Source organism: Streptomyces sp. NPDC004111 (assembly GCF_042874215.1).
Lineage (GTDB): Bacteria > Actinomycetota > Actinomycetes > Streptomycetales > Streptomycetaceae > Streptomyces.
The window spans coordinates 229,408-285,955 of the sequence record NZ_JBIAMU010000001.1; the positions used below are offsets into that span (position 1 = coordinate 229,408).

The 56,548-nt window shown below is 69.4% G+C and carries 49 protein-coding genes and 2 pseudogenes (2 of these 51 running past the window's edge); 22 read left to right on the forward strand and 29 right to left on the reverse strand.

Annotated features, from left to right (window positions below):
• A protein-coding gene (locus ACFYVL_RS01025; protein ID WP_389240404.1) for a LysR family transcriptional regulator crosses the window boundary here: on the reverse strand, positions 1-395 show its start. The gene continues 526 nt to the left of window position 1, outside the view; 395 of the gene's 921 nt are visible here — the first part of the coding sequence; the start codon lies at positions 393-395; its stop codon lies off the left edge, out of view.
• 586 nt (positions 396-981) lie between these two features.
• Between ACFYVL_RS01025 and ACFYVL_RS01030 the strand changes: the two genes are divergently transcribed.
• The gene (locus ACFYVL_RS01030) at positions 982-1,182 is read left to right on the forward strand and encodes a DUF6417 family protein (protein ID WP_389240406.1); all 201 of its coding nucleotides are present in this window, start codon (positions 982-984) and stop codon (positions 1,180-1,182) included.
• A gap of 89 nt (positions 1,183-1,271) precedes the next feature.
• On the opposite strand, the gene ACFYVL_RS01035 is transcribed toward ACFYVL_RS01030, so the two are convergent.
• From ACFYVL_RS01035 to ACFYVL_RS01045, 3 genes and pseudogenes are all read right to left on the reverse strand, one after another.
• Complete coding sequence (locus ACFYVL_RS01035) at positions 1,272-1,856, reverse strand: hypothetical protein (protein ID WP_389240407.1); 585 nt, start codon at positions 1,854-1,856, stop codon at positions 1,272-1,274.
• Between the two features lie 378 nt (positions 1,857-2,234).
• Positions 2,235-2,600, reverse strand: a complete 366-nt coding sequence (locus tag ACFYVL_RS01040; protein WP_389240409.1) for a VOC family protein — start codon at positions 2,598-2,600, stop codon at positions 2,235-2,237.
• A gap of 300 nt (positions 2,601-2,900) precedes the next feature.
• A pseudogene (locus ACFYVL_RS01045) lies at positions 2,901-3,044 on the reverse strand (DUF2637 domain-containing protein); the annotation flags it as partial.
• Positions 3,045-3,470: 426 nt separating this feature from the next.
• Here ACFYVL_RS01045 and ACFYVL_RS01050 point away from each other — a divergent pair.
• The 4 genes from ACFYVL_RS01050 (at position 3,471) to ACFYVL_RS01065 (ending at position 8,069) form a co-directional block, all read left to right on the forward strand.
• On the forward strand, positions 3,471-3,869 hold the full coding sequence (locus ACFYVL_RS01050) for a hypothetical protein (protein ID WP_389240411.1): 399 nt from the start codon (positions 3,471-3,473) through the stop codon (positions 3,867-3,869).
• A gap of 852 nt (positions 3,870-4,721) precedes the next feature.
• Positions 4,722-6,344, forward strand: a complete 1,623-nt coding sequence (locus ACFYVL_RS01055; protein ID WP_389240413.1) for an alpha/beta fold hydrolase — start codon at positions 4,722-4,724, stop codon at positions 6,342-6,344.
• Positions 6,345-6,777: 433 nt separating this feature from the next.
• The gene (locus ACFYVL_RS01060; RefSeq protein WP_389240415.1) at positions 6,778-7,158 is read left to right on the forward strand and encodes a hypothetical protein; all 381 of its coding nucleotides are present in this window, start codon (positions 6,778-6,780) and stop codon (positions 7,156-7,158) included.
• A gap of 704 nt (positions 7,159-7,862) precedes the next feature.
• Positions 7,863-8,069 carry a hypothetical protein gene (locus tag ACFYVL_RS01065; RefSeq protein WP_389240416.1) on the forward strand — a complete coding sequence of 69 codons (207 nt, stop codon included), beginning with the start codon at positions 7,863-7,865 and terminating at the stop codon, positions 8,067-8,069.
• 307 nt (positions 8,070-8,376) lie between these two features.
• Here the strand turns inward: ACFYVL_RS01065 and ACFYVL_RS01070 are convergent, their stop codons facing one another.
• Complete coding sequence (locus ACFYVL_RS01070; protein ID WP_389240418.1) at positions 8,377-8,817, reverse strand: hypothetical protein; 441 nt, start codon at positions 8,815-8,817, stop codon at positions 8,377-8,379.
• Between the two features lie 186 nt (positions 8,818-9,003).
• On the opposite strand from ACFYVL_RS01070, the gene ACFYVL_RS01075 reads away from it, so the two are divergent.
• Both ACFYVL_RS01075 and ACFYVL_RS01080 read left to right on the forward strand, forming a co-directional pair.
• Positions 9,004-9,594, forward strand: coding sequence for an SMI1/KNR4 family protein (locus ACFYVL_RS01075; protein ID WP_389240420.1), 591 nt, complete (start codon positions 9,004-9,006; stop codon positions 9,592-9,594).
• A 42-nt stretch (positions 9,595-9,636) separates the two neighbouring features.
• Positions 9,637-10,356, forward strand: a pseudogene (locus ACFYVL_RS01080) (transposase family protein).
• Between the two features lie 71 nt (positions 10,357-10,427).
• On the opposite strand, the gene ACFYVL_RS01085 reads toward ACFYVL_RS01080, so the two are convergent.
• From ACFYVL_RS01085 to ACFYVL_RS01095, 3 genes are all read right to left on the reverse strand, one after another.
• Positions 10,428-11,438 (reverse strand): quinone oxidoreductase family protein, encoded by a 1,011-nt coding sequence (locus ACFYVL_RS01085; protein ID WP_389240422.1) that lies wholly within the window; start codon positions 11,436-11,438, stop codon positions 10,428-10,430.
• 424 nt (positions 11,439-11,862) lie between these two features.
• Positions 11,863-13,179, reverse strand: a complete 1,317-nt coding sequence (locus ACFYVL_RS01090) for a M20 family metallopeptidase (RefSeq protein ID WP_389240424.1) — start codon at positions 13,177-13,179, stop codon at positions 11,863-11,865.
• 206 nt (positions 13,180-13,385) lie between these two features.
• Positions 13,386-15,002, reverse strand: a complete 1,617-nt coding sequence (locus tag ACFYVL_RS01095; RefSeq protein ID WP_389240426.1) for a pyridoxal phosphate-dependent decarboxylase family protein — start codon at positions 15,000-15,002, stop codon at positions 13,386-13,388.
• Between the two features lie 168 nt (positions 15,003-15,170).
• Between ACFYVL_RS01095 and ACFYVL_RS01100 the strand changes: the two genes are divergently transcribed.
• Entirely contained in the window at positions 15,171-15,692 is a 522-nt protein-coding gene (locus ACFYVL_RS01100; protein WP_389240428.1) for an Lrp/AsnC family transcriptional regulator, read from the forward strand.
• 106 nt (positions 15,693-15,798) lie between these two features.
• Here ACFYVL_RS01100 and ACFYVL_RS01105 read toward each other — a convergent pair whose 3' ends face one another.
• Positions 15,799-18,489 carry a tetratricopeptide repeat protein gene (locus ACFYVL_RS01105; RefSeq protein WP_389240430.1) on the reverse strand — a complete coding sequence of 897 codons (2,691 nt, stop codon included), beginning with the start codon at positions 18,487-18,489 and terminating at the stop codon, positions 15,799-15,801.
• A 133-nt stretch (positions 18,490-18,622) separates the two neighbouring features.
• Here ACFYVL_RS01105 and ACFYVL_RS01110 point away from each other — a divergent pair, with 133 nt between their 5' ends.
• Both ACFYVL_RS01110 and ACFYVL_RS01115 read left to right on the forward strand, forming a co-directional pair.
• Entirely contained in the window at positions 18,623-18,817 is a 195-nt protein-coding gene (locus tag ACFYVL_RS01110; protein ID WP_389240432.1) for a hypothetical protein, read from the forward strand.
• 234 nt (positions 18,818-19,051) lie between these two features.
• Positions 19,052-19,498 carry a peptidoglycan-binding protein gene (locus ACFYVL_RS01115; protein ID WP_389240434.1) on the forward strand — a complete coding sequence of 149 codons (447 nt, stop codon included), beginning with the start codon at positions 19,052-19,054 and terminating at the stop codon, positions 19,496-19,498.
• 42 nt (positions 19,499-19,540) lie between these two features.
• On the opposite strand, the gene ACFYVL_RS01120 is transcribed toward ACFYVL_RS01115, so the two are convergent.
• Positions 19,541-23,185 (reverse strand): hypothetical protein, encoded by a 3,645-nt coding sequence (locus tag ACFYVL_RS01120; protein ID WP_389240436.1) that lies wholly within the window; start codon positions 23,183-23,185, stop codon positions 19,541-19,543.
• Between the two features lie 491 nt (positions 23,186-23,676).
• A complete protein-coding gene (locus ACFYVL_RS01125) occupies positions 23,677-24,327 on the reverse strand; it encodes a DUF6518 family protein (RefSeq protein WP_389240438.1) in 651 nt (216 codons plus the stop codon).
• 557 nt (positions 24,328-24,884) lie between these two features.
• Between ACFYVL_RS01125 and ACFYVL_RS01130 the strand changes: the two genes are divergently transcribed.
• Positions 24,885-25,184 carry a hypothetical protein gene (locus ACFYVL_RS01130; protein WP_389240440.1) on the forward strand — a complete coding sequence of 100 codons (300 nt, stop codon included), beginning with the start codon at positions 24,885-24,887 and terminating at the stop codon, positions 25,182-25,184.
• Positions 25,185-25,732: 548 nt separating this feature from the next.
• Here ACFYVL_RS01130 and ACFYVL_RS01135 read toward each other — a convergent pair.
• Together ACFYVL_RS01135 and ACFYVL_RS01140 are read right to left on the reverse strand one after the other, a co-directional pair.
• The gene (locus tag ACFYVL_RS01135) at positions 25,733-26,647 is read right to left on the reverse strand and encodes a right-handed parallel beta-helix repeat-containing protein (protein WP_389241291.1); all 915 of its coding nucleotides are present in this window, start codon (positions 26,645-26,647) and stop codon (positions 25,733-25,735) included.
• Between the two features lie 202 nt (positions 26,648-26,849).
• A complete protein-coding gene (locus ACFYVL_RS01140; RefSeq protein WP_389240442.1) occupies positions 26,850-27,275 on the reverse strand; it encodes a chitosanase in 426 nt (141 codons plus the stop codon).
• Between the two features lie 719 nt (positions 27,276-27,994).
• On the opposite strand from ACFYVL_RS01140, the gene ACFYVL_RS01145 reads away from it, so the two are divergent.
• Positions 27,995-28,453 (forward strand): NUDIX hydrolase, encoded by a 459-nt coding sequence (locus ACFYVL_RS01145; protein WP_389240444.1) that lies wholly within the window; start codon positions 27,995-27,997, stop codon positions 28,451-28,453.
• A gap of 391 nt (positions 28,454-28,844) precedes the next feature.
• Here the strand turns inward: ACFYVL_RS01145 and ACFYVL_RS01150 are convergent, their stop codons facing one another.
• The gene (locus ACFYVL_RS01150) at positions 28,845-30,476 is read right to left on the reverse strand and encodes a hypothetical protein (RefSeq protein WP_389240446.1); all 1,632 of its coding nucleotides are present in this window, start codon (positions 30,474-30,476) and stop codon (positions 28,845-28,847) included.
• 107 nt (positions 30,477-30,583) lie between these two features.
• Between ACFYVL_RS01150 and ACFYVL_RS01155 the strand changes: the two genes are divergently transcribed.
• Complete coding sequence (locus tag ACFYVL_RS01155) at positions 30,584-30,712, forward strand: hypothetical protein (protein ID WP_389240448.1); 129 nt, start codon at positions 30,584-30,586, stop codon at positions 30,710-30,712.
• 33 nt (positions 30,713-30,745) lie between these two features.
• Here the strand turns inward: ACFYVL_RS01155 and ACFYVL_RS01160 are convergent, their stop codons facing one another.
• On the reverse strand, positions 30,746-31,345 hold the full coding sequence (locus tag ACFYVL_RS01160; protein ID WP_389240449.1) for a TetR/AcrR family transcriptional regulator: 600 nt from the start codon (positions 31,343-31,345) through the stop codon (positions 30,746-30,748).
• A gap of 97 nt (positions 31,346-31,442) precedes the next feature.
• Here ACFYVL_RS01160 and ACFYVL_RS01165 point away from each other — a divergent pair, with 97 nt between their 5' ends.
• Positions 31,443-32,933, forward strand: a complete 1,491-nt coding sequence (locus tag ACFYVL_RS01165) for a carboxylesterase/lipase family protein (protein ID WP_389240451.1) — start codon at positions 31,443-31,445, stop codon at positions 32,931-32,933.
• 217 nt (positions 32,934-33,150) lie between these two features.
• Here ACFYVL_RS01165 and ACFYVL_RS01170 read toward each other — a convergent pair whose 3' ends face one another.
• Both ACFYVL_RS01170 and ACFYVL_RS01175 read right to left on the reverse strand, forming a co-directional pair.
• On the reverse strand, positions 33,151-33,309 hold the full coding sequence (locus ACFYVL_RS01170) for a hypothetical protein (protein WP_389240453.1): 159 nt from the start codon (positions 33,307-33,309) through the stop codon (positions 33,151-33,153).
• Between the two features lie 141 nt (positions 33,310-33,450).
• A complete protein-coding gene (locus ACFYVL_RS01175; protein ID WP_389240455.1) occupies positions 33,451-34,518 on the reverse strand; it encodes an isopenicillin N synthase family dioxygenase in 1,068 nt (355 codons plus the stop codon).
• A 113-nt stretch (positions 34,519-34,631) separates the two neighbouring features.
• Between ACFYVL_RS01175 and ACFYVL_RS01180 the strand changes: the two genes are divergently transcribed.
• The gene (locus tag ACFYVL_RS01180) at positions 34,632-35,606 is read left to right on the forward strand and encodes an Lrp/AsnC family transcriptional regulator (protein WP_389240457.1); all 975 of its coding nucleotides are present in this window, start codon (positions 34,632-34,634) and stop codon (positions 35,604-35,606) included.
• 230 nt (positions 35,607-35,836) lie between these two features.
• On the opposite strand, the gene ACFYVL_RS01185 is transcribed toward ACFYVL_RS01180, so the two are convergent.
• The 3 genes from ACFYVL_RS01185 to ACFYVL_RS01195 all read right to left on the reverse strand — a co-directional run bounded on the left by ACFYVL_RS01185 (position 35,837) and on the right by ACFYVL_RS01195 (position 38,711).
• Complete coding sequence (locus ACFYVL_RS01185; RefSeq protein ID WP_389240458.1) at positions 35,837-36,964, reverse strand: NADH:flavin oxidoreductase; 1,128 nt, start codon at positions 36,962-36,964, stop codon at positions 35,837-35,839.
• Between the two features lie 242 nt (positions 36,965-37,206).
• Complete coding sequence (locus ACFYVL_RS01190; protein ID WP_389240460.1) at positions 37,207-37,920, reverse strand: GPP34 family phosphoprotein; 714 nt, start codon at positions 37,918-37,920, stop codon at positions 37,207-37,209.
• A gap of 416 nt (positions 37,921-38,336) precedes the next feature.
• On the reverse strand, positions 38,337-38,711 hold the full coding sequence (locus tag ACFYVL_RS01195; protein WP_389240462.1) for an SH3 domain-containing protein: 375 nt from the start codon (positions 38,709-38,711) through the stop codon (positions 38,337-38,339).
• 297 nt (positions 38,712-39,008) lie between these two features.
• On the opposite strand from ACFYVL_RS01195, the gene ACFYVL_RS01200 reads away from it, so the two are divergent.
• Both ACFYVL_RS01200 and ACFYVL_RS01205 read left to right on the forward strand, forming a co-directional pair.
• A complete protein-coding gene (locus ACFYVL_RS01200) occupies positions 39,009-40,265 on the forward strand; it encodes an IS256 family transposase (protein WP_389240464.1) in 1,257 nt (418 codons plus the stop codon).
• A 74-nt stretch (positions 40,266-40,339) separates the two neighbouring features.
• Positions 40,340-41,317, forward strand: coding sequence for a threonine/serine dehydratase (locus ACFYVL_RS01205; RefSeq protein ID WP_389240465.1), 978 nt, complete (start codon positions 40,340-40,342; stop codon positions 41,315-41,317).
• 581 nt (positions 41,318-41,898) lie between these two features.
• Here ACFYVL_RS01205 and ACFYVL_RS01210 read toward each other — a convergent pair.
• The 3 genes from ACFYVL_RS01210 to ACFYVL_RS01220 form a co-directional block, all read right to left on the reverse strand.
• Positions 41,899-42,192 carry a hypothetical protein gene (locus ACFYVL_RS01210; protein WP_389240467.1) on the reverse strand — a complete coding sequence of 98 codons (294 nt, stop codon included), beginning with the start codon at positions 42,190-42,192 and terminating at the stop codon, positions 41,899-41,901.
• 228 nt (positions 42,193-42,420) lie between these two features.
• Positions 42,421-42,693: a hypothetical protein gene (locus ACFYVL_RS01215; RefSeq protein WP_389240468.1), complete on the reverse strand. Its 273-nt coding sequence runs from the start codon at positions 42,691-42,693 to the stop codon at positions 42,421-42,423.
• Positions 42,694-43,112: 419 nt separating this feature from the next.
• On the reverse strand, positions 43,113-43,583 hold the full coding sequence (locus tag ACFYVL_RS01220) for a PPOX class F420-dependent oxidoreductase (RefSeq protein WP_389240470.1): 471 nt from the start codon (positions 43,581-43,583) through the stop codon (positions 43,113-43,115).
• A gap of 592 nt (positions 43,584-44,175) precedes the next feature.
• Between ACFYVL_RS01220 and ACFYVL_RS01225 the strand changes: the two genes are divergently transcribed.
• The gene (locus tag ACFYVL_RS01225; RefSeq protein ID WP_389240472.1) at positions 44,176-44,694 is read left to right on the forward strand and encodes a DUF2716 domain-containing protein; all 519 of its coding nucleotides are present in this window, start codon (positions 44,176-44,178) and stop codon (positions 44,692-44,694) included.
• A gap of 237 nt (positions 44,695-44,931) precedes the next feature.
• Positions 44,932-45,864 carry a hypothetical protein gene (locus ACFYVL_RS01230; protein ID WP_389240474.1) on the forward strand — a complete coding sequence of 311 codons (933 nt, stop codon included), beginning with the start codon at positions 44,932-44,934 and terminating at the stop codon, positions 45,862-45,864.
• 54 nt (positions 45,865-45,918) lie between these two features.
• Here ACFYVL_RS01230 and ACFYVL_RS01235 read toward each other — a convergent pair whose 3' ends face one another.
• Positions 45,919-46,470 (reverse strand): hypothetical protein, encoded by a 552-nt coding sequence (locus ACFYVL_RS01235; protein ID WP_389240476.1) that lies wholly within the window; start codon positions 46,468-46,470, stop codon positions 45,919-45,921.
• A gap of 516 nt (positions 46,471-46,986) precedes the next feature.
• Positions 46,987-47,856 (reverse strand): LysR family transcriptional regulator, encoded by an 870-nt coding sequence (locus ACFYVL_RS01240; RefSeq protein ID WP_389240477.1) that lies wholly within the window; start codon positions 47,854-47,856, stop codon positions 46,987-46,989.
• A gap of 160 nt (positions 47,857-48,016) precedes the next feature.
• Between ACFYVL_RS01240 and ACFYVL_RS01245 the strand changes: the two genes are divergently transcribed.
• Positions 48,017-48,475, forward strand: coding sequence for a cupin domain-containing protein (locus ACFYVL_RS01245; protein ID WP_389240479.1), 459 nt, complete (start codon positions 48,017-48,019; stop codon positions 48,473-48,475).
• A gap of 279 nt (positions 48,476-48,754) precedes the next feature.
• On the opposite strand, the gene ACFYVL_RS01250 is transcribed toward ACFYVL_RS01245, so the two are convergent.
• The 4 genes from ACFYVL_RS01250 to lanKC form a co-directional block, all read right to left on the reverse strand.
• The gene (locus ACFYVL_RS01250; protein WP_389240481.1) at positions 48,755-49,717 is read right to left on the reverse strand and encodes a hypothetical protein; all 963 of its coding nucleotides are present in this window, start codon (positions 49,715-49,717) and stop codon (positions 48,755-48,757) included.
• Between the two features lie 295 nt (positions 49,718-50,012).
• Positions 50,013-51,827 carry an ABC transporter ATP-binding protein gene (locus ACFYVL_RS01255; RefSeq protein ID WP_389240483.1) on the reverse strand — a complete coding sequence of 605 codons (1,815 nt, stop codon included), beginning with the start codon at positions 51,825-51,827 and terminating at the stop codon, positions 50,013-50,015.
• A gap of 239 nt (positions 51,828-52,066) precedes the next feature.
• Positions 52,067-52,192 (reverse strand): SapB/AmfS family lanthipeptide, encoded by a 126-nt coding sequence (locus ACFYVL_RS01260; RefSeq protein WP_389240485.1) that lies wholly within the window; start codon positions 52,190-52,192, stop codon positions 52,067-52,069.
• Positions 52,193-52,239: 47 nt separating this feature from the next.
• Entirely contained in the window at positions 52,240-54,891 is a 2,652-nt protein-coding gene (gene lanKC, locus ACFYVL_RS01265; protein ID WP_389240487.1) for a class III lanthionine synthetase LanKC, read from the reverse strand.
• 267 nt (positions 54,892-55,158) lie between these two features.
• Between lanKC and ACFYVL_RS01270 the strand changes: the two genes are divergently transcribed.
• Together ACFYVL_RS01270 and ACFYVL_RS01275 are read left to right on the forward strand one after the other, a co-directional pair.
• Positions 55,159-55,950 carry a BTAD domain-containing putative transcriptional regulator gene (locus ACFYVL_RS01270; RefSeq protein WP_389240489.1) on the forward strand — a complete coding sequence of 264 codons (792 nt, stop codon included), beginning with the start codon at positions 55,159-55,161 and terminating at the stop codon, positions 55,948-55,950.
• 76 nt (positions 55,951-56,026) lie between these two features.
• On the forward strand, positions 56,027-56,548 hold the 5' portion of the coding sequence (locus ACFYVL_RS01275; protein WP_389240491.1) for an RNA polymerase sigma factor. Its footprint extends 108 nt past the window's final position; 522 of the gene's 630 nt are visible here — the first part of the coding sequence; the start codon lies at positions 56,027-56,029; its stop codon lies off the right edge, out of view.

The window sequence follows — 56,548 nt, forward strand, 5'->3', positions numbered from 1 at the left end:
CCGGGTTCGGCCGTGAGACGCAGTTGTACCCCCGGGGCCTGGCGGTGCACTGCGGCGATGAGGGCCGTCCCGCAGGTAGCGGTGAGGGCGTCGTGCCAGCGGACGGTGAACACCCGCTCCAGGGCAGCCAGGTCGAGTTCCGTGCGGGCGGAGAGCAGTTGGTGCGCCTGCTGTACCAGGGCGTGGACCTCGGTGCGCATGGCGAGCGCACGGGGCGTGGGCGTCATGTGGCGTCCGGTACGGACCAGGATCTGGTCACCGGTGGCTTTGCGGATACGGCCCAGCGAGCGGCTCATGGCCGGCGCGGTGACGTGGAGCCGGGCCGCGGCCCCCGCCACGCTGCCCTCCTCCAGGAGCGCATCCAGGGCGGTGAGCAGATTCAAATCCAATTGCATGGCAGTAACCATACGAGCCAAAACCATGCACTTTCTGTTAACAGCGGAGGCTTCTGGCTTCAAGCTGGGGGCCCGACAGGAACACCAGACATAGGCCCGCGTCCACCATGTTCGGTACGTACGCCACGACCACAGCCACGCCTTCTCACCCGGACCGGCCAAGACCACCTCGCCCAACAAGACCACAGCTCCCAGCATCGGTGGCCAGCGAGCCGAACAGCGGTACCCAGGCCGTGGCCAAGGAGTACGCCTGCGGCGTCAAACGCCACTTCGGACCAGTCGCCCAGGACAGCACCTGCGGCTGGTACCACCAGCCGCCCGGCCCGGGAACACGCAGGCAGACTCTCCAGCACCCCAAGGCGACCCTCTACCGGCCGGGCGGCTCCGCCTCCACCCGAGGCCCAGCCCCGCTCGTCCGCCCCCGGATCCCAGCCCGTAGGCAAGCGTAGGGCTGGGATCCAGGGTGGTCAGGGACAACGGACGGCCGTAACGACAGCGGCACTGTTCGAGGCAATGCCCGGGGCCAAGTGGGGGTGTCTGCTCTCCCCCGCGTATCCGCGCGAGGGCAAAAGACGTTGGAGAGATCATGACTCTCCCCGACGCCGCAGTACCGGCGCCCAGCATCCCCGCCCAGGACTCCGGCCCCCGCCTGGCCCTGTTCACCCACTCCGAGGCCCACGACCTCCTGCGCCTCCTCCAGCTCGTCACGGACGAGGACGACGAACTCGCCGAGGAAGCCAGCTGGTTCGCCCGCCAACTGGAGGCCCGCATCCCACCGGAGAACTGACCCGGCGCCCAGAGCGTCAGCGGGCCGCCCGATCGTGCGCGGCCAGGAAAGGGGCGGCGGCCGGGAGCACCGCGCCGCCGCCCGGCGTCTCAGCAGGCGCGCGTTTCGTGCGGCACGTAGTCGGTGACGGTCCACCCACTCGGCCGCTCCTCCACCGTCGCCGTCACCCTGTAGCGGCGCAACTGCCCACTCGGCGACGGGACCGGCCTGCTGGTCTGCCGGCTCAGGGTCTGCCACTTCGAGAGATCCACACAGTCCTCGACCGTCACGGCCGGGGACGTGCCGTGCTCGTCGAACAAGGCGACCTTCGCGTCGTGGCCCACCTCGCCCCGCACAACGGTGTGCTCGCGGCGCAGGTCGGCCAGGTCCTGGCGGAACCGCGACAGGGCGCCGTCCGTCGCGTACTTCGCCAGACCGGTGCCCTTCGCGTCGGCCTTGCCGTACGCCTTCCTCCGCTCCACCCACATCGCCCTGTACGCGGTAAGCGCCGCCGTCTCATGCGCGGCCCGCGCACCTGCTGGCGGCGCCGTGGTCCGGGCCGGGGCTTCGGCGGTGGGGGTGCGTCGCAGGACGTCGATCGTGGTTACTTCGCGGTGCCCGCCACCGCACCCGGTCAGGGCCAGCGCGAGCGTGAACACGCCGCCAGCCAGCGTCCGCCGTGCCGTCGCACCCATCAGCCGCCCCCGGGATCATCGAGTAGATCGATTAGGCGGTCACCGTAACGCCCCGTCCCCGGGCGTTCACCCACGTACACACAACCCCCGCACCGACTGCCCGCGCCGCACAACCTCGCGCACATGGGCAGGCATCTCCACCCGAAGCGGAGTGTCCAACAGCACGGCACACGGCCGACAAGGGCCAAAACCACTCCGACCGGCAGGAACGAAAATGCGCGTAATACCCGCAGCAGGGCCGGGCCGGGGCGACCACCCAGGACACCGGCTGAGGCTCTGGTGCTCAAGGGAGTCTCCCTCACGGCGGGAAAGGGTCCACTCGCGGCCCGCCTATGGCTTCGCTCCCGCCGGTGCGGACGGCCGACCCCTCCAACAGGTTCAGGGCAGATGGCATACGGCCTCGACATTGTTGCCGTCAGGATCACGGACAAAGGCCCCGTAGTAGGACTCGTGGTACTCCGGCCATAGCCGGGGCGCATGCAGGCTCTCTGCACCAATTGCGAGAGCAGCTGCATAGAAAGCGTCGACAGCGGCGCGGTCGGCCGCGACGAATGCGATGTGCAGCTCCCGCGAGGGTGAGACGTCGGTCGCGGGGACCAGCCACAACGGGTGGCCCGTGACACCGAAGCTCACGTTCGCACCGAACCGCTTCTTCGCCTCGCCACCCAGCGGAGCAAGCACGGCGGCGTAGAAGGCAGAACTGGCCGCGATGTCGTGCACCTGAATAGCTACGTGATCCAACATGCGTCAACTGTCCACTACAGCAAGGAACTTGTCGCACCGTTTCCCTGACCCCCTCTGGGATCAGCCAAGGAGAAGGGGGCGTAGAACGCGGTGCTGTCCGTCGGCAGACGCCGCAGGATGGCGCGGGTGTCGGTCGGAGGCAAGTTCCGGAACGGTGGACATTGTCCGGCGGACGAAAGGTGCGGGCTGCTCGTCGTGCAGCGGTGGCAGGAGGGCGGGTTCGATGCCGGCGGCGGCAGGCCGACCGCCGCGGTGTCCGCGAGGGATACGCCGATCTTGGCGAGCCGCAGCGGCATCAGCGCCTCGACGGATGCCGATCGGGAAGACGTAACTGAAGTTGCCGAAGCCCTTCTCCAGGGCCAGCTCGCGCACCGCCGCGTACGAACCCGCGAAACCGATGCCCGCGACAACCACTCCACCGACAACCACCACACCGATCAGCATTCGGTGCGCCAAGCACAGCCGCGCCTGCTCAGCCAACGTGCGCACCCGCAGGTCAGGCACGTGTCTGCCGCTCCGTTCCTATGGCCAATGACCGCGCCAGTCCGACGCCAACAACACTCCACACTCCATCTGACCTGTTCAAACGCGCACCGCCCAGCCCCGCACCTCCCTCACGGTTCCCGACCACCTCAGACCTGATCCCTCCACCCAACTCGACACCTCGGCCACCGAATTCAACCAGTCCTCCAAAGCTCCCGGATTCGGTTCGAATTCCTGGCCAAGCCGGTGGGTGAGTCGCATTGATGTGCTGGCGTGCTCGGCGGCCGCGACTTTCAGGACCCGTTCACCGCCTCACACATCGACGGGCTGTCTCGTCGGAGTAGTGAAGAGATCCTCCGGCACATGGAACGAACGAAGGAGTAGATAGTGAAGCGCACAAAGTCGCTTTCCGGAATCAGCAGGGTCGGTCTGGCCTTGGGAACTGCCACCACGCTCGTCGTCGGGTTCAGCGGCGTTGCTCACGCCGACGATACGAGGCTGAACCTGTATCACGGTGGGCACAAGATGGGCTATATCGAGCACGAGGACGAAGAGCCCGACAGCTTCAGGGTCTGCGACACCTACCGGAACGGCCACGGTGTGACCGGCAGCCTCTGGATCTTCTTGGTATATCCGGTCAACAAGTGGCACAAGCTCGACGAAGTCAGCGACGGTGGCGACGCAAATTGCGGAAAGTTCACCCATGACCTCAGCAACAGCCTCTACCAGTTGCGGATCGAGGGACACGGCGGTACCGGAATAGCCCTGAAGAACTTCAAGGAATGACCCAGACCGGATAGGAGCGCCTTCTGGGGTGCCCGCTGTGGCTGCGCGGGGGAAGGCCGGCGACGCTAGTGGAGGCCTTCCCCCGCACCTGACCCACAGGACTGGATTTCCCGCATGTGTAACGAGATCGGTGCGTCCGAGACCAGCACGGAAGGGTGCGGATTCTCTGAAGTGATGGTCGGGACCAGGCGGCGAGGCTGTAGTGAAGCCGCATCCGACGGCGGTTCCTTCTCGTCCTTCGCTGCTCGGAACCCTCACCCAGGGCACGGTGCTGCGTGCACTCTTCCATCGCAGCGATACCGCTCTACGTATTCAGTGGCTCCCGCGTCGACGAACTCCTCGGGGTCCCCCCAGGACACAACGACTGGGCACAACGCAAGCACTGCCAGGAGTGCCTGAACCCCCGCCGGGAATTGTGTCCCGAGCACGAGGACGACGATGCAGCCCCGAAAAAACGGGCGGAGTTGGAGGAGCACTTCGACGAACGCAAGGTCGAACTGGGCAACTGTGATCGCACCTATGGATCACCCTGCCAGCATGAACACGCCTGCGTACGATGCCCAACGCTGCAGGTCGCCCCGGCGATGTTGACGAGGCTCGCTGAGATCGAGAAGGACCTGATGCTCCCTCGCAATCGAGGCGAGGAGGAGCAGTGGCTCGGTGAGACAGAGGGCACCGACCTGACCCTGACCTCTGTCCGCACCAAGCAGCCGACACAGCTCGTCTCACGCGCCGAACCCCCGTCGGCCTCGGCATCCCAACACTCCCGCCCCCGAACGGATGACGGCCACGCCCGGACGCCGCCAACGACACCCCCGACGAACAGAAACCACCTCGTGAGTGAATAGACACATGCTCTTCGACTTCACGCACGAACACGACCGTGAACAGCTCAGAGGTGTGTACGGCGGCGATCCTTCCGGGGTCACCGCCGTGGTGCTGCATGGCGCAGGCACCAGCAGCATGGAGCGACTGCTCCCGCTGGTACGGGAGTTCGTGGCTCATGGCTGCCGAGGGATCGCCTTCGACTTCTCCGGGCACGGCGAAAGCACAGGGAAGCTGGGCGAGTTGAGCCTGCGACGACGGTATGAGCAGGCAGTCTCGGTGATCGACGCGTACGGCGGGGCGGAGGGGCCGCTGGTGCTGGTGGGTTTCAGCATGAGCGGGCAGACGGTGGCTGATCTCGTCCGGCACTACGGGGATCGAGTGGGGGCGCTGGGGATGTGCGCGCCCGCCGTGTACGCCGCCGAGGCGTGGGACGTGCCCTTCGAGGACGGGAACGGCCGGTTCAGCGGGATCATCCGGAAGCCGGAGAGCTGGCGGGAGGCGCCCGCCCTTGAGGTACTGCGGGCGTACGAGGGCCGGGCGGTGCTCGCCGTGCCGGGCACGGATGCGGTGATCCCGCCCGCGGTGACCGAGTCCGTGCAGGACGCCCTGGTCGCGCGCGCCCAGTACACGCGGTTCGACCTGCCGGACGCCCAGCACCAGCTGGGAATGTGGTTCCGCGACAACGACGACGACCGGCGGAAATTCGTTGAGGCGGTGCTGACCGGCATCGACGACCGTGGCTGGACGGCCACGCGCGCGTGGGTGACCAAGCAGCTCGACCATGGCCGGACGGTCGCCGATTCCCATCTGCTGTCCGGCGGCTGGAGCTCCCAGATGCGCCGGCTCACGCTCGACGACGACACGGACCTGGTGCAGCGCACCTTCGTGAAACCGTTCTTCCGCCACCACGCACCCGGGCTGCTGGCCCGTGAGGCGTCCGCCCTGGAACTGCTCGCCGAGCAGGAAGGCATCCCGGCGCCCCGTCTCGTCGCTGTGGACGCCACGGCCGAACACTGCGACCACCCGACCCTGTTGATGTCCGCGCTGCCGGGCCGCGTCCGCGTCGACGAGGACGACCTCGACCGGCGTCTGAACCTGCTCGCGGCCCAGCTCGTCCGCGTCCACGACGTCGTACCGGCCGATAGACCGCGCACGTACCAGGCGTGGACGTCCCCGGAACGCGTCCGCGCCCCCGACGGCCCGCTGTGGAAGCGGGCCGTGGACGTGATCCGCCGCGACCCGCCGCCGTACGCCGGTTGCTTCCTGCACCGCGACTTCCACCCCGGGAACGTGCTCTTCACGGGAGCCGGGCCGGGACTGCGGATCAGCGGTGTCGTCGACTGGGTCGAGACCTCCTGGGGACCCGCCGACCTGGACGTCGCGCACTGCTCGACGGCGCTCGCACTGCTGCACGGGCCGGCGTACGGGCTGGACTTCCGCGACCGGTACGAGGCACAAGGCGGCCGGGACCTCGCCGACGACCCCTGCCACCTGTACTGGCGCCTGCTCGACGCCCTGCACTACTGCCCCGACGCGGCCAAGCTGGCCGGACCGTGGCGTGACCTGGGGCGGGACGACCTGACGTCCAAGGTGCTGGGAGAACGGCTGGAGGCGTACGTGGACGGCCTGCTCCGGCGATACGGCTGACCGGCCCCGGAACGCCGGTCCGTCACCGCCCCGAGGAGGCGCAGGCGTCCTGGCAGGTCTTCCGCAGATCCCGCGTCAGCCTCAACCGCATGAGCGTCATCACCAAAGCCGTCCTCGCTGGTCCTCCTCCTCACTCTCTTCCTTGTTGCTTGAACAGGTATCAGGTATAGCGAGACATTTTGCTCACCGCCTGCCAATACTCTCAAGGAATTCGGCCAATTGGTCACGCCATCCCCTAATCGTCACCAATTCATTCGGGCGTATTTATTCGTGACTTGTCGCCCATTCCTGCATAGACAGACGGAAGTGGGCGGTGTTAGCGTGACGCACCTCAGGGGTGACGGTGAATAATCACCCAAGATTCCACAAGGGGACGTAATTGAAATCGAAAAGCCGCATTCTGATAACGGCAGCCGCCACTGCCGCCGCAACCTTGTTCAGCATCACGCAGGCCACCGCCCTGACCCAGGAGCGGGACCTCGCATCCGCGACGTCGAGCTCCACCAGCGGACCCTGGAAGTGCACCAATAATGTTTACGCCGAAGTCTGCTTCAGCGAAGACGGTGACTGGTTCAAGATCAAGGACAAGGAAGCTGACGGGCACTCCGGCGTCGTCCACTGGAGCGTGATCGAGCCGAACGGCTACACGATCAGGTACGGATATATTTACAACGCGTCCGGAAACGGCACGGTCAGGTACAAGAACAAGAACCTCCCCGAAGGCAAGGCCATTCTCATTCAGCCGTGCCACGGAGACTGGGGCAAGGACGAACGCCCGTCCGGCTGCACGGGACAGTTCTACGCGGGAACCTGACAGACGGTTCTGCAAGCCGCTGGGCAACGCCGTCATCATGGGTTCCATTCCCGCATCTACCTACGATGACCGGCCTCCGACCAGATAAATTGGCCGGGGGCCGAACTTGTCTGCCTTGCTATTGTGAACCGTGATTGTCCGTCAGCTCCTGACCGAGCAGGCACGGGAATCTCCTGCAGGAACTACTCGCCGCCGGCGCTGCACCACGTTGAAGCCCTGACCTGAAGAATCGATCTCCATCTGCGCAAGGGATGCCGAGCCGCTATGCGGACCGGCATTCCGGCGTCCCGGGAACGTGAAGAGAATGCCTCTGCATCACCGCGTGCTCTTACTCGCGAGCCTCGCGCTCACCGCGACCCAAATCGTTCTCGCTGTGGCCTACTTCTTCTGGTTCCTTCCCGCTTTCTCCGGCGGAATCGGACCCGACGACGAAACGTATACATCGACTGCATCCAGCAATGTGATCACGTTGATCTCGCTCAGCACGGGCGCGGTTGTCGTGGCCTTGGACTGGTGGGGCTGCCGGGGAATTCTGGGCTCCCTGCGTCACCGCGTGTCCGCCTCCCGACCGCTCACCGCGGCATGCGCGGCGCAACTACTGCTCGTCGGTTGTGCCGTTATGACCCGATGGACACTTCCGGCGGTCGCATGTTGTACGGCGCTTCTGTTGCTTTTGTCGTGCCTTTGGTTCGACCGACGCGGGTTTGCGCAGCGGCGAGTTGATGCGTAATGGCGGCACCCCGGCGGTCGTCCGCTATCACGCGGACAATCCGCGGGTGGCCGTCCGCGAAGAAGACCTCGGGGGCGGCGGCACGGCCCTGCTGGCAGCATTTTCGGGCGGAATGGCCCTGCTCTTCCTGCTGATGTCGGTCGTGGGGCTGGTCCAGAAGTTGCCGCAACGACGGGACTGACTCGACTTCCTGGCCAGGCTCCGCAAGGGTCTGGACCGACGACGAGTCAGCGGAGCCCCAGCAGATCCGGTGCAGTGCGCCGCTGCTCTCCCTCTCCCTGCGCACCTGGGTCGAGGACAACGTGCGCGAGAAGGATCGGCGTCCGACTGCGTCATCCAACGCATGTTGGCTTCACGTGCTGCCCCCCCACACACAGGGCTGACCGACATCTCCCCCAGCTGGGCCGGGCCATGGCCGCGCTGCGAGCAGGGGTGCCGTTGCCGCCCGTGAGCCGGCACGGATGCGTCCCCTGCTCCGCCGGAGCGTGTCAGACGAGGTTGCTCACCCAGCCGGAGCAGGTGCCCGCAGTGATCAGCTTCGTGTCCCAGTGACCCAGGCAGACGCGGAAGCGGATGGTGGCGCTCTCGGGGAAGTTCTTGTTCATGTAGCGGTCGGTGGAGACGCCGTCCGCGTTGAAGATGGCGCCCCAGCGACTCCCCACCTCACAGTCCACGACGGCGGAGGAGCCATCGGACTTCCCGTCGTAGACAGAGAACCAGTCGCCCGTGGGGTCGAAGCAGGCCCGGTACTTGATGCCGCCGTTCTCCATTTTGACGGCGCACTTGACCCACTCGCCGTCGTGACGGGTGACGGTGGCGCGGTCGACCTCCCGGGCGGCGGCGTTGGCCTGGGTGACGGTGAGCAGAAGCGCGGCGGAAAAGGTGCCCGCGACGGCGCCTATTCGCTTGAGCTGACGGTTCTTGAGCACAGGCCTCCTTCGTTGGGCGGTGTCCAACAGGGTGTCGGCGAACGAGGCTAGCTACGGGAAGTTCGTCGATCAAGCATGTGTTCGAGAACGGGTTGGCTCGCTCCGCACTCAGATGGTTGGTATACCCATGTAACTGGGGCAAGCGTGCACTCTGGGCATATCCAGGCTGTCTCGCTCGGATCCTGCATGATGACCAGCGTGAACACGGAAGCCTGTGACCCAGCGGAGTTGGCCGCCCTCCGCGAGATTTTCACGTCCCGTCCCGATGCGCTGCCGCCGATCGGCTCTGCTGCGGTGCGGTCCTTCGAGGCGGAACACGGCATTCTGCTTCCGGAGCCGTACCGCACCTGCGTGGCGGAGGTCTGCGACGGACTGCGTGCGGGACCGCCCCACTACGGCCTGCTGCCCCTCGCGCGAACGCCCAAGGACTGGGGCTCGGGCCGCCCTGAACGCTTGCTCGCCGAACCCTTTCCCCTCACAGCAGCTTGGCTGTGGGAGGCGGAGGGCGACGAGGCGGCTCTGTCTGAGCAGGAGTTCGAAGACCGGACAGCCCCCGTGTACGACCACGGCTCACTGCTGTTGGGCACAGACGGCTGCGGCATGTACTGGCATCTGATCGTCACAGGACCCGAGCGCGGTCACGTGTGGCTGATCGACGAGAACGGCGCGATACCGTTCGGCACCCGGCCCGGTACCTGCCTCATGCCGGGTCCGCCCGGTTTCCTGGGCTGGGCGACCCGCTGGGCTCAGGGCCGCTCCTGGTTCGCGGACGCCTGAGGGCTGTCCCGTAAGTGATCTTGCGGCGCGATGGTCTTGACCGTGGCTGGTGTGGTCACGGCGTCCGTGCCGTCCTGGATGGAGCCGTTCACCGGGCTGAGCCCGCGCACCTTCGGCAAGTTGGTGTCCCAGCTCCGCCGCGAGGGCGCCGACGCTCCGGGCCGGGGGCGACCGAGGAAGTTGGCACTGGAGGACGGGTGCTGTTGGTCGCCGCCTACTGGCGGGCCCACCTGACGCTACGTCAACTGGGCCTGGTGTGCGGGGCGTCGAAGTCCGCCGCCGACCGCGCCATCGCCCGTCTCAGGCCGAAGCTGGCGCTGCAGCCCATTAGGCGGTTCGCGAAGGGCACGGTGCTGATCGTGGACGGCACCTTGGTGCCGACCCACGACCACAAGGTGGCCGGGCAACCGCCGCGGCTCTCGGGCGCGGGCCGAGTCCGGCGCCAAGGCCGCCGTCGGCTAGAGCACCACGTTCGCTGACGGCGGCCACCCAGCCGGGCACCGGGCCGCTCATGCCGCACCGCCGCCGCAGGGGCGAGGAACTGCCCGACTGGGAACAGGCCCGCAACAAGTCCCACAAGCAGGTACGTCCGCGTCGAGCACACCTTCGCCCGCATGGAGACGTACAAGATCCTGCGTGACTGCCGCCCGTGCGGCGACGGCGTCCACCGCGCCATGCTCGGCACCTCCCGCCCGCCCGCACAACCTCAACCTCGCCGGGTGGGCGGGCAGACCGAACCTCTGGCGGACGCCCGCGCACTGAGCGGGTCATCGTGACGGCACCCCAGCATGGGCCCCAGGTAACCCCGCCGTGTCACCCAGCGGAACCCCGCATCAGCTGCGCGTCCCCTCGCGGTATCCCATAGCTGCTGCATCCGGTACGACGAGCAGCTTGCCGGTGGTACGCCGAGCCTCCAGATCGCTGTGGGCCCGAGCGGCCTCGGACAGTGGGTAGCGGGCCGTTACGGTCACCTCAAGCGCCTCGGCGCGCACCCACGCGAACACATCGGCGGCGCGTCGCAGCAGTTCGGACCGATCGGCGATGAAGTGTCCGAGGCTGGGCCGGATCAGGGACAGCGAACCGCCCTGGGCGAGCCGCATCGGATCAAACGGCGGCACGGCACCACTTGCGGCGCCGAAGAGTACGAGATGGCCGCGGGTTCGCAGGCTGGCGAGGCTCGCGTCGAAGGTGTGCGCGCCGACGCCGTCGAAGACAACCGGCAGTCCCTGGCCGCCGTTGAGCCGTCTCACCTCGGCTGCGAGATCCTCGACTGCGGAGTAGAGGATCACCTCGGCGGCCCCGGCACGCTTGACCAACTCGGCCTTCGCCGCGGTCGACGTCGTGCCGATCACTCTGCCGCCGAGGTGGGTGATGAGCTGGGTCAACAGAAGCCCCATGCCACCAGCAGCCGCGTGCACGAGCACCGTGTCGCCCCGCTGGACCGGGTATGCGTCTGTGACGAGATAGTGCGCGGTCATCCCTTGCAGGAGCACCGCGGCAGCGGTCTCGAAGCCGATGTCGTCGGGCAGCGGAACCAGCCGCGAGGAGTCCACGACGGCCCGCTCGGCATAGGTGCCGGGAATCTCCACCCAACCGACCCGGTCCCCCACGGCGACGTCAACCACGTCCGGCCCGACTTCGACGACCGTGCCGGCACCCTCAGTGCCCGGGGTGAAGGGCAGCGGGAGGACGTATCGACCCTCGCGCTGGTAGACGTCGAGGAAGTTGACCCCGGATGCGGCCACCTCCACGACCGCCTCGCCCGGACCCGGCCGTGGCTGGTCCACAACGGCCTCCTGGAGCACCTCGGGACCGCCCACTTCGTACACCTGAATCGCTCGCATGACCCTCCAATAGTGGCTCTCATCCCCACCAACCCCGTTGATGGGGATCCGATTCCCGGCATGCAGATCCCCGGCATGCAGATCAACGCCCGGCGGCGTCAACGCAACGGCAGCAGGGCCCGCCCCCGTAACTCTCCTCGGGGGCGGGCCCTGCGCTGTTCGTTAGGGGAAGGTGCGGTTGGCCGCAGCTCTTGTGCTGGTCATGGTGGGGGTCAGGCGGCCGAGCCGACGTGGGTGACGTACTGGTACTGGCCCCAGTACGAGCCAAGGCCGGCGAGGGTGTCACCCGCACACTCATGTCACCCGGACCGTCATGTCACCCGCACACTCATGTCGCCCACACACACGTGTCGTCCGCGCACTTCTGTCGTCCGCTGCGCGGGAGACATGTGGACGTGTACGGAACCGGAGTGCGCCCTGCCGGTCAGGCTGCTTTCGCCCGCGCGGCGAGCCACCCCGCCATCGCGCGGACACCGACCCCGATGGCTCTGGTGTCGGGGTCGAAGGCACCGTAGTGCGGGACCCCCTCGGTGATGTCGGCCCCCGGGCGGCGTACACCGAGGAAGGAGTACGTACCCGGGATCCGGCGCAGGAACAACGAGTAGTCCTCGCCGTTGAACGGGAAGGCGGCGTGCATGACAGTCACGCCGCCCTGGCCGAGGACACGGCGCAGGTGCCGCCCCAGAGCGAGTGCGTCGCGCTCCGGGCAGACCATGGCGGGGAAAGGTGCCCGGCCGAGGTCGACCACGGCACCCTCGTACATCTTGGCCAACCCTCGGACGGCCTCGCGCACCTCGACGTAACGCTCCTCGGGCCAGCAGCGGTACGACCCGGAGACCGTGACCTGCCCCGTGTCCTCGGCCTTCGCCGCCCCGGCCCAGACGGTGACGAACCTGGCCAGCGGCCCGTTCTTGATCTGTACGTCGGCGACCATCTTCTCCAGGCCGGCGGACGTCTCCGGTGGTGCGACGGTACTGAGTTCCGTGATCTCGGCGGCGAGCCGCTCGGCCCGCGCGAGTGCGTCGGCACCGTTCACCTTGATGGCGATCCCGTCCTGTCCGGGCAGCCCGCTGCCGGGGGTCACGGCGAACTGCCCCACGGGGAAGGGCCCGCAGTGCAGGGCGTGGATCTCCTCGGGTGCGTAATCGCGCAGCACACCGGCATCGATCATCGCGCGGGCGCCCTGGAGGGTCTCCTCCCCCGGCTGGAAGAAGAAGACGACGGTGCCGCTGAGGCGGTGCCGCAACTGCGCGAGGGTCTGTGCGACACCGACGCCGACGGCGGTGTGGACGTCATGGCCACAGACATGGGCGGGCCGGGTGGCCTCGGGGAAGATCCCCTCCTTCGGTACGGCGTCCATGTCGGCACGGTAGGCGACCGTACGTCCGGGCCGCGCGCCCTTCAGCACGCCGACGACGCCGAAGCCGCCGACCCCGGTGGTCACTTCGAGCCCGGCGGCGCGCAGCAGGTGCGCGACGATCCGGGACGTGGCGACCTCTCCCTCGGAGGTCTCGCTCTTCGCCGTCTCCGGATAGGCGTGCAGGTCGCGCCGCAGTTCAACGAGACCGGCCTCGACGCGCCGGACGACGGCGTCGATCGCCTCCTGGTCAAGGGGCCCGCGCTCCTGGCCGACACCTTCCGCGGCGGCGGTTCCGGCGGGCACGACGACACCGACACCGGCTGCGGCGGTCCCGCCGAGCAGGGTGCGGCGGTTGAGGACGGGCTTGTTCGGACGGGTCATTCTTCCCCCCAGGGCAGTTGTCCGAGGGCGCAGCTGAATCACCGGCCCATGTGAAGCTCGCCGTAGTCAATCAAGGGACGCCTCGCTGTGGTCAACTAATCGCAAAGAAACGGCAATTGAGAGTTGACACTCCGTATCTTCCCCGGCGGCTGTGGCGACCGCACCGGAGACGCGCACTCCCACCCGGTGCACGGCGCCCGGAGGGTTTACCGGTCAGCCGCGAGGCGGGCAGGGGACCGGTGGTCCGTGCCGGGGTGGGGCGCGAGTTCCACGTGGTGCTGCGGGCTCGGCAGGAGCGGGCGGGGCAACGGGACTGTTTCGTGCTCGTGGAGCTTTGCGGTCGTGCTGTCCGAGAGGGCTGCCGCGTGCTCGTGGAGCGTTGCGCTCGTGCTGTCCGTGAGCGCTGCGACGTTCGCGAGTTCGGTGGCTATGAGGTCGAGCGCTTCGTTGATGCGGTCGCGGTGCGTGCGGTGGGAGACGACGCAGAGCCGCAGGGTGAAGCGGTCGTCCACGACCGTGCTGGAGAGCAGGACGCGCTGATGCGCGTTGATCCTCTCCAGGAGGGTCCGGCCCGCCAGGTCGGCCCGTTGGGCGGCAGCCGGGCTGTCGTCCTCGGGGCGGATACGGAAGGTCACGCAGGTGAGGTCCGGGGTGCGCGGCACCTCCAGGCCGGGCAGCGTGGACAGCACGCTGTGCACGTGGGCCGCCAGGTCGAGCTTCTCGTCGAGCGCCTCCCGGAAGGCGTCCACCCCGTGCAGGTGCAGCGGGAGCCAGACGCGCAGGCCGCGGACCTCGTGGGTGAGCTCGGGGCCCAGGTGTGCCGGGTCGGGGACGCCGGGGACCGGCGTGGTGTCCTGGAGGTAGTTGCCGCTTCCGGCGTGCGCCGCTTGCAGGGCGGCGCGGTCCCGTACGACCAGGGCGCCGGTGCCGAAGGGCATGAAGAGGCTCTTGTGCGGGTCCAGGGTGATCGAGTCGGCGAGTTCCATGCCCGCCAACCGCTGCCGGCCGCGCTCGGTGAGCCGGAAGAAGCCTCCGTAGGCGGCGTCGACGTGCAGCCACAGGTTCTCCTGCTGGGCGAGGGCGGCCAGCGGCGGGAGCGGGTCGATCGTGCCGGTGTCGGTGGTGCCGGCCGTGGCCACCAGGAGGAAGGGCCGCAGTCCGGCCGCCCGGTCGGCCTCGATCATCCCGGCGGCGGCGACCGGGTCCATGCGCAGGTCGTCCGTGTACGGCACGAGGCGTATGTGAGCCTCCTTGATGCCGGCCAGCCGGGCGGCCTTGGCGACGGAGTGGTGGGCGAAGGCGGTGGTGTACACGGTGCCCGTACCGATGTCCTCGCCGAGGCGGTCGTGCCGGGCGGCGACCACGGCAGTGAACGTGGCCATGGATCCGCCGCTGGTCAGGAGCCCGCCGCTGCCGTCCGGCAGCCCGCACACCTCGGTCGCCATCCAGCGCAGCACGCTCTCCTCCAGCGCGGCGAAGCCGGGTGCCATCGCGGCCAGGCCGCCGTAGCGGTTGGCGGCGCGGGTGTAGAGGTCGGCGAGCGCGGCGGTGTAGAGCCCGCCGCCCGGTATGTACGCGAGGAGTCCCGGGCCCGCGGTCTCCACCGCGCAGTCCGCGGCCTCGTCCAGCCGGTCGAGCAGTGGCTTCAGGTCGCCTCCCCGCGCGGGCGGCGGTGCCAGGAAGGACGCGACGCGATCCGCTGCGGTCTCCGGCGCCGAGGGACGCTCGGGCAGCGCTTCGATGCGGTTGATGACGCGGTCGAGGACGAGTCCTCCCGTCACGGCCATCGCGGTGCGGTTCAGTTCCAGCGGCAAGTGGTGCATGAGTGGTCCAAGGAAGAGAGGTGCTAGGGCTGCTGCGCATCCCGTGGCCTCGGCCGGGACGCGAGGACCAACATGCACCAAATCGCGCCGCATGCGATGAGGTGACGGACGGGTATGGACCGTTTTGGCGCACGATTATGCGCCAGATTTAGCATTACGGTGTCTTTTATGCCAAAGCCCCTCTATGACCTCATTGACCGGTTGATTCTGGATCACCTCCAGGAGCACGGGAGGACCTCCAACGTCGAGCTCGCCGACGCCGTCCGGCTGTCGCCGACGTCCTGCCTGCGGCGCACCAAGGCCCTGGAGCGGGACGGCGTCATCGCGGGCTACCGCGCCGACCTGGACCGCGAACGCCTCGGACTCGGCCTGACGGTCCTCCTGATGCTCAAGACCGAGCACTCCCGGACCACCTCCGAGGTGGTCGAGAACGCGCTCAAGGCGATCCCCCACGTGGTCGCCTGCCATGTGACCTCGGGCAACGCGGACTTCTTCGTGGAGCTGGCGGTGCCCGACCTGCACACCTTCGAGAGGGTCCTCAAGGACCGGATCCTGGCCATCGGCCCGGTGCGCGAAGCACGCAGCACCATCTCCATCCGCACCGTCGTCGACCGCGGCCCGCTACCGCTGGACGCCTGGACCGCCCCCCGGGCCGACACGAGGAACGGTGCCCGTCCGGGCGCACGGTGAGGGGCGGGCCGGCCGGTCTGGGCGCACGGTGAGGGGCGGGCCGGCCGGTCCGGGCGTCGGCGCTCACTCGTCGCTGTCCGCCTTGACGAGTGCGGAGGGCCGGGCTTCAGTTGCCGGCTCCCGATCGCCCGCCGTTCCTTGACGCCCGGAACAGCCATCGCCGGCCGGGGCCGACGAACCTCGGGCGCAGCCGGGCTTCGTTCAGTGCCTGAGCCATGTCTGCCGGTACATCGACATAGAGCCCGAAGGCCCCGTCGAGTTCCTCCGCCTCCTTCTGCCAGAAGGCAAGGCTCTCCCGGGCCTGCTGCGCAAAGGGGTGGTCGTCCCCCATCGCGCGGGCCGCACGTCGCACCAGGTCGGCAAAAGCGGCTGCGGCCCCGGCCGCGTCTCCCCTCTCCCCCAGGAACGACGCGGAGCCGGCGCGGTAGGCGAGCGTCTGCGGGTGGTCCTCGCCCACCTCGCTGTCCATGTACGACATGATGACGGAATCGGTGAACTTGATCGCGCCCACTTGCCCCTTCTCTGCCTGCAGGCGGGGGAAGTCGAGGTAGGCAACGGGAGGGATCCGGGGATCCTGGTCCGCCAGCACATGCGGCACGTGCCTCTTCAGATCGGCCTGGGCCGCGAAGGCCGCGGGGCCGTCCCCGGCTTCTGCCAGCATGCGGACCAGACCGAGGCGGACGGTGACGGTGTCGGGGTGGGCATGCCCCAGGACACGGTCCATGGGCTCGACCAGTTCGGCGTAGGCGGCTGCGGCCCCGGCGGCGTCTCCCGCCTCCCCGCGCCAGCGGGCAAGGTCGAGGCGGACGGCAAGAGTACGGGGATGCTCCGGTCCCAGTGACTCCTCCAGTACCAACAGCACGCTGCTGAAGAGCGCCACGGCCTTGTCCGCGTCTCCTGCTTCTCCCGCCCAGCGGGCCCAGCCGGTGAGCACGTCGTGAGTGAACCTGGCACTGAGGCTGGGGATGCTCGCCAGGTCGGCGTAGGCGGCTGCGGCCCCGGCCGCGTCGCCCGCTCTTCCTGTCCAGTGGGCGAGGCTGCAGCGGGCGTCGAGGGTGCTCGTGTGGGTGCCTCCGAGCTCGGCGGTCGCCCTGTCGACGAGTTGTCGGCACTGGTCGCGGGCGGCGGTCGGCTGGCCTTCGGTGCCGAGGCTGGCGATCGACCGGAACACCACCAAGTGCACCGCGGGCCGGTGCAGGGCATCCCGCGCGCAGGAGGCGAGGACCGAGGAGTTGGCGCGCAGCGCCTGTCCGAGCCGCTCGTCGCGTTCGAAGTCGGGCCAGGCGGCGAACAGGGCGTCGGCCGCGGTCCGGGCGGTCCGGGCGTGCTGGTCCGGGGAGAGGGTGTCGCGCACGGCGTGCTGGAGGAGCTGGTGGACGCGTACGGCGGTGACGGGTTCGTCGGGCGTGTGGGTGATGAGGCTGAGGCGTCGTAGTGCGCTGACGGCCCGTGCGGTGTCGGCGGCGGAGACCGGGGCGGTTTCGGACGGGGCCACTCTCACCGGCTCGGGAGCGGCCTGTGGCGTACGGCACTGGGCGAGGTGGGCGCGGGCGGGTTCGCTGGTGAGGACGGATTCGGGGATGCCGTTGGGGTCGAGGAACGATGCCAGGTGCAGCAGCGGCCGGGCGAGGCCGGCGGGGCGGAGCGTGTCGGCGTGCTCGATGGACAGGTCCCACGCCGCGGCGACGGTGTGCGGCTGCTGGTCGGGCAGGAGGTCCGGGGCGAGTTCGCTCAGTGCGGTGGCCCGGTCGGCGAGTGCCTGCCGGTAGGCGGTGATGGTGGTGCCGGTGTCCGCGAGGTAGGCGGCGGCCTGGGACAGCGCCAGCGGCAGATGTCCCATGTCCGCGGCCAGGGACAGGAGTTCGCCGGGGTCGTCGGACTGCGGGTAGGAGTACGCCGTGAGGGTTTCGGTGAGGTAGGCGACGGACTGCTGAGGGCTGAAGAGCCCGACCTCCAGGCGGGAGCGGCCGGGACCGGCCAGGGCGGCGTCCTGTCGGCGGGTGGTGACCAGGGTGCGCCCGTGCGGGCTGTCCGGCGGCCACAGCCCGTGCAGGTCCTCGGGGCGGGTGAGGTCGTCCAGCACCACCAGCCACCGCACGGGTACGGCCGCCGAACGCTTCGGGGTGAGCCAGGACAGGAAGGCCTGGGCCGCCTGTTCCGGGTCGTCCAGGTCGGGGGCGCACAGGTCCCGGGCGGCCTGGGCCAGGCGGTCCACGATCGCGGGCCGGTTGGCCGCGGTCACCCACACCACCAGGTCCACCGTCCCCGCCACCAGGGCCGTGCGGGCGTAGTCGGCGGCGAGCTGCGACTTGCCGACTCCGCCCAGCCCGACCAGCACGCCCCCGGCCGCGGGTCGTCCGTACAGTACGGCGGTGCCGCCACCGGCCAGCAAACGGTGTAACTTCTCTTTCTCCGCGCGGAGTTGGAAGGAGCGCGCGGCTGGCGGAATCGGCCCGATCAGCCGCGCCTCGGCCGTCGCCTGCCGCGCGCGGCCGTTGTCGTACGAGGCGCGGTCCGAGGACGGGCCGGAGCCGTCCTTTCGGGCGGCGGCGAGGTCCCGGAGGTCGAGCAGGGCCTGCCCGTCGATCCTCAGGACGGCCGCGAGGGCCATCACGGTGTCGGCGCTCGGGAGCGGCCCGTCGGGCCGGAAGAACTGCTGCACCGTGGTCCGCGAGATCTTCACGCGCCCCTGGCCGGTGCGCTCGGCCAGCACCTTCTTGGACAGCCCTGCGGCGTTCCGGGCACGCTCCACCTGGTGGCGCAGCTCCGCGCGCGCTTCCTCCGGCGTCATGGCCATCTCCCGCTCCCCTGCGCTGTGTTCACCTGTGCACCGCATTGTTCAGGATCGTCCCGAGCGCACTGCGGTGAACACCGAAACCGCGACTGTTCCGGTCGTCGGCATCCGGCCGACCGGACCGCGGAGGACCCTCATGAACCTCACCACCTTCCTGCTCGCCCTCGCCCTGGTGCTCGTCGTCGCCGTGCTCGCCGCTGCGGGCGCGGCGAAGCTGGCCCGACTGGACGGCGCCGGCTATCCCGCCGCCCTGACCCGCGCGGCCGTGGCCTTCACGGCCACGCTCACTCTCGCCGCGGTCCTGGCCGGCGCCTGCGCGGCCCTCCGGTGACCGGGGCCGGCGCCCTGGCCGAGCACGCGACACGACCGGGGGCGCCGGCTTCCCCGAACACGGGCCCAGGCACGAACGTGTCCGCCTCCCCGCGTCTCCGCCTCCCCACATCGCATGCATCCGATTGTTCGCCGCCCTGAACCGGGCTGATGAACAACCGCACGGCGCGGTGCACTGGTGTCCCAGCCACCCGGGAGGTGTCACACCTCCGGCACCGCGAAGGAGTACGGCGTCGTGCGATCCCTTCTGGTCGAGGTCCGCTCCAGCGCCTTCGGCCTCGCCGGACGTGTGAGCACGGTCCTGGCGAGTGCCCGTGGACGGCCCGTGGGCGATCCGCCCGCTGTCGCACCGCCGGGCGCCGAGGAAGAGAGCTGCGGTGCCCCGGCGGAGAGTCTGGGGCTGGACCCGGTGCGGGCGAGGAACTGGCAGTCCTGGCTGCACGCGCTGGGCCAGGACGCGGGTCCGGTCGACGGGCAGCTGAGCATCAGGAGCTGGACAGCGGCGCAGCGCGCGTTCCGGTTCGAGCATGACGCCCTGGACGGGATCGTCGGCCCGCGGACCGTCGCGGGGCTTCAGCTGCACCTCACCTACTGGGGCGGCTACCGCCTGGTGCCGGACGGGATTGCCGGGGCTGCGACCAGGGGCGCGTTCTGGGACTTCAACACCCCTCCGCCCGAATAGGCGCGCGATCCGGCCGCGAGTCCCGGCGCGGCCGGGGCCCCGTCAGCAGGTGGGCCGGTAGGGCACTTCGGGCAGTCGGGCGGCCCAGTCCGCGCGCGGGAGTCCGCCTTGGGCCCGCCGGCATACGGCCTGTGCGGTACTTCCCGTACCGATCTCGTAGCGCTGCAACGGCGTACGGGCGCCTGCCGCGTACACCACGTCCCCGCCGGGCGCGAAGGACACCGAGGTGATCCGGTCTCCGGGAGTGACCAGCCCCGCACCGATCTGCTCCCCGGAGGCGGTGTCCCACACCTGGAGGGTGCCGTCCGCTCCCGCGACGGCGAGGAGCGATCCGTCGGCGGTGAAGCCCAGCGCGGTCACCGCTTCCGCACGTCCGCGCACCGAGCCTCCCCGGGTGCCGGCCAGCAGGTGCAGGCGCTTGGCCGCAGCTCCGTCCCACAGGCCGACCTGTCCCAGTACGTCGCCCACGGCCAGGAAGCGGCTGTCCGGGCTGAAGACGGGCGCGGTGAGGTACGAGCCGATCGGCAGCCTTCGGGGCCGCTCGTCCGATCGCAGCGGAACGAGGTGTGCGTCTCCGCCCGCGGCGACCAGGACGGCGAGTTCGTTGTCGGGCCGAAAGGCGACTCCGCCCATGCCACTGACGGGAACAGCCCTGGTTCTCGACCGGCGCAGGTCCCGCACCTCGGTGCTGCCCTCCGTCGACGTCACGAGGAAGTGCGCGTCCGGGCTCAGGGCGAGGGACTGAAATGGCGCTGTGGGCAACGGTGTTCGGACCGGTGTGCGCGTCGTGCTGCTCCACAGGTGCACCCGGTCGGCGAACCCCTTGCCCGGCCTGCTCCGGGTGCCGTAGGCCAGCACACTGCCGTCCGCGCCGAGCGAGACGGGGAGACCGGTGCCCAGCACCGTGGCCGCGGAGTAGGGGTCGGGGACGATCTCGGGAACGGTGGCCACGGCCTGCGGGCCTGTGGAGTTCCGGAGGTCGGTCAGCGCGAGTTTCACGGTGTGGTGGTCGCTGCTCGCCGTCGCCAGGAACCGGCTGTCCGCGCTCAGGAACCCCCTGTTCTCTCCTGCACCACGCTGCCACGAGGAGGCCACCGCGGGTGCGATGTCGAGCGTGCGCACGGTCGTCCCGGTGGGGCCGCCCCGTCCCAGGTAGCGGATCACTCGCGCGGTCATGTCGAGGCGCAGCTGGGTGGCGTGGTCGCTGTCCAGGGAGTACCGCCACAGGGGACGCTCGGGCTGGTCGGTGCGCCACAGCACGATGGCTGCCGCGCTCGTCGCGGCGAGGAACCGCCCGTCGTCACTGGAAGTGATCTCCGTCAGCGGGGTCACCGAGTCGGCCTCCCCGGACTCCGGCCCGGTGCCGTCCGCGGCGGGTTGGCTCAGGGTCGGCAGTGGACGTCCGGTCTTCAGGTCCCACCGGTCCACGCCGCTGCCGCGGATCAGCGCGGCCGTCCCCCCGGCGAGTACCGGGGCACCTCGCCGACAGGTCGCGCCGGAGATGCTGCGCCCGGGGAGGTGGGGTCCCCCGGTGCCGGTGTTCCACAGGAGCAGGGCCCCCGGCTTGTCCGGACACGCGGCCAGGATCCGGCCGTGGACCACCGCTCGCGCGTTGGGGTCGGCCGGCCTGCGGGTGATGAGCTGCCGCCGCCCGGCGTCCCACAGCTCCAGCAAGCCGTTGCCGTCCTCCCCTACGGGGCTGAAACCGGTGGCCAGCAGAGTGCTGCCGTGGGCATCGAGGGCGAGGCTGCCCCAGGCCGTGCGGAAGGGCTTGCCGACAGGTTTGAGGGCGGTGAGGTCCCACACCTGTGTGAAACCGGAGATGTCCTGCACCGCGACCCTCTTGCCGTCCCCGCTGAGTCCGCTGGCGGAGGCTTCCGGCCCGACGGCCACCTTCCGTTGCCGACGGGTGGTCGTGTCCCAGACGACGAGCTGTCCGCCGTTGCGGGCCATGAGCGTACGGCCGTCCTTGTTGAGGGCCAGCTCCTCCGGATCACCCGTCACCGGTACCTGGAAGGCCGCTGTCTCCTTCTGGCCCAGCGCGGACAGGAGGGCGGAACGTGTTTCGGGCGTCTCGCTGACACGCCAGGCGGCCACGCTCAGGCGCATCGCCAGCTGCGGGTCGCTGAAGCGCAGGCCGTCCGCGACCGCGGCCAGCCGCTGTGCCGTCGCCCTGATGCGCTGCTCGTCGTTGGTCCTGCTCTGTCGCCACGCCATCACGCCTGCCGTCAGGGCCAACACCAGGAGGAGGGCCAGCGTGACCGTCAGACCGCGCAGGACGCGGGTCGCGCGCGCTGCACGCGCCCTTTCCCGGTCGCGCTCCGCGAGGCTCGCCGCCAGGAAGGAGTGCTCGCACTCGGTCAGCACGCCGGGATGCCGCGCGGGGTTGAGGAGCTCGTCCGCCACCGACAGCAGCGTGCCCCGGTACAGGGCGCCGGGGTCCCGGTCCAGCAGAACCCAGGCACGAGCGGCCTCGGTGAGCCGGCGGTGCGCGACCAGGCGCTCCCGGTCCTGCGCCGTCCACTGCTGCAACCGGGGCCAGGCGGTGATCAGGGCTTCGTGCGCCAGGTCGACGGTGCTGTCGTTCATGGTGATGAGCCGGGCGCCGGCCAGCCGCTCGAGTACGGCGTCCGTGATGTCCGGGTCGGTGGTGTGGAGCGCGGCCCGGGACTCGGGGTTGCGCGTGTCCGGCGTTCCCTCACCGGGTGTGATCAGGCGCAGCAGGATCCGCCGCGCGTGCGACGCCTGTACGGGGGTCAGACCCGCGTAGAGCTCTTCCGCGGTACGGGCGAGGGCGGTGTGGATGCCGCCGGCCGCTTCGTACGCCCGCAGTGTCAGGGACCGGCTGCGCCGACGGCGCCAGGTCTCCAGCAGCGCGTGCGCGAGCAGGGGCAGGCTGCCGGGCTCCTGTGCGACCTCTCTGACCAGGATGTCCGTGAGCGCGCGTTCCACGACGAGCCCGTGCGCCTGAGCCGGTTTGACGATGGCCGCCCGCAGGCCGGCGGCGCCCATCGGCCCCACCGCCATGCTGGACTCGGCCACCACCGCGGCGAGTTCGGGGTGGTTCAGGCAGCGGGCGTAAAAGTCCGCTCGAACGCCGAGCACGACACGCAGCCGACTGCCCGCGGCCCGCGCGGCCAGCAGCAGCGCGATGAACCGGTCCCGCTCGTCGGAGTCGTGGCAGAGGGTGAAGACCTCCTCGAACTGGTCGACGATCACGCAGGTGTCGCCCTCGCCGTCCGCGGGCACGAGTGCCTGCGCCGCGGTACGCAGCGGATGCGGGCCGGGGGTGAGGATGCGCACCGCGGCCGGACGCGCCCCTGGGTCGGCCACCCGGCGCAGATGGGGAACGAGGCCCGCCCGCAGCAGGGACGACTTCCCGCTGCCGGACGGCCCGAGCAGCATTGTCAGCCGGTGCCGTCCCACCCGCTCCACCAGTTCGGCGGTGTCGCGTTCACGGCCGAAGAAGAGACCCTCGTCGTCGGGCTCGAAACGGGCCAGGCCGCGGTACGGCGCGTCGGTCGTCCCGTCCGCCGTGCGAAGAAGGTGTTCCGCCTCCCGAGCGGCGGTTTCGCGCCAGCGCCGCTCCCATTCCTCCGCATCCCCCGTACAGGCCCGCACGTAGGCGAGTGTGACCGCGAGGGACGGCAGCTTCTCGCCGGCCGCCGCCTGGGACAGAGCGGTCACCGAATAGCGGCTCTCCCCCGCCATCTGCCGATACGACATCCCCCCGGCGTCCCGGCGGAGTTCACGCAACGCGAAGGCGAACTCCTGCACCGGGCCGGCCCCCGGGTCAACGGGCTTCTCCCGGCGCCCCATTCCAGTTCCCCCGAACGTCCGGACAATCGGCCGCCGCCACGGTACGGAGCTGCACCGGCCTCGACAAGCGCCTGCCCGGCCAACCGGCATCCGCCGCCCGCCAACGTCCGCCACACCTGCGTCGAACTCGCCTCTGGACCTGCCGCCGGGTCCGCCACAGCGGTGTGTGCACCCTGTGCCGGATGCGCGAGAGCGATCCAGGCTTCCTCATCCGCGGCGGTGGAGGTTGCCGCAACGCCCTCCGGCTTCTCCAACAACTGCCCGCGTGCCCCCGCTGCGGCCGTACGACCGAAGCGGCGCCCGAAGCCACCTCCTATGGCTTCGGGCGCCCCCGCTCCTCATCACTCCCGTCGATGTGCCTACCCGCCGAGGAGCGGCGTCAGGATCAGCTTGTCGATGACGAGGTAGGCCAGGAAGGAGACGGGGACGGTGGCCAGGAGCGTCAGTCCGCGTTCTTTGTGGGTGCGCCCCATGAACAGCGGCACGAGCACCGCGACGGCGAGGCAGGCCCATGCCTGGGGGGCGTACTGCAGAACCCAGGCGTAGTGGAGGCCTTCCATGCCGAACACCCCGGCCAGGGCGGCAAGGCCGATGACACGGCGGCGCGGGCTCTCCCCCCGCCACCACACGGCCGCCACCCCGAACAGAGGGCCGGCGATGAACGCCATACCGACCCAGACCAGGGGCGCGAACAGGGAGCCCATGCCGTCGCGTCCGAACTCCGCGTAGCCGTAGTACCCGACGACGAGCCCTGACTCGGCCAGCAGACCCGCAACAGCGGCGGCGGGCAGGCTGACCTTCCGGGCCAGCAGCGCGCCCGCGACGAACGCGGAGACGGACCAGACCGCACCGGAGTTGGCGATCTGATCCCACGGGTTCGGAAGCCAGCCCTGGGCCAGATTGGTCAGGATGCCGAGAAGAATTCCTCCGACGAAGGCCGACGCCGTCGCGTGGACCCAGGCTCTTCCGCCCGTTGCGGGCACTGAGGCGGTGACGGGGGACGCGCTCATGGTGGTGCTCACTTCTCTGTCCAGGACTGCATGGCTCACACCTCTTGGTGCAGTTGTTAAGGATGCGCAGCACCCACGGTGCGTTCCATGCCGCTGATCTCAAAGCAACGACATTCCCCTCCCGCGGGCCCCCACATCCGCAATTGAGGGACCCAAGGGACCGGCCGCCCGAACAGTGGGCCGCGCACCCTTTGCCGGAATGGAACATGTGAGTGAACACAGAGTGGCGGAAAGCAGAACTGCGCGCACCGCTGCACTGCCCTTCCACGCCCTGCCCTGCCCCGGGCACTGACCCCGGTACGTATCGCACCGCCGGACGTCGAGGCGCGGGCCGCCAGTGGCGGCCCGCCCGAATCGACCGGGTGTGCACGGTGCCACTGCGGGCCCGGTCCAGCCGCGCCACAGCACGAAATCCGGCGAGCCCGGTGACTGGCCGAGCGCATTCAGCTCAGCAGGGCCCAACCGGCGAGGCCCGCTGCCCCCGTACTCCGCCCGGCATTCGCCGCGTGATGTCATCGTCCACTGTGACGGTTCCCGTGCGACAGAAGGACTGAGCTGTGCCCGACCGACCTGAGATCGTCTGTATCTGCGGCTCGACCCGGTTCGTGGACGAGATGCGTGCAGCGAACCGTGATCTGACCTTCGCAGGTGTTATCGTCGTCGCGCCGGCCGAAGCAAACGAGTCGATCACCGACGAGCAGAAGATCGCGCTGGGTGCCCTTCACCTGCGCAAGATCGACCTGGCCGATCGGGTGCTGGTCGTCAACCCAGGTGGGTATATCGGTGAGTCCACGAGCAGGGAGATCGCATATGCCCACGCCGCCGGCAAACCGATCTCGTTCACTGATCCCGTCTGACCAATGGGCGGCGCTTCGCGGTACGCGTAAGCAATGAGTCCTGGTCGGGCCGGAGCGTGTTGCTGAAGGATCTTCGAATCACTCATCGAGTGGGCTGAACAGGCGCCCGACGTGGCTGAGGAGGCCCGATACCGCCACCCAAGCCGGCCGCTCAGGGCAGAACCAGCCGAGCCCCCATCTCTCCGCCCCAGCCGGAGCCACACCCTTCTGCGATGGGCGTGGCTCCCTCCGAGGGCTGCCTGAGTTGGGCCCGCATCCACCTGGTGTCCGGACAGCGGACCAGCCGGGGTGTCCGCTGTTGGACCAGCCAGTGCGACCTCCGGCCGACGGAGAACAGCGGCCGATGACTCACCCAACGTCCACACGGGCGATGTGGACCACGCGGTCGCCCTGCAACCAGAGAACCTTCCGCAGGCCGGACACGCCCCCCTCTACGAGACGACTGGGCGCAGCGACGCTGGGGATGTCGCTCACAAAGCACAGTTCGAAGGTGGAGGAGGTTTCGTTTGGGGGCTCGGCCAAGGCCCACCTCGCCAGAGATCGGCCGCCTACGGCGTCACGGGAATGTTCGTCAGTCCCTTGCCTCCGGTCACCGTGTTGTCACGGTGGACCGTGGTCCGGCAACTGGCGCTGTTGTTGGTGACGTTGATTGCCAGCTGAGTTGCCCCGGAGGCGCCGGTCAGGGTGGACTTGTTGCCCCGGAACACCGTCCCGCAGCCCCAGCCGGCCTGCTGGGTGTGAGTCTGGTACCCGTCGTTGGTGGAGTTCTTTCCGGTGTTGTTCTCCACCAGGACGTCGTTGCCCTTGATGTCGACCCAGGAGTCGTCGTAATGGGCGCCGGTCAGGCCCGCTCCGTCGAAGGTGTTGCCGATGATCCGCGCTCCGGTGGTGCCTTCCTTGATGTCGATGCCCTCGCCGCCGACGCCGGGGCCAATGGTGTTGCCGACTATCTGGACGTTGTCGCTCTTGTCGCTCAGGGTGTTGGCGCTGCCCACGTACACGCCCTCTCCCATGCCCGAGCCGTCGCGGCCGGTGTCGTAGATCCGCGAGTTCTTGATGATTCCGTCGGCACTGGACTTGCGGAAGTGGACGCCCTCCATCGAGAGGCGATGGACCACCACACCGTCCACGACGACTCCGCGGGCGGCATCGATCATGATGCCCTTCTGGCCGCCGGTCACGGTCAGACCGCTGACGGTCCAGTACGAGGCACCGTTGAGGTGGAGACCGTAGCCGCCGCTCGCGGTGAGGACCGCCCTGGCGGAGCCGGTGAGCTGGATGCGTGAACCGGCGGTCGCCGCTCGGGTCGCCTTGAAATTGCCGGTGTACGTGCCGTCGGCGAGGTGAATGGTGTCGCCGGGCACCGCCGCGGCGAGCGCCGCCTTGAGCTGGGCGGAGGTGGATACCTCAACGGTGGCGGCGCGGGGCGCGGCCTGGGAGGTGCCGGTGAGGAGTGCGAGCATGCCGGTGCTGAGGGCGAGGGCAAGGGCGAGTGGGGTGCGGCTACGGGTATACGTGTGCACGGGAGCGCCTCCTGTGGAGCTGAGGTGGACGGACGGAGCGTTGTCATCGACATGGGTTCTCGGTGCGTCGTTCACTGTGCGGACTCTGGTGCTCTGTAGGGATCCCGGTAGGGGGATCTCGGCCCCGCGGGCGTCTCGAAAGTCACGCAGGTGCGTTTGTTGACGATGCAGTCGTATGACGCGCACTGCATGACCGCGCGCGGACCTTCTGCTTCTGCATGAGCGATAGCGGGATGGAAGTAGACCCGCTCGCGGTCGTCCTTCTGGGCCTTTGGAAGGCACTGCCCCTGGCACCGGTGGCCCGGCCCTTCGGGAGCTTCGGGTCCAGACCGGCGGGCGAGTCAGTGCCGTTGACGTCCTCCAGGGTCAGCAGGCGTCTGGCAAGAAGGTTGCCCGGCTTGCGGCGGGCACACAGCCGCACCCGGTCAAGCTTGTCGCCGGTGCCGGAGCAGCAGCCGACGATCCCCACGGTGCAGCCGAGGCCGTCGTCGATGTCCTCGATGTACTTGTACGGGGCCTTCCAGTCGAGCGAGGAGTTCTCCGCACCCGACACCAGGTTCATCGCCATCCCCCTATGCGCCGGATCGTCCAGCCTGATGCAGCCGCGTCGACCTGAGGCACGCCCAGCAGTGCGGCGGAGACCGGGACTCCGGCCATCCCCGGTGCGACTCGGCACGAAACACCATGCGCAGTAGTCGAGTTGACGAAGCGTGATGCCATGGATGGGCTCCCAGTGAACTCGTGGGGGGGTGGTGAGCACTCCACTTTCTCGTTAGGAAGGTTTCCTACCAGATGGATTTGCGTACGCGGAACCTGTCGTACCGAACTTTTTTGAGGCGCTGCGACGGGTTTGAAATCGCAAGGCATGCCTCGGCCGCTCGCCCGGAACTTGCCGTAGCTCCACAGCGAAGCAGGCGTCGGGCCCGTACCCCTTCGTCAGGGCACAGCCAGAACCCGATGGCGGGTACGGGAACGAAGCCGCCGCACAGCTGCGCTCCTCGCCCCTTCGAGACGCCCACCCACGGACGACCTGCGCGGTGACGGTCAACCGCCACTCGTAGCATCTGCCACGAGGTCGGCCAGCAGCGCCATCAGCTACCCGCTCACGGCATCCTGGGTCGCCACCAATGCGGTCGGGGGACACTTCCGCGCGGCCTGCATCTGACCCCGTACGCTCAGCGGGCAAGCCTTCCCGAAAGCGAACTGGCTCTCCTCGTCGAGCACTCCGATGACGAACCACACCTGGTACGACGACCAGCGACAGCACAGTAGGGGCGGTAAAGCACGATGAAGGACTACGTGGCGGACCTGCGCAGGCTGGTCGGCACCCGACCTCTGATCTTTCCCGGAACGTCCGTCGTGGTGACGGACTCCGCCGGACGCGTCCTGCTGCTGGAACGAGTGGACACCGGTGGCTGGGGGCTTCCCGGAGGAATCATGGATCCCGGGGAAACGTTCGAGGAGACGGGTCGCCGCGAGGTAAAGGAAGAGACGGGGCTGGACCTTGGCGAGCTGAACCTGCTCGGGCTGTACTCGGGGCCGGAGTACTACTACCGCTATCCCAACGGCGACGAAGTCTTCAACGTGACTGTCGCCTACACGGCCCGCCTGCCGGAAGACGTCGCCATCACCCTGGACATTGCCGAGAACCGCAACTGGCGCTTCTTCGACGTGGCCGAGATCCCGGACACACTGATCGCTCCGGAACGCCCCATCGTGGCGGACTACGTCAAGTCGGCACGGTGACTTCGGCCGCGCCCGGCTGCAACGCAGGCACCGTTCACCCGGTCCAGCCTGGGCGGCAGTGATAGACAGCCACTGTGGCGACGTTCGTGGTGATGGTCGATGGAGAAGGCGACTTCTTCCGGCGCGAGCGCGCGGTCACGAAGTAGAAGTAGCGGTAGTGGACCAGGTACATGCTGCGCCGGTGCTCACACACCGCGCACACGTTGCAGGGAGTGAAGCCGTCGGCGACGCAGATCACCCGCAGCCCGTTCCAGAGCACCTGGGCCGCCGCCGCAGTGACCCCAGGCCGATCACAGACCAGAGGTGCGATCTCTGCCCGGTGGCCCATCAACTACCCAAAGTTGAAGAGCCCTTGGTGAATGACGCCTTCACCGAACCGAGCTCACGCGGTTCACGAGGCTTTCAGCCCGAGGTGGAAGCGCAATAGGCGAATCCGGTCCCGGTCGAGTACGTCTTCGGCGTCGCGTAGTTGTCTGCTCAGTGCGTCGGCGGTACGACCTTGCGGCATCGAGTACGTGGCGGCGGCTTCGCGTGTGAGCCAGGTCGCGATGTCGTTGCGGGCTCGGTCGCGCATCGAGGACATCGGGTCTGCGACGAGTTCGAGGTTGATGAGCAGTCGAGTCCAGGTGTCCCGTTCGTGTAGCAGCCGGTAGGCGGCGATGCGGATGTGGTGCGGGTTGCTGGCGGTGAGGAGTTCCCGGAGACCTTGCAGGTCAAGGCGGCACGCCAAGGGGTGCAGCGCGATGGTGACCTGCCGGGTGACCGCGCCGGACGGGTCGGTCAGCATGCCGGAGAGAACGCTTGGGTCGGCTGCGCCCAGGCGGCGCATTGCGCGCACCGCTTCCATCCGTCCGCGGGGCTCCGGGTGTTTGAGCCAGGGAGAGATGGTCCTGGCGTCGTCAGCGGTCCCGGTCTCACCGAGGCCGGCGATGGCTCCTGGCTTGGGGCGGGGCTCCTTGGCGAGACGCCGGTATTGCTCCACCGGGTCGGACCCGACGCGGCGCAGCGCGGCCTGGGCGACCGCCCGCGCCGTCGGGTTGCGGTCGGCAAGCGCGTCGCTGGCAGGGCCGATGTCGCCCGTGCGGGCCAACACGTCCACCGCCTCCGCACGTACCGCTGCGGTGCCACTCGACAGCAGTGGACGGACCCGGCCGACGGTTCCGGCCCTGACCGCGGCTCTCACCGCGGCTTCGGCGCATCGAATCCGGGTCGGCAGGTCACCGTCGCGTTCGGCGGCGTGGAGCATCTGCGCCAAGTCGAGCCGGTCGGCGGCAAGCGCGGCCCGATGTGCGGCGCGGCGGGTACGCCAGTCCGGTGCGGCAAGGGCAGCGGTCAGTATCTCCACCGGGCCTTCTCGGAACACGGTTTCGATACGGTCGGCCAGCCAGCGGCCCTCCCTCCGTTCCCGCAGCGCCAAGGCAACCGGTGCGACCGCAGTCAACGTCGCGCCGACGGGCTCGGCAAGGTGGCCCTGGAGCGCCGATCGAGCACGGTCACGGACCTGCGGCACCCAGTCCGAGGCCCGCAGCGTCAGCGCGGCCAGCGCCAGCATGTCGTCAAGTTCGGCCAGACGGACCACGGCGGCCTCACGGACGTGGCCGTCGGGGTGGAAAGAAGCCACCGTGAGTCCCAGAGGGGAGGTCTCGCCTTGCACCAGCAGTTGCACCGCGTCCGCTGACCAGCGCGGAGCCTGCCACCACGTACCGCGTGTCACCACATCGAGCATGAGCCACAAGCGGGGGGATGCCCGCAGCAGGAGCTGTCCGGTTTCGGCAAGCAACTCGGGGTCACCGTCGCGGTCAATGGCGAGCAACAGACGGGACAGTTCAGCAGCACCACTTCCACGCGCGGACTCAACGGCGGCCGTGGCGTCGCGGAGTTGCCGCACAGTCGGCCGGTCGGGCAGGTGGTCGTCCGACAGGTACCCGGGGGCGCCGAGAACGTCGGCGCGGGCACGGAGTCGCCGCAGCAACTGCTGTCCGATGCCGGAGGCCACGGCGTTCCTTTCCGCTTCAACGGTCACGGGCCGACCGTTCGCACGGTCGAGACCTGAGGTTCCCCGCAGCCCACGGGTAGCGCAAGCCGATTTTGGTGTGCAGGAACGTCCGGGCTTTCCGGGAGCCGCTCTTCGTGGCTCGATGGCGCTTGTTGGCCGTCGCCGAGAACTGGAACTCGGTGAACACCGTGCTGCACTACGGCAAGGACAACGCCCTGACCGGCACCGACCGATGCCAGGCGCCAGACCCCCGCCAGAGCTGATGGTGCCCCCACCTGCCCCCGTCCGGGAGCAGCTCACGTACTGCTGAACAGCCGATCCAGATGTACGTCGATCGCGGCGAGCGCCTCCTGGGGTTCGATCACGTCGAGTTCGATCAGGGGGGTGAAGCCGGTGAGGGCGAGGAGCAGGTTGGTCTCGGTCGCCGGGTCGCGGGCGGAGTCGATGTGCCCGTCGGTGATCGCCTGGCGGACCAACTGCTCGACGAGCGAACGCCCTTGGACGAGACCGCGGCGTGCCTGCTCGTGCACGGTCCGGTCGTGCAGCGCCTCCAGGACGTAGGCGGCGCTCATCCGGCTGGTCGCGCGGGCGTCGGCGTGCAGGGGGAGCATTTCCGCGAGCGTCAGCCGCAGCACGTCACGGGGGTGCGGACGGGGCCCGAGCTTTTCGAGCCCCTGTTGCACGCGCACCGAGGTCTGCTCGGACGCGAAGTCCATGGCGAAGGAGAGCATGGCGGTCCGGGAGGCGAAGTAGTGCTGCAGCTGCCCGAGTGACATGCCCGCCTCCTGCGCCACCACGCGCATCGTCAGCTGGGTGACGCCGCGCCGTTCCACCACCCGCCACAGTGCGCGGGCGATCGCTTCGCGGCGCCCTTGGTGATCCACCTGTTTCGGCATCGCCGACCGCTCCCTCGCGCTCTGGACTATTCCAATACAGTCGACATAATACACATGACCCATAAAAACTGGGGTCCACCCGAGGGAAGGAGTCGTCATGTCCGAACAGCCGAAGGTGCGGACCACGGAAGGCGTGGTGCAGGGGCTCCGGCGGCAGGGGCACGCGGTGTTCCGCGGCATCCCCTACGCCCGGCCCCCGGTCGGAGCGCTCCGCTTCGCCGCGCCCGCGCCGCCGCGACGCTGGGAGGGAACGAGGCAGGCGGTCGAGTTCGGCCCCGCGGTGCCGCTGTCCCTGCCGATCGACGTATCCCCGCAGGGCACCGACTGGCTGACGCTCAACGTCGGCACTCCGGATCCCGGAGCGGCGGGACTGCCGGTGCTGGTGTGGATCCCCGTGGGCGGTTACCTCTCGGCGGCGTCGAGCGACCCGATGTTCGACCCGGCAGCACTGGCCGAGGCGGGAGTCGTCGTGGTGACCATCAACTGCCGGGTGGGCGCAGAGGGATTCACGTTCCTCGACGACGTACCGCCCAACCGCGGCTTCCTCGACCAGATCGCGGCGCTGGAGTGGGTACAGCGCAACATCGCCGCCTTCGGAGGCGACCCCGGCCGGGTCACCGTGGGCGGGGTGTCCGCCGGGGCAGGCTCGGTCGCCGCCCTGCTGACGATGAAGTCCGCGCGCGGCCTGTTCCGGCGGGCGATCGCCCATTCGGTGCCGGGGCTGTACAGCACCCCCGCGCTGGCACGGCAGGTCACCGCCGCGTTCACGGACCGGCTGGGCGCGGCGGCCCCCACCGCCGAGGCCCTGCGCGACATCGACCCGTGGCACCTGGCCGCCGAGCTCACCTCCTTCAACGCCGGCCTCCACGCGCACCGGGAGAGCTGGGGACGCCTCACCGAGACCGGTACCGCGCTGTGCCCCGTCGTCGACGGCGAGGTCCTCCCGGAAACACCCTGGTCCGCGCTGACCGGCGCGCACGCGAGCGGGACCGAACTGCTCGTCGGCCACGCCCGGGACGAGTTCCGGTACTTCAGCGTCGTGAGCGGACTGTACGGCACCTTCACCGAGGGGGACGCCGACGCAGCGCTGGAGCTGCTCGCCCCGCAACCGGACGGTGCACGGGCGTACCGTGCCGCGTTCCCGCAGGCGGGCCCGGAGGAGCTGGTGGAGACGGTGTACTCCGACGCCCTCTTCCGCATGCCGTCGCAGAAGCTGGCCGAGGCGAACGCCGCAGCCGGCGGCACCTCGTACCTCTTCGAACTCTGCTGGATCGCCCCGGCCCTCGGCGGCATCATGGGCGCCTGCCACAGCCTCGACATGCCTCTGGCGTTCGGCACGCTGGACAGCCCCGTCGGCACCCAGCTCATCGGCGAGGAGCCGACTCCCGAAGCCCGCGTACTCTCCCGCGAACTCCAGGAGACATGGGTACGCTTCGTCACCACCGGCGACGCGGGCTGGCCCGCCCACCGGCCCCACGAACGTCTCACCCGCGTCCTGGACACCGAGTCGAAGACACTGCCCTACCCCGAACAGGCATCCCGCCAGATCTGGGAAGGCCGCTCCCCCGCCCCCTTCGACCTTTCGTGATGGTCCGGGTCGACTCGACTTCTACGACGGCGATGCCGCCACTCACCTGACCAGCAGGGACAGCGCGAGCCGGCGCACACCCAGGCTCCGGCCGACCCACTCGCAATCGGAATCCGCCGTGCGGGGTGAGCGCGAGCCCTGTAGGTGTCGAACGCTGTCCTGGACGACGGTCGGGTCGCCTTCCAGGGCGAGGCGGACCCAGGCCCGGGGCATACCCTCAGGCACTGGCGACCAGTTCCACCAGGGCCACCAACCCCCGTACCCCTTCGGACACGACGACCCCCTGGTCGGCCTGCACCTGCGCCAGGAAGGCATGGGCGGCGTCCCGGGCCTCGCCGACCGGCGTGTTCTGCCCGAAGTCGCATGAGAGGGACAATCCAGCAGGCCGTCCGGGCTGCCCTGCCTGCCGTCAATGGCAGCTCCCCACAGCCCGTCTCACTCTCCGCCGACACCCACCAGACCGCGCTCCTACCTGCCGCCCGCCCTCCGGCCCGAGGGCCCGGTGGGCCCCCGTGGGTCACGCGTAGGTAGCCGCCATCATCTCGCGGTACCAACGCCCCGGCGTGGTGACGCACTTGTCCGGGTCCATCGGCCGCGACCCGCGAAGGCCCGTGATCGGTTCGACCCTGGCGTCGTGGTTGGGCATGAAGAAGTACGGAAGTGACAGGCGTGAACGCCCGTCGTGCTGGGCCGGGTTGACAACCCGGTGCAGGGTGGACGACCAGTGGCCGCCGGTCCAGAACTGCATCATGTCCCCGATGTTGATGACGAAGCTGCCGGGGACGAAGGGCACGTCACGCCAGCCGTCATCCTCCCCTCCCGGGGAGCCTTGCTGGTCTTCGTGGGCCGCAGGAGCGTCGTGACGTACCTGGAGGCCCCCCACTGCGTCCTGGTAGAGGACGGTCACGTTGCCCCAGTCGGTGTGCGCCCCCTTACGGAGTTGGCCGGGCAACGCAGGTGCGGTCTGCGGGTAGTAGTAGTTGGCGACGATCGTCGAGATGTGCCTGTCGACCTTGTCGTCGAAGAAGTCGGCGCCGAGGCCCAGCGCGAGCCCGAACAGCTCCATCAGCTGCCTGCCCAGGCTCTCCATTGCCCGCAGGTAGGCGAGCCAGGTGCTCTTGAGATCCACCGGTTCGGCGGGCCAGAGATTGGCCCGGACCCAGGGTGCCGAGGTGTCGCCACCGCCCTCGGCGCGCCGCCGGTCCGTGTCGTACTCCCCCAGGGCGTTGGCGGTGAAGACGTCGCACAGGTCCGGTGGTGCGTCCAGACCCATGCTCTTGGCCGCGCTGCCGGCGGAGGGGCGCAGCCCGCAGGTGTCCGGACCGCCGACGGCCTTCTCCCGTTCCTGCCGGGGGAGGGCGAAGAACGCCTTGGTCGTCGCGTACATGCGGTCGATCAGAGCCTGCGGCACTCCATGACCCACGACGACGAAGAACCCGGACGTCTCACAGGCCCGGCCGATGGCCTGGGCGACGGCCTCGCGGCCCGGGTCCGTGCCGGCCGCGGACAGGTCGATGACGGGTACGTACCCGTCCACGACGGTGACGAGAGCGAGCGGTCCTTCGGCGTCCACATGCTGGTTCATCGGGTTCTCCTGGGAGAGGAAGGGTGGCTGCCGCATCACCTTCCACGGGCTCGCCCTCCCTCCCCAAGCCATACCCTGGGCAATGCAAGAAACCGGCGCCGGAAGGGGACTTGATGGTGGATTCCAGCACCCCCTACGACAGCGACATCGACGACCTGGAGCAGCGCCTCGTCCGGCTCCTCCAGCTCGACGGCCGGATTCCGCTGAGCCGCGCCGCACACGCGCTCGACGTCTCCGAGCGCACGGTGGCCCGCCGCTACCAGCGTCTTCGAACCCTCGGACTGCGCGTTGTCGGCCGCCCGGTGCCCTCCCGGCTCGGTCTGACCCGCTGGTTGCTCTGTCTGCGCTGCGCTCCCGGCACGGCGGACGCGACCGCGAGGGCCCTGGCCCGCCGCCCGGACATCAGTTGGGTGACGGTCGATTCCGGCAGTACGGAGATCTACGGCGCCCTGAGCACCCGGACCGCCGCCGACCGTGACGCGCTGCTGCTGCGGAAGCTGCCTCGCACCCCGCACGTCGTCTCCGCCAGTGCGCACTGCATGATGCGGACCTTCATCGGCGACACCACCACATGGCACGCCACCCGCTTCGGAGCCGCTGGACCGTCGCCGACGGAAGATCCGGGCAGCCGACGAGCCCCGTTGCCCCTGGACGCCACCGACCGCACCCTGTTCGCGGAGCTGGCCCGGGACGGCCGGGCGACGCTGCCCGAGCTTGCCACGGCCACCGGCCGTGCGTCGTCCAGCGTTCAGCGGCGCCTACGCCGCCTGTGCGCCGAGGGAGCGTTGGCGTTCGCCGTCGACTTCGCGCCGCACCTCCTCGGCTACCACATGAACACCCACCTGTGGCTGCGTGTGGCCCCCGCCCACCTGCGTACAGTCGGCGAGGCCCTGGCCATGCACCCCGAGATCCCCTTCGCGGCCGCCGTCACCGGCACCGCCAATCTGGTGGCGAGTGGCATCTTCCAGAACCCCTACGACCTGTACGAGTTCCTCGACCGGCGCGTCGGACCGCTCCCCGGCATTCTGGACGTCCGGACCACCGCACCCCTGCAAGAGGTCAAACGCATTGCCCCGGCGCACCTTTGACGAAGAGGGGGACGCCGCCTCCGGGCCCCCGAATCTCCGGCGCCGTGGAGCGTCCGCAGCCAGCCACGGGCAGGTCGTGCAGCGCATGATGTCCAACCACCGGCCCAAGCGGCCAGAACACCACCACCGCCCACGCCCACGCCCACCAAACCACCCGTCCGGGCCGCCCACACCCACCCCACCGTGAGCGGCCCGACCACAAGGCACCGGACAAGGCAACGGCGCTGCGCCTAGCTGAGCGTCTTCAGTGCCGCCGCGTCGTACGGCTTGAGTTCGTCGAAGCGGCCCGAGAGGACCTTCTGTGCCCACAGCGGGTCCTGGAGCAGGGCACGCCCGACAGCGACAATGTCGAACTCGTCGCGCGCCATGCGCTCAAGCAGGTCGTCGATGCCCTTGGTCTGCGACCCCTCTCCCGCGAAGGCGCGGATGAAGTCGCCGTCGAGGCCGACGGAGCCCACGGTGATGGTCGGCTTGCCGGTGAGCTTCTTGGTCCAGCCCGCCAGGTTCAGGTCCGAGCCGTCGAATTCGGCGTTCCAGTAGCGCCGGGTGGAGGCGTGGAAGGCGTCGACGCCCGCAGCGGCGAGCGGTTCGAGGATCTCCGCCAGGGCCTGCGGGGTCTCGGCGAGGCGGGCTTCGTACGCCTGCTGCTTCCACTGCGAGTAACGGAAGATCACCGGGAAGTCGGCGGAGACGCTGCCGCGGATCGCCGCGACGATCTCGGCGGCGAACCTCGTCCGGGCGACCGGGTCGCCGCCGTACCCGTCGGTGCGGCGGTTCGTTCCCTCCCACAGGAACTGGTCGAGGAGGTAGCCGTGGGCACCGTGCACCTCGACGCCGTCGAAGCCGATGCGCTCGGCGTCCTTGGCCGCCTGCGCGAAGGCGCCGATGACGTCGTCCAGGTCGGCCCGGGTCATCGCCCGGCCCGCGCCCTCGGTGCCGTCGGCCGCGATGCCGGAGGGGCTGACCGTGGGAGCGTCGGCGAACGGCGGGCTGCCCTCCTTGCGCACCATCCCGATGTGCCACAGCTGCGGCACGATCGTGCCGCCCGCCGCATGCACGTCTGCGGCGACCTGCGCCCAGCCGGCCAGCTGCTCCTCACCATGGAACCGCGGTATGCGATCGCTGTCGCCGGCCGACTGGTGACCGACGTAGGTGCCTTCGGTGACGATCAGCCCCACACCCGCCGCGGCCCGGCGCGCGTAGTACGACCGGACGTCCTCGCCGGGGACACCGCCGGGAGAGAACTGGCGGGTCATGGGGGCCATCGCGATGCGGTTCGGCACGGTCAGGCCGTTCAGCGCGACGGGGCGGGACAGGATGTCGGCTGCGTGGGATGCGGACGATGCGGCGTCGGTCACGGGGGACTTCCTCCTCAAGTACCCGGAGGTACGCGTGAGAGTTCGGATTCCCGTGTGCCAACCGTGCCGGACGCCGACGCATTCCGGGATCGAGGCCCGCTCCTGTTGTGATGCGGGCCACGTCCGGGGCGCGGTGCAGGTCACGGGGGTGGTGGGGCGTCCATGACCTGGGTACGCGACGACCCCCGCCCCTTACCGAACCTCGGGTCGCCCCTCACACGCCCTTCATGGCCGCGCTCGGCTCACGGGCCTCGCCAGAGGTTGGCGAAGGCCGCGTTCTCGATGGTCCGCCTCTGCCGTACGGCTTCCAGCTCCATCAGAGCGTCGTTGACCACGGCCACCACTGTCGTCACCGCCTCGTCGCCGAGACCGGGTGCGTCGTCGGGACCAGCTGCGCCGCCGGGACGGATGTCGTCGCCGGGACCGCGTGCCTCGCCGGAACCGGCCGCGTCGTCAACACCGATTTCGGCGCCGGGGCCGGATACGTCGCCGGGGCGCTCCGCGTCGAGGCCCACCGCCGAGGCGAGGGCCACCAGGACGGGATCCTGCTCGTCCCAGCGGTCCGCCGCACGCCGGCGTGCCGGAGTGTCGGCTGTTTCCATGCGCTCCGGGGCCAGGGACCACCGGCCGCCCCGCTTGCGCGTCAGCTCACCGTCCGCCTCCAGAGCAGCCTGGTACGTGGCCGAGAGGTCCTGGCCGCGACGCCAGAGCCAGTCCTCGATCCGCTCGTACGGAGCCTGCCGGGTGACACCTGCCGCGGCCTCGGCCATGATCCGGTCGTCCGGCGACGGGGCTTCACCGGGAACGATGCGGTCGCCGTCCACGACGACCGCCCCCGCACCGATGAGGTCGATCAGCTCGGCACCGGCGAGTGCGAGCGACAAATCCCCCTGCCCCACGGAATCCGGCGACTTCGAGTCCATGACGATGATGAACAGGTCCTTCGCCGTGCTCATGCACGCTCCCCTCGATACGATCGAAAACCGCGCCCACCGCGGTCGCCGACCGTGCCGACTCGCGCGACGGGCGCATGTCGCGCCAAGTGCCAAGTATCGCCCGCGCGGCAGTATCGCCGGAGCCCTTGGAGTGTTGCGGCACCCGATCGCCCTGTCGACCAGGTGCCAGGCGCCTGGCACCTGGCAGTCTCGCCGTCACCAGCCGCCGCCAAGGAGGCCACCACCTCGTGGTGAAACCGGCCGACGGCCACTCGGCAAGCCACCCCTGTGACAACGGCCCGCCCCGGCATGACATCTGCCGAGGCGGGCCGTCTCACGTCGTAGCCACTCCACACGATGCGGCCCGGCAGCAACAGGCACCAAGGCCGGACCTCGCGCCATGCCTGCGGCTGCGCCTTCGCCTGCCTACCGATGACTCAGAAGCCGCACGGCACGCTGCTCCCGAAGTCACTCATGGTGTCGGTCCGCAACCACCCTTCGACACCTGTGCGGGTGTTCCGCGCATACGTCCAGGCATAACGCTGCTCACCCTGCCAAGCGCCGTAGGTGTAGCAGTGGTAATCAAGCACATCACCTCTTGCTGCCAGGCCGTTGATGGAACAGCCAGTATTGGAGCCCGAACGCATGTTGGCTCCGTTGGCGGTGGCGTGCCAGGTGCTGTTGTCCTTGTCACTGACCCTCTTGCCGCAGGCTGCGTATGCCTGGGCTGGGGCTGCACTGACCACGGGGACGAGTACCCCCGCCGTGACAGCGAGCGCTGCGAGGAGAATCCGTGGCTTTGCGATCCGCATGAGAAACCTCCGCCGGGTGAACGACCAGATGGACAGCGGCTCCGACGAGCACGCGGATCAGGACTGTACGAAAGCTCTGTGCACGGCACATCAACTCAGGGGTGGAAGCAAAGGTAAACCCCTGCGGTAGCGGCCCATGAGCTAGTACTCCAGTTGCAGATGGCGATCTTCATGGAGCAATGCTCATGACCTGTGGATCGACCTCGGGCTGGACGCGAAGGGCGTACCTCCCCGAGTGATCGACTTCTGGTCATCGAGTAGGCCCGCGTTCGCAGCGCGGGTCGGGAAGGCACGCCCGTGCTCAGCGTAGTGAATGCCGATGGTTCGTCCGAGTCCGGCTCCCTGATCGACGAGATCGTGCGCGAGGGCGCCCGGCGGATGCTCGCCGCCGCGCTGGAGGCCGAAGTCAACCAGTACATAGCCGATTTGGCCGCCGAAACGGACGGGGTCGGGCGGCGCCTGGTGGTCCGCAACGGTCACCACCGTCCCCGCACCGTGACCACCGCTGCAGGCCCCGTCGAGGTCACGGCCCCGCGTGTGAACGACAGGCGGGTGGATGCGGCCACCGGCGAGCGGATGCGATTCTCCTCGAAGATCCTTCCGCCGTGGTGCCGCAAGTCCCCGAAGATCTCCGAGGTTTTGCCGCTGCTCTACCTGCATGGACTGTCGTCCGGCGACTTCGTGCCCGCGCTGGAGCAGTTCCTCGGCTCGGCGGCCGGGCTGTCGTCGGCCACCGTGACCCGGCTGACCAGGCAGTGGCAGGACGACCATGCCGCCTTCCAGCAGCGGGACCTCGCCGGCAGCGACTACGTGTACGTGTGGGCGGACGGGGTGCACCCCAAGGTCCGGCTCGGGCAGGCGCACTCCTGCGTCCTGGTGCTGATGGGGGTGCGCTTGGACGGCATCAAGGAGCTGATCGCGCTGGCAGAGGGGCTGCGCGAGTCGACCGAGTCGTGGGCCGACCTGCTGCGTGACTGCCGCCGCCGGGGCATGCACGATCCCGAGCTGGTGGTCGGCGACGGCGCGACGGGCCTGTGGACGGCGCTGGCCGAGGTGTTCCCGGCTGCCCGGCATCAGCGGTGCTGGGTCCACAAGGCCCGCAATGTCACGAACGCCCTGCCGAAGTCCGCACAACCGGGCGCGACGAAGGCGATGCAGGAGATCTACAACGCCGAGGACCGCGCGCACGCCGAGAAGGCCATCGAGGCGTTCGCGAAGACCTACGCCGCGAAGTGGCCCAAGGCCGTCGCGAAGATCACCGACGACGCCGAGGAACTGCTGGCGTTCTACGACTTCCCGGCCGAGCACTGGATCCACCTGCGGACCACGAACCCCATCGAGTCGACCTTCTCCACGGTGAAACTTCGCACCAAGGTCACCCGCGGTGCGGGCAGCCCGGCCGCAGCCCTGGCGATGGTGTTCAAGCTTGTCGAGTCCGCCCAGGCCCGCTGGCGCGCGGTCACCGCGCCCCACCTCGTCGCCCTCGTCCGGGCCGGCGCCCGCTTCGAGAACGGTCACCTCGTCGAACGCCCCGAGGAACCCGTCGCAGCGTGACGCACCTCAACCGACCTACAACTCATGGCAGTTGCTCATGGAACCGGCCCCCGGTGGCGCTACGCTTCTGTGCCGTGAAGACGCGTCTCGACACTGCTCGGATCCGGGCGGCTCGCCGGGTAATCGACCCCATCTTTCTCGACACTCCGCTGTATCGCTGCGAGGCGCTGGAGCCCGGCCTCGGGTGCACGATGAGCATCAAGCTCGAAACCGCGAACCCGGTCCGCAGCTTCAAGGCCCGCGGCACCGAGGTAGTCGCGAGCCTGCTCCCCGACAACGCCTCGCGAGCCGTGGTGTGCGCGAGCGCGGGAAACCTTGGCCAAGCCCTCGCGTGGTCCGGTCGCGGCCGTGGGCTCGACGTCACCGTCGTGGCATCCCGCTTTGCGATTCGGGCCAAGCTTGATCGCATCCGCGCATTGGGTGCCGAGCTGGAGCTGGTGGACGGCGACCACGAGATGGCTCGCGAGCGGGCGACAGTCATCGCGCGCTGCGACGGCATCCGGTTGGTCGAAGACAGCCTGGACATCGAGACCTGCGAGGGCGCGGCGACCATCGGCCTGGAACTGGTGGACACCGCGCCGTCGTTCGACACCGTCCTGATCGCTCTCGGCGGCGGGGCGCTGGCCACCGGCGTGGGTCATGTGATGAAGGCATTGGCACCCGAAGTCGAGGTGATCTGCGTCCAGCCGCTGGGCGCACCGGCGCTGACACACTCGTGGCGCCAGCGGCGCGTCGTCACCACCGACTCGACCGACACCATCGCTGACGGCGTCGCCGGCCGACGTCCCATCCCGGCCGTCCTGGACGACCTCCTCCTGGTCGCTGACGACGCCGTCCTGGTCCAGGAGGCGTCGATCATCGCCGGTATGCGGATGCTGCTCGACCACGCCGGCCTCGTCGTCGAACCGTCAGCCGCGCTCGGCATCGCGGCGATCCTCGAAGACCGTGACCGCTTCGCCGACCGACACGTCGTCACCATCGTGTGCGGCAGCAACGTCGACGTAGACGCCTACCACCGCTGGGTCGGCACGGCTCCCATCCACAGGTCTTGACAATTCCTCATCTTCATGACCGGGCGGCTGGTTGTGGGTGGTGACTGGTTCGCTATCGACGCTGGGGGCGGATTTCGCCGGTGAGCAGCTCGTGTGCGAAGAGTGTTTCCCAGACATTACGAAGGCCTACTGTCTCTCCCTCGTCCACGAAGTCTCTTCAGCAGAGCTAGTGCGCTGGATCGGCGGCCATGCCGAACCCGCACGCACCGACATCACGGCACTGGTCGAATTTGCTTCTGGCTTCTACTCCCGTTCAGGGGCACGCGGATAGTTGAGCATGACGCAGGTCGGCCCTTGAGCCCTGAAGGTGGAAGCAAATGGCTGGATCTGGGTGAGCTAGCAGCGGGTACTGCCGTCCTCAGTAGGCGCTCGGTTGATTTCCCACTCCGACGAAAGCAACGCCACCAATGACGGCGCGTTCCTCTGCGGACGAGTTCTGCCGTGTTGTGCGAGCCACTCCCCCACGGCCAGGAGATCGGGCTCCCGGTGAACGCGCCATCACAACGCTTCCCATCCCTGCAGCCGCGACTGCGGCAGCACGCAGCATCAGTGCGGCTCCCCTGTGGGCTCCATCGTCCCCTTCATTCGTCCCAGACCAGGGTGTAGTTGGGGATCTGTTCCTGGCCGGATTTCACTTTCGCCCCGCCCGGGGGAACCTCAGTATTCCCTCTGGGCATGATCCCGAAGAGACAAGAGCCACACCAGAAGGAAAACAGGCCCACTCCGTCTTCGAGATCCTCGACGATATAGACCAAGTTCAGAGTCCGCTCACCGCACTCCGGACAGGGCTGCCGAGAAATTTCTATCGGGTTGGCATACGCCACTTCATGGGCATAGCTCCAGACGGGATAGGACGAGTTCTCGGGCTTTCTCACTGCATACCCTTCCCTCACGTGCTGCCGTCACCGCTGTACGAACACTATGGCGCTCTTCTCTCATACTCTGGCCCTGCTGATCCGAATGCCGATCCCGCCTACAGGGACTCTCCACTTCGCATTGATGCGGCAGACGCACTCCGTCACACGGACCGGATCCCACTCTGGGGTGCAAGGCCATCCAGAAGCCATGGAGAGGCGGAGAAGTCGCGTCCGGGCCAACGATGGTCAGCCATTTTCCTGGTACCAAATTGCCGTTCCGTAGGCGAACCACCCGCGCCACGCCCCCGTGCCGTCGCCCCACAGTGCAGTGACGCCCACGACTTCGTCCGCTCCTTCGGCCGCAGCGATCACGGACAGGGACGAGAAGGCCGCGTCCAGCGAGACGGCTCCCTTGTTCGTCGAGCAGGTCGCGTGCTGGTGCCAGCTGGCATCGCGGGTCGGAGAGTTCAGAGTGCTGGTCGGAATGGGGAACGGCAGTCGGTCTGGTGGCGTGCGCATGCCCTGATCGTTTCAGTGGCCCGGTGTCTTTGGCCAGGGCCAAGAACGAGCGGGGTGCGCCGAGACTCGGTCGCCGGTACGGAGGTCCGCGAGGTCGTCGTCACGTGCCCACCAGTTCTCCGCGCCGCGCCGCCACCCGGACCAATCCCTGATCCACGGCCCGCCAAAGCCCGAAACCTCCTGCACCTCGCCCGGCGACCTGCGCGAGGGTGACGGGGCTCTCCTCGACAGCGACGTCGACCGCCGGGACCACGCACCCACCGGCGACCTCGGCCCCACAGGACGGCAACTCGGAGCCTTCCACGGCCGGACGGGCGCCGAGGAAAGTGCAGTGGGCTGCCAGCGAGGCAAGTACCGGTGTTCCCGGTGTACAGGAGCCCAACACGGGCCGGGATTCGCCGGAAATCCCCGTCGGGGCTTCAGTCCTCGGATGCCAGACGCGCCGGAAAACCACCCGTGGCGACAGGGCCCCAGCGCCTGGGCACCACCCTGATCAGCGACTTGCCCTGCTTGACCATCGCCTCGCGGTACTCATTCCAGTCCGGGTGCTCGCCGGAGATGCTGCGGAAGTACTCCACGAGCGGCTCGACCGAGTCGGGGACATCCAGTACTTCCGCGTCCCCGTCGACCTGTACCCACGGGCCGTTCCACTCGTCGGACAGCACCACGACGCTGACCCTCTGGTCACGGCGGGCGTTGCGGGTCTTGACCCGTTCCGGATAGGTGGACATGACGAGTCGGCCTTCGCTGTCGACGCCGCACGTCAACGGCGACGCCTGAGGGGAACCGTCCGCGCGCCGCGTCAGCAGCAGCGCCCGGTGCCGGGGCCGGACGAAGTCCAGCAGTCCGGCAAGGTCGACCCTGGAATTGGTGGCGATCGAACGAGGCATGCAGCAAACCCTTCACGAATTGGGCCGGGAACCGGAGTGGTGCCGAGCCGTTTCAGTTCTGCGTCCGAATGTGCGGACCCGCGAGGAGGAGGTCGCGCACCTCGCCCGGGACCGGACCAAGCCCAAAACCACGTACAGCAGCGATGGTTACCCATCCCCAGAGGCATGACCGACGCACGCTCATGCGTACCCCATGACCGTCGACGCTCACTCACGCGCACTGAAAACAGTCTGCAGGCAGCAACGGGCAGTACGAGGCAGCCACAACCGTGGATACAGTCGCTTCGGCAGCGTCCTCGACGTCAAAAGACCGGCCCGGCAATGCCCCGGAAGTCCCCTCGTACCGCGTACTCTCCTCAGCTCCACTCCGACTGTGTGCAGGCGTACGGGCCCGCGTGCGCGCCGCTCAGGAATGGTCGGCCGCCCGCTCCCGTACTTGTACGCACTTCGAAGGCGCTACCCCGCAGGACCCAGCCCACCAACCACAGGTGGGCATCGGCCGAGGTCGAGGTACGGGTGAGTCGGGGCTGTCCGCACTTCCACAAGAAGCCTGCCTCCGATCCTCACTCGGGCGCTTCGATAGGGTCGCGGCATGATGGAGGATCCCGTGACCGCGCTGCCAGAGGCTGAGTACCAACGCGTATGGGACCGCTTCTACGAGGAATTCAACTTCCGTCCGAGCACGAGCTCGTTCAAGTGGCCGGGTATCAAGGAGCCCGTGGCGTCGGTCACCTGGAGCCTTACTGGACTTGACGACGATCCGGGGTACGAGCGCCTGGACCGCCTGGTCGAGGCGGTCAAGCAGGGCTTGGCCTCCTGCGCCGGCCCACAGGGCACGCTGTTCGCGCTCGACTGGCAGCACACGTCGTATCGCTTCGCGCCGCAGGCGGTCGGTGGTCCTGGACAGGCCGCTTGGCCTCTGAGCCCGTACCCCGACGGGGATTACTACATCTACCTCTCGGAAGACTTCCGCTACGGCAGTTTTGGACACCCTTGGGAGGCGACCCTCTGCCTGTTCGGTGAGGAACTCCTCGACGCCGTATCCGTCGAGGTCGGCAAGGTCCTCGGCCCTCCGGTCCGCAGGTCCGGCAAAGCAACAGGGCTCGCCTGAGGTCGTTGGGCTCATTCGCTCGTGCGGATGCGTGCCACCAGCAGAGCGAAAGGGAGCGTCCGTACATGCTCGTCTTCAGCAGTTACACACGACAGACGTGACCTTCGACGACACCTGAGCCATACGGCCGTTGCTGGCTTCGAGACGCCGACTTCTCTGCACATCGCCCGCAGATGGGGCGCGAGCTGAGTACGAGTACTCATGTGTGGGACACGGTCGGCTGACAGGCTCCGCGGCATGACGAGCGGCAGAGGGGCGCTTACGGCCCTGCATCTCTTTCTGGTCTGGGCGCTGATGATGGTTGCGATGCCGGTGTTCGGCTTCGGACTGCTCACCTCGGGCTGGGCCGGTGGGACCGGTATGACTGTGCTGCTCGCCTTACTGGGGGTGCCGCTGCTGGTGGGAACTCTGTCGACGACCGGCGTTGCGGTGCAGACCGTGGTACCGATGTGCGGCTCCGCAGGGCGGCGGATGGGCTGGGCCGTACTGGTCTTCATCCTCGGAACCCTCGGGGTCCTGGCAGGTCTGGCCGCTTACAGCAAGGGCGTTGACCTGGGGAGCGCCGGTGTCCGGATCGCGCTGACGGGCATGCCCTACGCCGTGGCCGCCGCGCTATTCGTGCCGGGGCCGTGGGTGCGGCTGGGGGCGTTGGCCGTTGTGGCGGCCGCGGTGGCTTACGGGGGTTACATCGGCCCGGCGCAGGAACGACAGCGCCAGAATGCGGCGGAGGTCGCCCGGTACTGGGAGAAGAAGGAACTGCTGTACCTGGGCGCTGCCCCGTCAGGTATGCAGGTGTCGCATGCAGAGGTGGGTCCCGCCTCCTTCAGCGTTGACTACGTCCCCGTCCGGGCGGGGTACGAGACCGGTTGGGTGGGTCTTGTGGTGCGCCCGGTGGACGCGGAGTGGTCGGCATTCGCGTGCCCGGAGCCAGCGGAAAGGAGCGTGACCTGCACGGTGGACGCACACGGCGAGATGCGCACGGTACGCGATCTTTCCGGTGGCGTCCGTGGTGTCACCCTCAGCCGCCGCCACCGAAGCACGGAGATCGAAGTCACCAGCCAGACCCTGGGTGAACCCGGGCTGCGCCGCCTCCTGAACACGCTGCACCCACTGACGGAGGCGGAGCTGGAGAACCTGATGAGCCAACAGAAGATCAGCCAACGGCTGTGACTCATGCTCACCCGGGGTGCCGCGAGCTTGACGTCACCGTGACGTTGAGCGCCTTCAGTCGCCCGAAGCCCGGCGCAGCGCAGCGCGATGGCGACGGTAGTAGGAGAAGGTAACGGCTGCGGTCAGCGGTCCCCAGAGGACCAGCGGTTGATAGAGGATGCCGACGACAAGGCTTCCGGTGGGTGTCATGTCGTCGTGCGGGTGCGTCCACCACCAGGGCATGGTGGCCCAGATCAGAGTGAGAGCCGCTGAGCCGAGGAAGGCGGGCACGACTGCGGCCAGGGGGCGGACCCGTCGCCCTCCGATCAGCGGTATCCAGCCTGGTACGACCTCACCCCACGGCCGCACCAGACCGATGACCAGGAACGCGACCAGTTCGCTGACCACGCTGAGCGTCAGCATCCACACCTTGGCGCCGAACGTCTCGAACGGCACAAAGCCCGCTTCTGTGTACCCAGCCGGGTGTCCGAGCACCCAAATGATGCGGATCAGCCCGCTCGGCAGAACGACGAGCGCGGTCAGGTGGGCTGCCCAGACCGCCCAACGGGGCGGTGCAGCCAGGGATGCGACAGTTGAGGTCGTCGGGTGAATGCTCATGCGACTCATCTTCAAACGGCCCTCAACGCCAGCCATCAGCCTGCACGGCTGTCATGAATGGCCGCTGGAACGAGGCCTGCGCCCTGCGATCAGCCGCGCGGCGGAACCACCGTCATCCTCCGAGAGGATGCACTCAACCACACCGTCCGCGCCTCGCCCTGCCGGCTGGGGGCAATCGCGCTGCGGTGCATGAGCAACGGACATCGCGAACAACTGACGCGGCTACTCGGGCTCTGTCTCGCACTATGCCGACGCCAACCGGCCGTCCAATCGGCTCCGCGGCCTGTTCACGGTGGTACCCCCGCATCTGGAACAGTGCCCTGGGCCTACGCGTGCAACCCCGGCCCTCCTGGCCCTGCTGGAACGGTTCGGGTCTCCGGCCCAGATCCGTCTGTCCGGACAACAGCGGATTGGCACCGCGGTGGCGCCAATTCGCTACGAGATCCTATGGAAGTTCGCCCGCCATGGCCCACTCAGGTGGGCTCGCGCGCAGCCGGCGACTGCGGGCAAGTCGGCCGCCGAAGGTTATCCGGGGAGGGCCCGCAGCAAGTGGCGCAGGCCTGGGCCCGGCGTTCCCGGACGTGTGGCGAGGTAGGTCGTGATGGCTGGGGTGGCCAGCGGGCGCACTGCCACGCGGGGAGTCCGTGGGAGGCCCCACACCTCGTAGAAGACCGTCCAGGACGGCTCCGAGGAAGTGGCGATCGAGGTCAGCGTCTCCTGCAGTCCGGTGAAAGGTGGTCCCGCGGGAGGTAGCGCATTCGCGGCCCGGAAGGCTCCGGTGACCAGGTCGTGGAAGGGGCCGTTGTCCTCGCGGGCGGCGAGCCGGAGCGGTAGGTCGCGCAACATGCTTGGTTCCAGGTGGGGTTCGGCTGCCAGTGGGTGGCTGTCGGGGAGTGCGGCGTAGAGCGGGTCCGTCCAGACCGGAATGGCCGTCAGTCCCGCTGGGCAGGCAGCTGCTCGTACCAGCGCCGCGTCCAGGTCTCCGGTCCGTACGGCGTCCAGGCGCTCGGCGACGGGCAGGCTCCGCAGACGGATTTGCAGCGAAGGGGCTTGGGCGGCGAGGCGGGAGAGGAGATTGTCGAGGCGGCCTCCCGGCAGGTGGAGGGTGCCCAGGCGCAGAATTCCCTCGTCGCCTGCCTGGATGGCATCGGCGAGGCGCGCGGCGCTGTCTGCGGCGGCGAGTACGGCGCGTGCTTCGGGCAGCATCCGCTCGCCCGCGGCGGACAGCCGTACACGGCGGGTGGTGCGCTCGAAGAGGAGCATGTTCCACTCCCGCTCCAGGCGGCGTATCTGCTGGCTGACCGCGGAGGGCACGATGTGCAGCCGGTCGGCGGCCCTGCCGAAGCCGCCCTCCTCCGCCACGGCCACGAAGTACTGCAGCTGCCTGAGTTCCATGCCGCCTCTTCACGGGATTCTTCACGATCGGTGAACGCTGTCTTTGGCAACAGCCTGTGGTTGATCTCTTCTTCCCGGCGTCGAATGGATGTCGTCAGCGACGGACGGCCTCAACACGTCCGCGCACCACCCCCACTTGAACACCGAAGGGCGACCAACCATGGACGAGAACCGTCACGTGCTGGCTGTGAACATCCAGGATTCGGAGCACATCTGCCTTCCCGACGGAGGCCGGTTCGTTCTGCTGGCTGATGCCTCGGACACCGGCGGGGCGCTGGGGGCGAACCGCCTCACCCTTGCCCGTGGAGCGACCGGGGCATCCACCCACCACCACGTCCGGTCCACGGAGCTGTTCTACGTACTGGACGGTGCGGCATGGTTCACGGCGGAGGGCACCACGACGACTGTCGAGACCGGCGGGCTGTTCTGTGTCCCACCAGGGGTGCCGCACGCCTTTGGCGCGGCTCCCGGCTCGACGGCCGACCTGCTTGTTGTCCTGACCCCTGGCGTCGACAGATTCGACTATTTCCGCGCCCTGGGACGCATCCGAGCGGGAGAGGAGTCGTTCGATCAACTCCTGCCCCAGCAGGAACGCTTCGACGTTCACTTTCATCTGTGAGCGACGGTGTGGCCCCCCCCCCCATCGGTGAGGGTCGCCGCCCCGAGGAACGGTGCCTCGTCCGACGAACGAAAGGGACTGCTGGGAGCCCAGCGACATACTGAGATTCGAGTAGGCCGCGTACCACGGGAGATTCCCGTGAAGTTGGTTGTTCTGAGGCCCTTGGGGGGGGAGGGCAGCGATGGTCAGCTATGCGGCCTTCGCGCTGGCGAGCGTTGCCGGCGACCTCGTACTCAGCCACCGTGGAGACAGGGAAGTCGCGCCAAGAGGAGGCCGCCTTCAACCGTGAAGGAAGTACCTGCCCGTGCGTCCCAGACGTCTACCCAAGCCCCTGCACGACCCCGGCCGCCCACAGAGCAAGGTCACGGGCAGTTCCCCCGCCACCGCACCCCGTGCTGCTGCCGCAGCCGGTGGATCTCCCACCACGCCAGGGCCGTCACCGACACCGGTCCCGCGAGGAACGCGCAGATGGCGACCGGCACCGGGCCCGGGGGGCAGTCCGCCCGATGACAGAACGCGGACGGCGAACACCCAGGCCAGGACAGTGGTGACCAGTGCGGGCAGCAGCGCATGTGCGGCGGACAGGTTGAAGGCGTGCCGCAGCGCCGGTCCGGTGGCGAAGCAGAGGAAGCAGCACATCCACCAGAAGGGTGCCCAGCACACCAGCAGCCCGGCGCCTCGGAGCAGCAGTCCCAGTGGTCCGTCGCCGGTGTGGGAGAGCAGTCCCATTCCCTTGCCCCCGGCGATGAACAACAGCTGTACGAGCGCCCAGGCGGCGAAGTAGCACAGGGCTGAGCGCCCCGCCGGCCAGAGGTGAGCCCCCATGGGACGGCGTGTGCCCGGCCTGGCGATGCCGACCAGCAGCGCGACCGCCACCACCGCGCAGATCAGTGCCAGCCAGGGGGCAAACACCGCCCGTTGCAGCAATTGCCCCTGTGCTCGCCAGGCGTCGCTCCAGTCGCCGAACGCCACGAGCAGCAGCCCGGACGCTGCGATGGCGACCCAGGTCCGCACCCGCTGCACCCGCAGCAGCGTCGGATCCCCGAGACGCTCCTGTGGGAGCACGGGGAAGACGCGACGTGCCGTGCGGCGGGTGGTGCGTGCCAGCTGGTAGCCGACCAGCAGCGGTACCGTCGCCCACCACTGGCACGGGAGCAGCAGCACCAGCAGGACGGCGGGGTGCACCTGCTCCCGGCTGCCCCGCAACACCACGCCCAGCAGCGGCCATTGGCCCTCGCGCACACGCCGCCACAACGGAGTGTACGGCCGTGGCGGAGGAGGCCCGGGGGGGGGCGGCGGGGAAGTGGCGCGGCCGGACGGGTGGGCGGGGAGCGTTGGTGCTCAACGGGCGTCCTATCCACGGTCCCGGAAAGGACGCGCCCCGCCCCGGCCTCGGTTCCGCCCCCGCCCGTGCGCGGTCGTCAACCCCAAGGAAATGTCTCTCGTGGCCTCGCCGACGTGTTCGGTGTTCGGTCGAGCGGCAGTTGGGGCTCAGGACGTGGCGGGGGGGGGTCGTGCGGGGGCGCTCGTCACGCCGTTACGCCAGCAGCTGTTCCCTGGCGAGTCGGCGGTACAACGGGCTTCTTTCGAGGAGCTGTTGATGGTTTCCGGTGGCGGATATGCGTCCCTCGTCCATGACGGCGATGGTGTCGGCGTCGGTGACCGTGGAGAGGCGGTGGGCGACCACCAGGACCGCCCGACGGTTGGCCTGGTGGAGGATGACGCGGCGAGTGGCCGCTTCGCTCACCGCGTCGAGGTGGCTGCTGGGCTCGTCGAGGAGGAGAACGTCCGGGGTCGCGAGCAGCACCCGTGCCAGGGCGAGGCGTTGGCGCTCGCCTCCGGACAGGGCGCTGCCGCCCTCGCCGACCACCGTGTCGAGCCCCTGCCCGCCGTGCCGTACGAGGTCGTCGAGGCCCACGGTGCTCAGCGCGGCGCGCAGTTGGGCCTCGGTCGCGCGGGGGGCCTGGACTCGGAGGTTGTCGCGGAGGGTGCCGCCGAGGGCGAGGGCGTCCTGCTGGACGTAGCCGAGGCGGGCACGCAGTTCGTCCCGGTCGAGAGTGGTGATGTCGCGTCCGTGCAGCAGGATGGTGCCGGCGTCCGCGTCGTAGAAGCGTTCGGTGAGGTCGAGCAAAGTGCTCTTGCCGGCCCCTGAGGGGCCCACCAGGGCGGTCATTCCCGTACGGGCGACGTCGAGGGTGACGTCGTCGAGGGTTCGCCGGCCGCCGGGCCGGGTGAACGTGACGTGTCGGTAGCCGAGCGCCGGTCCGCCGTGCGAAGCGACGGTCCGGGTGGGCGCGTCGTGGGCCGATGCGATCGGCAGGGCACGTCCGTCGTCGACAGCTGTTTCCGTCGGCGTGGCCGATACGTCGTCTCCGGCTGTTTCGGTCCGCAGGGCACGTACGTCGTCTCCGGCTGTTTCGGTCGGCAGCGCCAGTACGTCGTCGATCCGCTGCCATGCGCCGAGCCCCTGCTGGATGGCGCTCCATGCGCTGAGGGTCTGCCCCAGAGGAGCCAGCAGGTAGAAGAGGTACATGACGAAGGACAGCAACTGGGCGAATTCGAGGCTGCCTTGGGCGATGCGGACGCCTCCCGCCGCCAGTACGGCCAGGAAGGTGGCCTGGACGAGTGTCTCGGCCAGCGGAGCGAGGGCGCACTGGAGGCGTGCGAGAGCGAGGGTGCGCCGGTAGACGGCGTCGGTGCGTTGGGCGACCGTTGCCACCTCGCGGGGGGTGGCGCGCGCGGCTCGTAGCGTCCGCAGTCCGGTGAGCGCCCGGTGTACGGCCTGGGTGAGCTGACCGAGGGCTTCCTGGAGTCGGGTGCTGCGTTCTCGCAGGGCCCTGGTGCCCGCCAGCGCCACCGCGAGTGCGGCACCGAGGCCTGCCAGGGTGATCGCGCACAGGACCGGGTCGACCAGCGCCATGGCGATCAGCGCGCCGCCCATGAGCAGCATGCCCGCCATGAGGTTGACCACCCCCGCGCTGATCGCGCCCTGGAGGGAGGCGGTGTCGGCGCTGACGCGGGAGAGCAGGTCGCCGGAGGGGTGGGCGTCCAGGGTCGCGAAGGGCAGTCGCAGCACGTGGTCGGTCAGCCGGGTGCGGAGGCCGGCGACCGCGCGTGCGCCGACGGTCTGCAGCACGAGATCGCGCATGCCCGTTGCCACCGCCGCGACGATGACGAGGCAGGCCAGGAGGAGGGCGGGGCCGGTGGGCCGGGAGGGGGCGGCCGCCCCTTGGACCAGGCGCTGCATCAACAACGGCTGGCACAGGGAGGCCGCGGTGACAGCCAGCGAGAGCAGGGCGGCGCAGGCGAAGAGCGCCTTGTGGTCCCGGACTACGGAGGTCAGGAAGCGCATGGCTCACAGGGCTCGATGGGAGTGGCACGGAGAAGTCGGGGCGGGGTGCCCGCGTTCCGGGTGCGCGGGCTGCTACCGGTGCCCGCGTACGGGTGCTCGCGGTGCGCGGGTACAGGTGCTCCTGGTACCCGGGTACGGGTGCTCCCGGTACGCAAGTACGGCTGCCCGCCGCACCGCAGTGGGAGGTGGCCGCGTGCCGGGGTGGGGCGGCGCAGCGCCGCCCCACCCCGTCGCGGTGCTCAGCAGGTGATGCTGGTCCAGGAGTGGCCGCACAGGATGGTGGTCCAGCTGCTGGCCTGCGGTCCGGCGTCCGTGGACTCCTCGGGGGACTCCAGGGCCTGCAGATCGAGGATGTAGTTGTCCATGACGGGTCTCCTTCGTGTGCTGTGGTTTCGGTGAACCGGTGGGTGGGTCACCGGTCGGACGACGTCGTCCGGCCGGTCCTCCCGCCTGCCGTGCCGGGCACGGGCAGGAAGGGAAGCAGAGGGGTGTCGGGGGCGGCCAGGCTTCGCAGCAGGCGCAGGACTCCGGCGGAGCCCGTGGCGACGTCCATCGACAGCCGCAGGTTCTGGTCGCCGGGAAGGACGAGACCGTGTTCGTCGCGCAGCGCGTGCAGGGTCAGTGAGGGCACTCCCGGGGCGGTGCGGGCGGGGGTTCGTTCCGGCTCCGGGAGGTAGCGGGCCAGCCGGTCCAGGGCGTACACGAGTCCGGCCCGGCCGTTGAACAGGCCGGCACAGATGGTGGCGTCGTGCTGCGCGCCGCGCAGCAGGCGCGGCACGGCACCGCGCAGTTCGTCGTCGCCGGGGCGGTGGCGCAGATAGTGGTCGGCGACCAGGGCGATGCCTGCCCCTCCGGTGGCCAGGTAGGGCAGCAGGCGGTTGTGGTTGCGTACGAGCAGGGTGTCGGGGCCGGCGGGCCGGCACTGCGCGAGGTCGTGGTCGAGGGCGGCCCGTGCGGCGCGCAGGCTTGCGGTGTCCGCGGTCGCCTCGTAGTGGTGCAGGAGGAAAAGGGCGGTGCCCGACCAGCCGTGCAGCAGGCCCGCCCGGAAGTGTTCGGGGGCGTTGCCGGGGCCCGCGGCGCCGGGTGCCGGGGCCGCTGCCGCGGTGCCGGTCAGGTAGGTGCCCCGGTGGACGGCGGTGCGCAGTTCCGCGGCGGTGCGGTCGGCGAAGTCCCGCAGGGCTGTGTCGGCGTGGTCGTGGTGGAGGAGTTGGAGGGCGACCAGGCCGGTGCCGGCGAGCCCGTCGTAGAGCTTGGCGGAGCGGACGGTGCCGGTCAGGCAGGGGGCGAACAGGTCTCTGGCCTCGCCGGGTGATCCGAGCCGGGCGAGCGTGTGCACCACGCCGCTCAGGCCGTCGTACAGCCCGAGGGCGGGGCTGGTGTTCCGCTGGGCCTGGCACACCATCCACCGCACGTGTCCGGCGGGGATCTCGGCGCCCTCCTGGTGCAGGGTGTCCAGCACGCCGGCGGCGCCGTGGGCGTACCCGAGTGCGCGGCCCTCGAACTGGGCGATGTCGCCGGGGAAGAGGCGGTCCTCGCGCTCCGGGGTGGCCGAGGCCAGCAGGGAGGCGGTCAGCGCTCGGCGGGTGCCGGCCCAGGAGTCCTCGGCGTCGTGGAAGTCGCCGTCCCGCAGCCGTGTGTCGAGCCGGGCGTCGCCGTCGAGGTGCCGGTACAGCGGTTCGAGGCGGGCCAGTTCGCGCGGGGCGAGGGGGTAGCGCGTGCGCACGTACCGCGCGAAGACGGCGCCTTTGCCCGGGGCGAGCGCGAGCAGGCTGTTCAGCGGCAGGTAGGCGAAGAGCTGGAGTCCGGCGAGCGCGTACCTGTCCTCGTCCGGGCCGTGCACGTCGTCGGGGGCGGCGAAGCCGGCGGCTCCCATGGCGCGGGGCTCCGGGTCGGCGGCCGGGGTGGCTATCTCGTGGTCCACCAGGCTCACCGTCAGGTCGTCGTCGACGAGCACGTTGCCGGGGTGCAGGTCGCGGTATACCCATCCGCGGGCGTGGATCTGCCGTATCAGGTCCTCGACCTGGTCCAGGACCGTGCGGACCTGGTGCTGGTAGGCCGTCGTCGCGGGGTCGCCGGGCAGGGAGCGGGCCGGGTGGTGGATCGTCAGCCAGGTGTGGAAGGAGACGCCCGGCATGCGTTCCTGGGCCAGGAAGTAGTGTCCGCCCGCCGTGTGGTGGCCCCGGACGCGGGGCACGCCCGGCAGGCCCGCGAGTGCGCGCAGGACGTTTTCCTCCGACCGCAGCCTCGCCACGGCGTCCCGGCCCTGCCGGTCGAGTCCGGCGTGAGGGCGGGCTTCCTTGAGGACGACCGGTTCACCGCCGGGGTGCTTCTCCGCCCGGTAGACCCCGCCGCCGTTGGAGAAGTGCAGCGGGGTGATCGCGGTGTACGGGAAGTTCCCCGGGGGCTCCGTCCGTCCTCTCGCGGTCACGGCCTCCCGCAGGAAGGCGGGTGGGGTCACCCAGTCGGGCAGGACGAAGCGGGGCAGCCGCCGGTCGGGGACCAGGGTGCCGTCGGGGGCGCGCAGGGCGGGGGTGCGGGCGCCATGCGCCGTGGTGACGTAGCGCTCGGTGAAGCTTCCGTAGCGCAGGTACACCGGTCCCTGGCGCCAGCGCAGGTCGCTGAGGATGTAGGGGCCTTCGCCGCCGGCCAGTACGGCGTCCAGGTCGAGGGTGACGCGCTCCAGTTCCGCTTCGTCCCGGGGGTACACGGTGAGGAACTTCCCGCTGGCGGCACGCGGCGCGTACTTCGTGTTGTGCTGCAGCAGCACTCGCGGGTTGCGGAGGTGCTTGAAGGACAGAGCGTGGTCGAAGCAGTAGCGTGCCGTCTTCTCCAGGGTGTGCGGGGCGTTGCCGGGGGTGGCGGTGACGTGGATCTTCCAGCCCTGGTCGGGGAGGGCGGCCCCGGTCGGCCCCAGGTGACGCCACGGGCCGGTGGCCCGGACCCGCCAGGACCGCGGGGGTGCCGCCAGTGCGGCGAAGTCGGGCCCGCCTTCGTACGAGGCGAACTCGGGGGCCTCGTAGTACCGCGGGTGTGCCACGCAGTACATCGGATAGCGGATGTCCACGCCGATGCCTCCTCGTTGAGATCTGCCACAACGTGCGCAAGATCCGGACATTTACGAAATCGAGGAAAACTCTAGACTTGCCCGTTGTGGAGATACCTTGACGGAAACCTGACGGGCGTTCTCCGCGCGCTCCAGGCACGGATCCGGCCACTGACCGGCCTACGCCCCTGCCCCGGAGGGCTAGGGTTGCGGATGTCGTCTCCGTCGGTTGCCCGCCGACCAGAGTCACGGCGGTTCGCACCGCCCCTGATGTAGTGAGACGAAGCTGTGTTGCACATACAACTGCTCGGCCCCGTGAACGCCTGGGGCGACGGCGGACTCCTCACCACGAACTGCCGCCCGCAGGAACGCCTGGCACTGGCGGTTCTCGCCGACCGGGCGGAGCACGTGGTGGCCCGCGAGTCGTTCGTGGAAGGCATCTGGGGCGCCCTTCCCCCGGACAGCGCCTTACCCACCCTGTACAGCCACATCAGCAGGCTGCGCCGCCGACTGGGCCCGCACGCCGGCCTGGTGCGCGCCCACGGCGGCTACCTGCTGGAACTGCGAGGCGGCACGGTGGACTCCCACCGGTTCCGCTCCCTCCTCGAACAGGCCTCCCGCACCGGCACCTCGCCCCTCGACGCGTGCGATCTGCTCGAACGCGCGCTGGGGCTGTGGCGGTCGGTGCCTCTGGGAGGGCTCAACGCACCGTGGGCGGTTCGCCACCGGGACCAACTGCTGCGGCTGCGGCTACGGGCCCTGTTGCGGTGGAGCGACGCCGCGCGGGCCTGCGGACGGGCCGAGCACGCCGTGGACGCCCTCGCGGAACTCCTGGACGAGGACCCGCTGTGCGAACCGGCGGCGGCCCGCCTGATGGCGTGTCTGCACACGCTGGGGCACGGAGCGCAGGCCCTGCGGTGCTTCGCCCGGCTGCGCGAGGACCTCGGCCACGCGCTGGGGCACTCCCCCGGCGGCCAGGCACAGGCCGTGCACGCGCTCGTCCTGCGCGACGAGCCGGTGCCGGCCGACCTTTCCTCCCTGGTGGCACAGCGGCAGCCGCCCCCGCGGCACACCCTGTGAGCGGCATCACGCCTTCCGCGCGCGATCCGCTGCGGCCACGTGATCCACAGCGGCGGCACGCCGCGTAAGAGAGAACATGCGGGCAACACGATGGAGGCGCCGGACCGGGAGTTCGCCGCCGCCGACCGACCAGACCGACCCGGGCGGCCCCCTCACCGACGCCGATCTCCTCGAACGGATCGCACAGGACGACGTCGCGGCCCTGCGTGCGCTGCACGACCGGCACGCCACCTGGCTGCGGCTGCGGCTGACGCGCCGCTGCCCGGACGCGGACGCCGTCGAGGAGGCAGTGCAGGACACCTTCGTCGGGGCCTGGCGACACGCCGCGGATTTCCGCCCGGAGGCGGGCACGGCGGGCAACGACGCCGGCGCTTGGCTGTGGACGATCGCCCGGCACAACCTGGTGTCCGCGCTGCGCCGCTCCGGCGGCCGCTGGATCAGCGAGCACGTCGCCCGGGAACCGCGCCTGACCGGTGACCTCGCACTGGTGTCGTCGGCCGAGGACACCGTTCTGCTGGCGGTGGAGCACGGCGAGCTGGGCGGTGCGCTGAACCGGCTCTCGCCCGAACTGCGCAGCGTCCTCCAGGTGTGCGTGGTG

Coding starts and splice junctions, on each gene's coding strand:
- ACFYVL_RS01030 (WP_389240406.1), top strand. CDS start 982: ATGACTCTCCCCGACGCCGCAGTACCGGCGCCCAGCATCCCCGCCCAG.
- ACFYVL_RS01035 (WP_389240407.1), bottom strand. CDS start 1,856: ATGGGTGCGACGGCACGGCGGACGCTGGCTGGCGGCGTGTTCACGCTC.
- ACFYVL_RS01040 (WP_389240409.1), bottom strand. CDS start 2,600: ATGTTGGATCACGTAGCTATTCAGGTGCACGACATCGCGGCCAGTTCT.
- ACFYVL_RS01055 (WP_389240413.1), top strand. CDS start 4,722: ATGCTCTTCGACTTCACGCACGAACACGACCGTGAACAGCTCAGAGGT.
- ACFYVL_RS01075 (WP_389240420.1), top strand. CDS start 9,004: ATGATGACCAGCGTGAACACGGAAGCCTGTGACCCAGCGGAGTTGGCC.
- ACFYVL_RS01085 (WP_389240422.1), bottom strand. CDS start 11,438: ATGCGAGCGATTCAGGTGTACGAAGTGGGCGGTCCCGAGGTGCTCCAG.
- ACFYVL_RS01090 (WP_389240424.1), bottom strand. CDS start 13,179: ATGACCCGTCCGAACAAGCCCGTCCTCAACCGCCGCACCCTGCTCGGC.
- ACFYVL_RS01095 (WP_389240426.1), bottom strand. CDS start 15,002: ATGCACCACTTGCCGCTGGAACTGAACCGCACCGCGATGGCCGTGACG.
- ACFYVL_RS01100 (WP_389240428.1), top strand. CDS start 15,171: ATGCCAAAGCCCCTCTATGACCTCATTGACCGGTTGATTCTGGATCAC.
- ACFYVL_RS01105 (WP_389240430.1), bottom strand. CDS start 18,489: ATGGCCATGACGCCGGAGGAAGCGCGCGCGGAGCTGCGCCACCAGGTG.
- ACFYVL_RS01110 (WP_389240432.1), top strand. CDS start 18,623: ATGAACCTCACCACCTTCCTGCTCGCCCTCGCCCTGGTGCTCGTCGTC.
- ACFYVL_RS01125 (WP_389240438.1), bottom strand. CDS start 24,327: ATGAGCGCGTCCCCCGTCACCGCCTCAGTGCCCGCAACGGGCGGAAGA.
- ACFYVL_RS01135 (WP_389241291.1), bottom strand. CDS start 26,647: ATGCTCGCACTCCTCACCGGCACCTCCCAGGCCGCGCCCCGCGCCGCC.
- ACFYVL_RS01140 (WP_389240442.1), bottom strand. CDS start 27,275: ATGGCGATGAACCTGGTGTCGGGTGCGGAGAACTCCTCGCTCGACTGG.
- ACFYVL_RS01145 (WP_389240444.1), top strand. CDS start 27,995: ATGAAGGACTACGTGGCGGACCTGCGCAGGCTGGTCGGCACCCGACCT.
- ACFYVL_RS01160 (WP_389240449.1), bottom strand. CDS start 31,345: ATGCCGAAACAGGTGGATCACCAAGGGCGCCGCGAAGCGATCGCCCGC.
- ACFYVL_RS01165 (WP_389240451.1), top strand. CDS start 31,443: ATGTCCGAACAGCCGAAGGTGCGGACCACGGAAGGCGTGGTGCAGGGG.
- ACFYVL_RS01175 (WP_389240455.1), bottom strand. CDS start 34,518: ATGAACCAGCATGTGGACGCCGAAGGACCGCTCGCTCTCGTCACCGTC.
- ACFYVL_RS01180 (WP_389240457.1), top strand. CDS start 34,632: ATGGTGGATTCCAGCACCCCCTACGACAGCGACATCGACGACCTGGAG.
- ACFYVL_RS01190 (WP_389240460.1), bottom strand. CDS start 37,920: ATGAGCACGGCGAAGGACCTGTTCATCATCGTCATGGACTCGAAGTCG.
- ACFYVL_RS01195 (WP_389240462.1), bottom strand. CDS start 38,711: ATGCGGATCGCAAAGCCACGGATTCTCCTCGCAGCGCTCGCTGTCACG.
- ACFYVL_RS01215 (WP_389240468.1), bottom strand. CDS start 42,693: ATGCGCACGCCACCAGACCGACTGCCGTTCCCCATTCCGACCAGCACT.
- ACFYVL_RS01220 (WP_389240470.1), bottom strand. CDS start 43,583: ATGCCTCGTTCGATCGCCACCAATTCCAGGGTCGACCTTGCCGGACTG.
- ACFYVL_RS01225 (WP_389240472.1), top strand. CDS start 44,176: ATGATGGAGGATCCCGTGACCGCGCTGCCAGAGGCTGAGTACCAACGC.
- ACFYVL_RS01230 (WP_389240474.1), top strand. CDS start 44,932: ATGACGAGCGGCAGAGGGGCGCTTACGGCCCTGCATCTCTTTCTGGTC.
- ACFYVL_RS01235 (WP_389240476.1), bottom strand. CDS start 46,470: ATGAGTCGCATGAGCATTCACCCGACGACCTCAACTGTCGCATCCCTG.
- ACFYVL_RS01240 (WP_389240477.1), bottom strand. CDS start 47,856: ATGGAACTCAGGCAGCTGCAGTACTTCGTGGCCGTGGCGGAGGAGGGC.
- ACFYVL_RS01245 (WP_389240479.1), top strand. CDS start 48,017: ATGGACGAGAACCGTCACGTGCTGGCTGTGAACATCCAGGATTCGGAG.
- ACFYVL_RS01255 (WP_389240483.1), bottom strand. CDS start 51,827: ATGCGCTTCCTGACCTCCGTAGTCCGGGACCACAAGGCGCTCTTCGCC.
- ACFYVL_RS01260 (WP_389240485.1), bottom strand. CDS start 52,192: ATGGACAACTACATCCTCGATCTGCAGGCCCTGGAGTCCCCCGAGGAG.